Genomic DNA, 56,323 nt, shown 5'->3' with positions numbered 1-56,323 from the left:
TGCCAGCTTGGTGGCTCTGGCGCCACGCGTCTCGAGCGTCTTCGCGAGCAGCTGGCGCCCCCCCATTCCGCCGACGACCAGCACCCGCTGGCCGTCGAGCCGCGCCAGTGAGCGCATCGCCAACAGTGCCTCGCTGGTCGTGCCCCGACCGGGGTCAGGCACACTCGCCTTGACGTCCAGGCCACGGTAAAGCGTCGCCGCCGTCGCCACACCCAGCGCATAGAAACGCGGCCCCTGCGGCAATTGCGGCCAATAGCGATCAAGCCACTCGACCAGGCACTCGGCGGCGAAGGGGCTGGTCACGACCACCACATCGTACTGATCGACATCCAGCAGGGGAGCGCGCTTGACCTCGTCGACGCCGAGCGGCTGCAAGTGCATCAATGCCGGGCGGGCGGGCGTGAACCCCGCCTCCGACAAGGCCTGGGCCAGCCGCTCGCCGCCCTCGCCGGGGCGCGTCACCAGGATGCGTGACGCGGCGCTCATTCCTCCTGGCCGTACACGTCCGCCAGGATCTCGCCGGCGCCCTGATCGAGCAGCGACTCGGCAATGCGCACGCCCAAGGCCTCGGGCTCGGAAGCCGAGCCACGCCCTTCGGCGCGCAACACGTGCGAGCCGTCCGGGTCCCCGACCAGTGCCCGCAGCCATAGCGTGCGGTCACCATCCTCGAGCACAGCATAGCCACCGATGGGCACCTGACAACCGCCATCCAGACGCGTATTCATGGCACGCTCGGCGCGCACGCGGGTGGCCGTCTGCGAATGATCAAGCGGCGCCAGGACTTCGAGCAGGGTTTCATCGTCATAGCGACATTCGATGCCCAGCGCGCCCTGGCCGCAGGCCGGCAGGCTGACTTCCGGCGGCAGCTCCTGGGTGATGCGGTGGCCAAGCTCGAGACGTTCGAGCCCCGAGGTCGCCAGAATGATCGCTTCGAACTCGCCGCTGTCCAGCTTGCCCAGGCGGGTCTGCACGTTACCCCGCAGATTGAGCACCTCCAGGTCGGGGCGCGCCTCCTTGACCTGCAACCCCCGACGCAGACTCGACGTACCCACACGCACGCCCTCGGGCAAGGCGTCCAGGGTAGCGTAATCGTTGGAGACGAAGGCATCCGTGGGCGCGCCGCTCTCCAGAATCACCGATAGCCCCAGCCCTTCGGGGAAGTGCATCGGCACATCCTTCATCGAGTGCACGGCGATATCGGCGCGTCCGTCCAGCAGCGCCTCCTCCAATTCTTTGACGAACAGTCCCTTGCCGCCGACCTTGGACAGCGGCGAATCGAGAATCTTGTCGCCGCGCGTCGTCAGGGCGACCAACTCCACCTCGAGTCCAGGATGTAGCGCCATCAGCCGAGCCTTGACATGCTCGGCCTGCCATAACGCAAGGCGGCTCTGACGGGTGGCGATGCGCAGTGTCTGCATGGCGGGCATTGGACTCTCCTCAATGGGCGCACACCGGTTCGGCGGCGGGGATGACTATCATCATAAAGCAGTCCCCGGTCGAGGAAAAATCCCGCCCCCAGCGTTCCCGTGCCCTGTCCCACCTCGCCAGCGGCGCCGACTCTGGTACACTCAGGGGCATCACCATCTCGACCAAGCAGGACGCCACGCCCGATGAGCAATACGACCAACCAATCCTGGGGCGGACGCTTCAGCGAGCCCACCGACGCCTTCGTCGCGCGCTTCACGGCATCGGTAGACTTCGACCGGCGCCTCTATCATCACGACATTCGCGGCTCCATCGCTCACGCCACCATGCTCGAACGCGTCGGCGTGCTCACCTCTGATGAGCGCGAGGCCATCGTGCAAGGCCTCGGCGAAGTCGAGCGGGAAATCGAGGCCGAGCAGTTTCCTTGGTCGGTGGAACTCGAAGATGTGCACATGAACATCGAGGCCCGGCTGACCGAGAAAATTGGCATCACCGGCAAGAAGCTACATACCGGGCGCTCGCGCAACGACCAGATCGCCACCGATATCCGGCTTTATTTGCGCGACGAGATCGACATCGTCGCGGCCGAGCTCGCCCGCCTGCGCGAGGGCTTGATCGAACTGGCCACGCGCGAGGCCGACACCATCATGCCCGGCTTCACGCACCTGCAATCCGCCCAGCCGGTGACCTTCGGCCACCACCTGCTGGCCTGGCAGGAAATGCTCACCCGCGATCACGAGCGCCTGCTGGACTGCCGTAAGCGCGTCAACGTGATGCCGCTGGGTGCCGCCGCGCTGGCCGGCACTACCTACCCCATCGACCGGCACGTCACCGCCGACTTGCTGGGCTTCGAGCGCCCCGCCGAGAACAGCCTCGACGCGGTCAGCGATCGCGACTTCGCCATCGAGTTCGGCGCCTTCGCCAGCGTACTGTTGATGCACCTGTCACGCATGAGCGAGGAGCTGGTGCTGTGGACCAGCGCCCAGTTCGACTTCATCGACCTGCCCGACCGTTTCTGCACCGGCTCGTCGATCATGCCGCAGAAGAAAAACCCGGATGTCCCCGAGCTGGTACGCGGCAAGACCGGCCGCGTCTACGGCCACCTGATGGGGCTTTTGACGCTGATGAAGTCGCAACCGCTGGCTTACAACAAGGACAATCAGGAAGACAAGGAGCCGCTGTTCGACACCCTCGACACCGTGCAGGGCTGTCTCAAGGCGTTCGCCGACATGGTGCCGGCCATCGAGGCCAAGACGGACAACATGTTCGAAGCCGCGCGCAAGGGCTTCTCCACCGCCACCGACCTCGCGGACTACTTGGTGCGTGCTGGCGTGGCCTTTCGCGATGCCCACGAAATCGTCGGCCAGGCCGTGGCGCTGGGCCTGCGCGAGCAGAAGGACCTCTCGGAGATGTCCCTCGACGAACTGCGCCAGTTCTCGGACGCCATCCAGGCCGACGTCTTCGAGGTGCTGACGCTGGAAGGCTCGGTGGCGGCGCGCAATCATATCGGCGGCACCGCGCCGGATCAGGTTCGCGCCGCCGCCCAGCGCGCCCGCGACGCGCTCGCCACGCTGCAACAGGAGGCATGATGCGCTTACTTCCAATGCTGGCCGCCCTCGGCATAGCCCTGTTCACGCTCGCTGGCTGCGGTCAGAAGGGGCCGCTCTACATGCCTGATGACGAACAGGCCAGCGAGCAGTACGATCCGGCGGACGCCTATGAAGATGGTGACCAGGACGAAGATGGCGCCGCGCGCGACGCCTCTTCTCAATCCGACAGCGACGCAGACTGACGATGGATCATTTCAACTACCGCGACGGCCAACTCTACGCTGAAGACGTGCCGCTGGCCGACATCGCCGAGCGCTTCGGCACGCCGTGCTACGTGTATTCGCGGGCGACCTTCACGCGCCACTTCAAGGCCTACAGTGACGCACTGGGCGAGCATCCGCACCTAATCTGCTATGCAGTGAAGGCCAATGCCAACATCGCCGTGCTCGACCTGTTGGCGCGCCTCGGCGCGGGGTTCGATATCGTCTCCCAGGGCGAGCTCGAGCGTGTGCTGGCTGCCGGCGGCGACCCCGCCAAGGTGGTATTTTCCGGCGTCGCCAAGCAAGCCGGCGAAATGGCCCGCGCTCTGGAAGTCGGCATCAAGTGCTTCAACGTGGAATCGCTGCCCGAGCTCGAGCGTCTCAACCAGGTAGCCAGTGAGTGCGGCCAAGTGGCGCGAGTCTCGCTGCGCGTCAATCCCGACGTCGATGCCCGGACGCACCCCTACATTTCCACCGGCCTCAAGGCCAACAAGTTCGGTATCGCCGTCGACGATGCCTTCGAGGTCTATCAACGGGCCGCCGAACTGCCTAACCTTGAGGTCGTCGGCCTGGACTGCCACATCGGTTCGCAGCTCACCGAGCTCTCCCCCTTCCTCGACGCCCTGGACCGCCTGCTGGTGCTGCTCGACCGCCTGCATGAGGCCGGCATTACCATCGAGCATCTCGACCTGGGCGGCGGCCTCGGCGTGCCCTATCAAGACGAGCAACCGCCCGCGCCCTACGATTACGCTCGCGCCTTGCTCGAACGCCTCGACGGCCGTGCCTTGACGCTGCTCTTCGAGCCCGGCCGTTCGATCGCCGCCAACGCCGGTGTGCTCGTGACGCGCGTCGAATACCTGAAGCCCGGCGAGACCCAGCATTTCGCCATCGTCGACGCCGGCATGAACGACCTGATTCGCCCCGCGCTGTATCAAGCATGGCAGCGCATCGTCCCGGTCGATACCCGCCAGTCCCGCGAAACGGCACTCTACGACGTGGTCGGCCCTGTCTGTGAAACCGGCGACTTCCTGGGTAAGGAGCGCGAACTGGCCATCGCGCCGGGCGACCTGCTCGCGGTCCGTTCGGCTGGTGCCTACGGCTTCGTGATGGCCTCCAACTACAATAGCCGGCCGCGTCCCGCCGAGATCATGGTTGACGGCGAGCGCGCGCAGGTCGTGCGCGAACGCGAGACGCTCGCCGACTTGTGGGCCGGCGAGCACCGCCTGGCGGGGACCTCCTGATGCTACTGCATTTCACCAAGATGCACGGGCTCGGCAACGACTTCATGGTGGTCGACCTGGTCACCCAGCGGGCGCGGCTCGACACCGAACGCATCCGGCAGTTGGCCGACCGTCATCTCGGCATCGGTTTCGATCAGTTGCTGCTGGTCGAACCGCCGCGCGACCCCGAAATGGATTTCCGCTACCGCATCTTCAACGCCGATGGTAACGAAGTGGAAAATTGCGGTAACGGCGCTCGCTGCTTCGCACGTTTCGTGCGCGAGGCGCGCCTGACCCACAAGCGCGAGATTCGCGTCGAAACTCAGGCCGGGCCACTGACTCTTCATGTCAAGGAAGACGAGCGAGTCCGCGTGAACATGGGCGTGCCGCGTTTCGCGCCCGAAGCCGTCCCCTTCGACGCTCCGGCCGATACGACCACACATACCCTGGAGGTCGACGATACACGCTGGGAGATTGGCGTGGTCTCGATGGGCAATCCCCATGCCGTCCTCATGGTCGACGATGTCGATACCGCGCCGGTGGCACACCTGGGCCCGCTCATCGAACGCCACGTGCGCTTCCCCCGGCGCGTCAATGTAGGCTTCTTGCAGGTCGTCTCGCGTCACGAGGCGCGCCTGCGCGTCTTCGAACGCGGCAGCGGCGAAACGCTGGCCTGCGGCACCGGCGCCTGCGCGGCGGTGGCCAATGGTATCCGGCGCGGGTTGTTCGAGAGTCCCGTCGATGTTCATCTACCCGGTGGCACGCTAACCTTGGAATGGTCCGCCGAGGACGCCCCCATGGTAATGATCGGCCCCGCCACCAGCGTCTTCGAGGGGCGTATCGCGCTGCCTTAGCAGCATTGCCGAGTGCCCGGAGAACCTTCAAACAACGACACGGCACGCAAGACGGAAACACAGGAGAACATACGCATGTCCCAAGCCCAGGCGCCCGAGCCGCGCACTACGCTCGACCCCGAGCGTGTCGCGCATTGGCTGGCCCGTCATCCCGACTTCTTCGTCGGCCGAGAGGGACTGCTCCAACAGCTAAAGGTGCCGCATCCCCAGACCCAAGGCGCAATTTCGCTGCTCGAACGTCTCGTGCATGACCTGCGCGAGCGCGCCGAGACCGCCGAATGGCGCCTCGAGCACCTTTTGGAGACGGCGCGTCATAACGAGGCGCAGTACCAGCGCACCCGCTCGCTGATCCTGGCGCTGCTCGAGGCGGAAAACGTCGACGCGTTGGGCGAGGCCCTATCGACCCAGCTCAGCGAACGCTTTCGCACCCAGGCGGTCGCGTTGTGGCTGGACTCGCCCCACGATGGTAGCGCCGTACAGCCACCCCAGATGCGTCTCGATGACTCTACGCGCGCGACACTGGAGGAGCTTCTCGACGGCCACAACAGCCGCTGCACTCAGCTCTCGCGAGAAGCGTGGCGTACGCTCCTGCCCCATTCCGAGCCACCCGAGAGCAGCGGTTCATGCGCCGTGACGCGCCTGACCATGGGCGAGCCGCTCGGCTATCTGCTGCTTGCCAGTCAGGAGAGCGAGCACTTTCGTGCCACGCTCGACACTCTGTTCACCGATTACCTCGGCGAAATTGTCGGGCGCTTGCTGATCCGGCTGGATACCGCACATGCACGCCGCGATTGAAGATTTCCTGCGCGGGCTGGCGGGACATGCCAGCCCCGCAACGCTGGATGCCTATCGACGCGACTTGGCCGCGCTGGCACATTTCCTCGAGGCGCATGACATCGATGACTGGTCCACACTGGATGTCGCCCTGGTGCGTCGCTTTCTGGGCGCCGAGCGCACCCGCGGTCTGGCCCCACGCAGCCTCGCCCGGCGCCGCGCCGCGCTATCGCGCTTCGCCGATCATCTGGTGCGCAGCGGCGTGCTGGCCCACAATCCCGTGGCCTTGACCCAGACCCCACGTCAGCCTCAGCACCTGCCGCGTCCGGTGGATATCGATCAGTTATCGCGCTTTCTGGACACCCCGCACGACGACACCCCGCTCGGCGTGCGTGATCAGGCCATGCTGGAGCTGTTCTATTCCTGCGGACTGCGTCTGGCGGAGTTGACGGCGCTGGATGTCACCGATCTAGAAACTCGGCGTGTGCGGGTCGTAGGTAAGGGCAGCAAACCGCGCCAAATGCCCCTCGGCAGCCGTGCCCAGGTGGCGCTGGCGGCATGGCTCAAGGTCCGCGGCCAACTCGCCAATGAGGAAGAGCGCGCGCTGTTCGTCGGTCAACGTGGCGTACGACTCGGGCATCGCGCGGTGCAGAAACGCCTCGTGCATCTTGCCCGCGAGCGTGGCCTGCCCGAACACCTGCACCCGCATCGCCTGCGTCACTCCTTCGCCAGCCACCTGCTCGAATCGAGCCAGGACCTGCGGGCCGTGCAGGAGCTTTTGGGGCATGCCAATCTGTCCACCACGCAGGTCTATACGCGTCTCGACTGGCAGCACCTCGCCGACGCCTACGATGCTGCCCACCCGCGCGCCCGGCGCCACGAAACGCCCGGCGACGGATGAGACCCACGGCTCTGGAGACAACCCACATGGCGATAACCGCGCTGACCTTCGATCTCGACGACACGCTGTGGAACAACCGGCCGGTCCTCGAGCGTGCCGAAGCCGGCCATTATCAATGGCTCAGCGACGCGCTCGCCGCCGCCTCGCCAGGCGCTGGCAGCGCGTTCATGGCGCATTATCCCTTGCACGCGTATCAGCAGCACCGCGCCGATGTGGCGCGGCGCTTTCCGCTCAAACGCGGCGATTTCACCTGGATTCGCGAGCGTGCGTTGTTCGAGATGGTGGAAGCCTACGGGCTGCCTCGCCTTCGGGCACGCTTGTGGGCAGCGCACGCCATCGCGCATTTCCTCGACCTGCGCCATGACCTCACGCCCTATCCCGAAGTAGTGGCCATGCTCGACACGCTGCGCCGCAGCTATCGTATCGCCGCGATCACCAACGGCAACGCCGATCTCAAGCGCCTGGATCTGGCCGACCATTTCAGCGTCATGATCGCCGCGGGCGAGCTGCATGCCCCCAAGCCCGACCCTCGCGCCTTCCTCGCGGCGCTGGCAAGGCTCCGTGCTCGGCCGTCACAGGCCCTGCATGTCGGCGACTCCTGGCGCGAGGATGTTCTACCAGCACAGCGCCTGGGCATGCAGGTAGCCTGGATCGACGCCAAGAACGAAGGCCCGCGCGAGCTGCCACCCGGCGTGTATCGCCTCACGCATGTGCGTGAACTGCCAACCCTGCTCGCCAGGCTGGCAAGCTAGGTTCCGGCGTCACACGGCATCCCGCTCACATAGCCAGGCATCCATACGTGCGCATGCCTCGTCGACGCCTTGCCGCTTGAGCGCAGAGAAGAGCTGCACGCTGACCAAGTCTTCCCATTCGGCGAGCTGACGCCGCACCGCCAGAAGCGATGACTTGGCCGCCCCTGGCTTGAGCTTGTCGGCCTTGGTCAACAGGATATGCACAGGCATCGCTTTCTCGTCGGCCCAGCCCAGCATCATCTGATCGAACTCGCTCAGTGGGTGCCGCACGTCCATGACCAACATCAAGCCTCTGAGCGCCTCACGCTCGTACAGGTACTCGCTCAAGTGGCGCTGCCACTCCAGCTTGACCTGATCCGGCACCTTGGCAAAGCCGTAACCGGGCAGATCCACCAACCGGTACGCCTCGTCGTTTGCGAGGGTGAAGAAGTTGATCAGCTGCGTGCGCCCCGGCGTCTTCGAGGTGCGCGCCAGCGCCTTCTGCTGTGTCAGGGTATTGATCGCGCTGGACTTGCCGGCATTGGAGCGCCCGGCAAATGCCACTTCCACGCCCGTATCCGGAGGGCACAAGGCCAAGCGCGGCGCACTGATCAAAAAACGCGCGGACTGGTAGTTGATCTTGCCATCTTGCATGTTGGTTCTCGACTGAACTGCCGCCCATAAGCGGCGAATGATCCATGAAGGACGTTTGCGCCACAGTGTATCATTGCGTGGGCGCCGCGCATGCGGACAAAGCCGCCACCGATAGCCCTCGCGCCCTTTCCATGTCGAGGCTTGTAGTGGTATCACTAAAGTATGTGTTCAGATTGGCCGTTCGGGAACCCTGGTTGCCGATGCGGTTCAAACGTTCATCATGGTGGGCGACGACCGCTTACCGTCTGTTTTTCTGCTTTTTATGCAAGGCAAGGAGAGATGCATGTTGAAGTCGTTGTTAGTGCTGGCCGCCAGTCTGGGTATGTCAACGCTGGTCATGGCCGCCGGCCCGGTCGCGGGAGAGGATTACGAGGTGCTCGACGAGCCCGTGAAGACCGAAGTACCGGATGGCAAGATCGAGGTCAACGAGGTGTTCTGGTACGGCTGCCCGCATTGCTACGCCCTCGAAGAGCCGCTCAATGCCTGGGTCGACGAGTTGCCCGACGACGTTGCCTTTCAGCGCATCCCGGCCACCATGGGCGATACCTGGACCAAGCATGCGCGTGCCTTCTACGCCGCCAAGGAGTTGGGCATCCAGAAGGAAATGCACAGTGATTTCTTCGATGCCATCCACGAGAAAGGCCAGCGCCTCACCGAACCAGACGACATCGCCGAGTTTTTCACGCATTACGATGTCAGCAAGGACGACGCGCTCGATGCTCTCGAGTCCTTCGGCGTCAAAAGCCAGATCAATCGCGCCAACGCCAAGATGCGCAGCTACAAGATCATGGGGGTCCCTGCCCTGGTCGTCGACGGTCAGTACGTGATCACGCCCAGCAGCGCCGGCTCGCTGGAGAACATGCCCAAGATCGCCGATGTCCTGATCGACAAGGTACGCAGCGAACGCAATGAGTAACGCCACCGCCGCGGCGCCTGCTTCCCAGGCGCCCCGCTCTTTACGCCTTCTGACCTGCAACTTGCAGGTCGGTATTCATACGTCGGCCTATCACCATTATCTGACACGCAGTTGGCAGCACGTCCTGCCGCATCCCAAGCGTCAGGGACGGCTCGACCTGATCGGCGACACGCTACGCGACTACGATATCGTGGGTCTGCAGGAGGTCGATGGGGGCAGCTTCAGGTCGGGACACGTCAATCAGGTGGAGTACCTCGCCAAGCGGGCCAGCTTTCCGCATCATTACCAACAGCTCAACCGCAACCTGGGGCGTGTCGCCCAGCACAGCAACGGGCTGCTGTCGCGCCTGACGCCGCGCCAGGTAGACGAGTATCGCCTGCCCGGCACGTTACCGGGACGCGGCGCCATTCACGCACGCTTCGGCGACGGCCCCGATGCCCTGCATCTGGTCGTGGCGCACTTGGCACTGGGTCATCGTGCGCGTACCCGGCAACTCGACTACTTGAGCGAGCTGATTCAACCGCTACGCCACGTGGTAGTGATGGGCGATCTCAACTGCACGCCGGATCAGATCAACGCCCACCAACGCTTCTGCCGTGCGCTACCACTGCATCCCGTGGCGATGCCGTTGTCGTATCCCGCCTGGCAGCCACGCCGCGCGCTCGATCACATTCTGATCTCCGACGCCTTGCACGCCGAACGCTTCGAAGTGCTCGACCGGCTGTTTTCTGATCATCTGCCGGTGGCAGTGGACATTCAATTGCCCACCGCCTGCCTGCGCAGCATGCCCGACGACAACAATGCCGCCTCATAGCAAGCGGCACCGCATCAGCACGTTCGCGGCGCTTATGTCGCCGCCATGAGCCGCACCCAGTCGATCATCGGCGCAGGATAAACCCCCAACAGCACGACCAAGGCCGCCAGTGCCAGCACCACCACGCCGCCGGCGCGTTGCGCCCAGTCGGTGGTGGCGTCACGGCGCTGCATGCCCGGCTCTGGCAAAAAGAGCGTCACCATCACGCGTAGATAGTAGAAAAGTCCGATGGCGCTCCCGGCCACCACGGCGCCGACCAGCCACCAGCGGCTGGCTTCGACCCCCACCGCGACGATGTAGAACTTGCCGATGAAGCCCGCGGTCAAGGGAATGCCCGCCAGCGATAGCATCATCACCGTCAGTACCGCCGTCAGGTAGGGCCGCCGCCAGAACAAACCACGGTAATGGTGCAAGCGACTGGCATCGGCGCCGCCATAGGGGCTCGACAGCAGCGTCACCACGCCGAACGCTCCCAGCGTCGTCAGCACATAGGTCACAAGATAGATACCTGCGGTTTCCACCGCCAGCCCCTCGTTGATCACCAGCGCCACCAGCAAATAGCCAAAATGCGCGATCGAGGAATAGCCCAGCAGGCGCTTGAGATCTTGCTGCATCAACGCCAGCAGGTTGCCGACCAGCATCGTCACGAAGGCGAGTACGGCGAGCAGGCTGTGAAACCAGGCATCTTGGGTCGCCGGGGCGGATTGCAGCAGGCGCAGCAAGACTATCAGTACCGCCACCTTGCTTGCCGAGGCCAGGAAGGTGGCCGCCGGGGCGGGACTTCCTTCGTAGACGTCCGGCGTCCACAAATGGAACGGCACGATGGAAAGTTTAAAGCCCAGACCGATGAGCATCATCCCCATGCCAGCCAGAAGCCATCCATCGCCGCCTGCTGACGCCAGTGCCCCGCCCAACCCGGCGAAATCGAGATGCCCGGTGAACGCATACAATAGTGCCATGCCGAACAGCAAGAAGGCCGAGGCCGCCGCGGAGAGCACCATGTACTTGACGCCTGCTTCCAAGGCTCCACGCTCTCGATAGGTGTAGGCCAGCATGCCGTAAAGCGGCATCGACAACAGTTCCAGGCTGAAGAACAGCGAGGCCAGGTGGCGACTGCTCACCAGCGCAATCCCGCCAGCGGCAGCACACAACAGCAGCAGATAATATTCCTCGCGTGGACCGCGCGCGCCTTCGAGATAAGCATGGCCCAGCGTGGCGCAGGCCAGCGTAGCGACGAGAATCAGCACGCCGCCGAAGATCGAAAGGCCGTCCACCGTCAGTAGCGGCGTCACGTCGAGCGGTGCCTGCCACCAGGCCAGAAGCTGTGCCGCCAGCGCCAAATTGAGGCCAATCACGGTCAACGTAGCCGTCAGGTCGTGATGTCGACGCCACGCAATGGTCAGCATTACCACGATGGCCGTGGCGCAGACGAGGATCAGCGGTGAAAGAGCAAGCAACGACGTCATGGCGTCTCCTCAAGCATGGCAGGCGTTTCTTCCAGCGTCATGATGTGCTCAACGTTTTGCATCGCCGCCTCCGAGGTGTCCAGCAATGGGCCTGGGTAGAGCCCGACCCACAGCACCAGGGCCAGCAGGCCGAGCATCATCACGGTTTCGCGGCCATCGAGCCCGCCCAGAGGCGTTTCTTCTTTGGCCGGACCGAAGTAGACGCGCTGCATGATGAAAAGCGAATAGATCGCCGCCATCACGAAGCCGCCACTGGCGACCACGACCACCCAGGGCCAGGCGTCGAAGGTGCCGAACAGCACCAGGAACTCACCAATGAAATTGGCCGTCCCCGGGAGGCCCATTGAGGCCGCCACGAAGCACAGTGCGATGCCCGGCAGGCCCTTGATGCGGCCCCATAGGCCGCCCATCAAGCGCATGTCGCGGGTATGCAGACGCTCGTAGAGTTGGCCACTGATAATGAATAGCCCCGAGGCAGAGAAAGCATGCGCGACCATGAGCACTACCACGCCCTGCAGCGCCAATTCGGTGCCACTGTAGATGCCAATCAGCACGAAGCCCATATGGGAAATACTGGAATAAGCCACTAAGCGTTTCAGGTCATGCTGGCCGCAAGCCAGGATCGCGCCGTAGAAGATCCCCAGGATGCCAAGCCCCATCGCGACCGGCGCGAACGCCTGAGAAGCCTCGGGAAACAGCGGCAAGGCGAAGCGCAACATACCGTAGGCGGCCGTCTTGAGCAGAATTCCTGCCAGATCGACGCTACCCGCGGTGGGGGCCTGGGCATGCGCATCGGGCAGCCACCCATGCAGCGGCACCACCGGCATCTTGACCGCAAAGGCGATGAAGAAGCCTAGCATCAGCCACCATGCCATCTGAGGAGAGAGCTCGTTCTGGGCAGTATGGCGAAGCGCCTCGTAACTGAAGCTGTATTCCCCGGTGGCGGCATGATGTGCAAACACCAGGCCGAGAATGGCCACCAGCATCAGAAGCCCGCTGGCCTGGGTGTAGATGAAGAACTTCGTCGCCGCCTGAATCCGCGTGTTGCCCGTGGAACCGCTATGCCCCCACAACGCGATCAGGAAATACATGGGGACCAGCATCATCTCCCAGAAGAAGAAGAACAGGAACAGGTCGATGGCGAGGAAGACGCCGACCACCCCACCAAGGATCCACAGCAGGTTGAGGTGGAAAAAGCCGATGCGACGCGAGATTTCGTGCCATGAGCACACCACCGCCAGCACGCCAAGTAGCCCGGTGAGCGCGATCATGATCAACGACAAGCCATCCAGCGCCAAGTGGACCTCGATCCCGAAACGGGGGATCCAATCAGCGCGCCACTCGAGGACCCAGTCCGAGGCACCCTGCACGGCGTTCAAGCCGTAATCGCCATGCCACCACACGCCCAGCACCAGCGCCAACTCGAGCAGCATGGTGCCCAGGGCAATCCAGCGCGGCGGTTGCTCACCGAAACGCTCGGCTTGCCAACACAGCAACCCGCCGATGAAGGGAATCAGAATCAGACAGACAAGAATCATCAGCGCTGCGCCCCCTCAGCTTGCCACGTTAGCCTTCTATCCCCGCCACCGGTGTCTTTCTTCAAGTCGTACATCGCTTACCCCAAAGCCAGGAAGATCAGCACCACGGTCGCGCCCAGCGTCATCGAAACGGCATAGTGGCGCAGCCGCCCCGTCTGGGAGCGCGTCAATAGCCAGCGCAGGCCGCGCGCCAGCAACGGCACCAAGTTGCACAACCCGTTGATCCAGTCGCTACGCCACAGCCACACCAGGCCACGGAACGGCTTGACCAGTACTGCATCGAACAGGGCATCGAAGCCCCAGGCGTGATGCCACAAGCGCCACAAGCGCGCACCTTCCGGCAGGGCGACCAAGCGCGCCACCAGCTCGCGTCGCCACGCGAACAGCCACAGCGCCACTGCCACACCGCCCACGGCGACCAGCATGGCACCGATTTCCAGCGCATGGCGTCCGGCTTCCTTCGCCGCGCCGGGGCTTGCCGGCAGCACCTCGTCGAGCGGCGGGTGAATCCAGGCGCCCACCAGCGTCGAGAGTACGATCAGCACGACCAGAGGCAGACCATGCACCAGGCCGCGCCCGCCCTCGGCATCCCGGCTATGATCGCTGCCCGGCGTGCCATGGAAGGTGCCGACGATCAAGCGCACGGTATAAAGCGAAGTCAGCAGCGCGCCGACCAGGCCCGCCATCAGCAAACCGATATGCCCGGACGCCAGCGCTTCCCAGAGGATCTCGTCCTTGCTGTAGAAGCCAGCCGTCACCAGCGGCAATGCGGCCAGCGCCGAGCCACCGACCACGAACCCGGCATAGGCCAGCGGCAGCTTGCGCCACAGCCCACCCAGGCGTCGCATGTCCTGCTCGTGGTGACAGGAGATGATCACCGAGCCGGCCGAGAGGAACAGCAACGCCTTGAAGAAAGCATGCATCATCAGATGGAAAATTGCCGCATCGAAGGCCCCCACGCCCAGTGCCAGGAACATGTAGCCGATCTGGCTCATCGTCGAATAGGCCAGCACGCGTTTGATATCGGTCTGCGCCAGGGCGGCGAACCCGGCCATCAGCAGCGTCACCGCACCGATCCAGCCCACCAACGTCAGAACATCCGGCGCCAGCAGGAACAGGCCATGCATGCGCGCGATCAGATACACCCCGGCGGTGACCATGGTCGCCGCGTGGATCAGCGCCGAGACCGGCGTGGGGCCGGCCATGGCATCGGCCAGCCAGGTGTGCAGCGGCAACTGTGCGGACTTGCCGAGCGCCCCGCCCAGCAACATCAACGTGGCCAGTTCGACCATCAGGTCGCCGTGTGCCCAGACCTGCGGCGCCCGTGCCAACAACGTCTGGATATCCAACGTGCCAAGCTCGACGAACAGGATGAATAGCCCGATCGCCATCAACACATCGCCGATACGTGTCACCAGAAAGGCCTTGAACGCCGCCCAGCCATTGGCCGACTCATGGTAGTAGTAGCCGATCAACAAATAGCTGCACAGGCCGACACCTTCCCAACCGAGGTACAGCAATAGCAGGTTGTCGCCCAGCACCAGCAGCACCATGCTGAACACGAACAGGTTCATGTAGGCATAGAAACGGCGAACTCCCGTGTCACCGCGCATGTACCAGGCTGCGAACAGATGGATCAAAAAGCCCACGCCGGTGATCACGCCGAGCATCGTCAGCGACAGCCCATCGACCAGCAGCCCCATCGACGACTGGAAATCGCCCACGTCGATCCAGGTCCAAAGCTCCGTGACCTGGGCCGCCGAGCCGTGCCCGAGGAAGTCGAGGCCCACCCACACGGTCGTGGCCGCCGCCAGTCCCAGTGCGGTGACCCCTACCGTCGCCGCGCCACGCAGCGACAGGCGGTCACCACTCAGCGCCAGGACAAGACATCCCAACAGGGGAAACAAAAATGTCAGAGTGAGTAGATTCATCCGCGCAACCTGCTTGCCGCATCGATATCAAGGGTCTTGAAGCGCCGATAGAGCTGCAACAACAGCGCCAGCCCCACGCTTGCCTCGGCCGCTGCCAGGGTGATCACCAGCAGGAACATCACCTGGCCGTCGGGCTGCCCCCAGCGCGTCCCCGCAACGATGAAGGCGAGCCCCGCCGCGTTCATCATGACTTCCAGGCTCATCAGCACGAACAGCATGTTGCGGCGCATCATCAGCCCCACCAGTCCCAGCGCGAAGAGGACCGACGCCAGGATCAGGCCGTGTTCCATGGGAACGCCATTCATCGTGAGTTCTCCTCGCTTGGGGTGTCGTCACCGAGCGGCCGCTCGCTGGCAGCGCGACCGCGGCCATCTGCGGTGCGCTTGCTCGGCACTTGGCGTACCGCGTGTGCCTCGTCATGCGCCTCGCTGCGCCCCAGGTGAGACGCCGCCACCAACGCCGCCAGCAGCAGCATCGCGGCGAGCTCGACGACGACTAGGTAAGGCCCGAACAGCAACGTGCCCACCGCCTTGGCGGTCAAGGTCTCGCCCTCGATACGGCCACCCACATCGGCACCGATCAATGTCACCAACAGCACCAACAGCAAGACACCGCTGAGTATCGCCGGTCCTAGCCAAGTGCTCAGACGCAACCAGTCGCGCTCCTGCTGCGCGGCAGCCTCGCCGAGGTTGAGCATCATCACCACGAACACGAACAACACCATGATCGCGCCAGCGTAGACGATGATTTCCAGTGCCCCTGCGAAGGGCGCCCCCAGTGCAAAGAACACCATCGCCACCGCGATCAGCGAGACGATCAGATAAAGCAAGGCATGTACCGGGTGCCGACCGGTGACCACCCCAAGCGTCGCGAGCACGGCAACCACGGCGCTGAGATAGAAGGCGATTTCCATGGTGTCTCCCTATCCTAGTAAGGGCATCCTGATCAGGGCATCAACGACTTGACGTTGATCGGCTCGGCTTCATTCTGCGCCTCGCCCTTGTCTTTTCCGGCGATCGACATCCCCGCCACGCGATAGAAGTTGTAGTTATGATCCTTGCCCGGCCCCGAGATCAGCAGATCTTCCTTCTCGTAGACCAGTTCCTGGCGACGAAACTCGCTCATCTCGAAATCCGGCGTCAACTGAATCGCCGAGGTCGGACACGCCTCCTCGCACATGCCGCAGAAAATGCAGCGCGAGAAGTTGATACGGAAAAACTCCGGGTACCAACGACCATCCTCGCTCTCGCCTTTCTGCAGCGAGATGCACGCCACCGGGCACGCCACCGCACAGAGATTGCACGCCACGCAGCGCTCTTCGCCGTCGGGGTCGCGAGTCAGCACGATACGCCCACGATAGCGCGGCGACAGATAGACCGGTTCTTCCGGGTACTGCAGGGTCTCGCGCTTGCGGAAGGCGTGCATGAAAACCATGCCTAACGTCCGCAGCTGCGACCAAGTTCCCGCGAGCAGTGATTTAATCGTCACGGTCTCCTCCAGTCTCGACGCTTAGCCACCGGCGGGGCTGAATACGAGAATCAGCGCGCCGGTCACCAGCAGATTGATCAGGGTCAGTGGCAGGCAGATCTTCCACCCAAAGCTCATCACCGCGTCATAGCGAGGACGCGGCAGGGCCGCACGCAGCAGCACGAAAAAAACCACGAACACGGTAGTCTTGAGCAGAAACCACACGATGGGCGGCAACCACGGGCCGTGCCAGCCACCCAGAAACAACGTCACCATCAGCGCCGATACCAGCACGATGCCCACGTACTCGCCGATGAAGAACATGCCCCATTTCATGCCCGAATACTCGACGTGATAGCCATCGGCCAGCTCCTGCTCAGCTTCGGGCTGGTCGAACGGGTGACGGTGCGTCACGGCGATACCGGCGACCAGGAAGGTACAGAAGCCGAAGAACTGCGGCACGATGAACCATATCGTTTCCTGGGCGGCGACGATCTCGCGCATGTTGAACGAACCGGCCATGGCCACCACGCCCATCAGCGACAAGCCCATGAAGACTTCATAGGACAGCGTCTGCGCCGAGGCGCGCATCGCCCCGAGCAAGGCGTACTTGTTGCCGCTCGACCACCCGCCGAAGAGCACCGCATAAACGTTGATGCCCGCCATGGCGAAGAAGAACAGCAAGCCGATATGCAGATCGGCCACCCCCCAGCTGGGCGTGATGGGGATGACCATGAAGCTCAACAACAATGACGCCATGGCGATCGCCGGCGCCAGCACGAAGAAGGTGCGATCGGCGAACGGCGGGATCCAGTCTTCCTTGAAAAGGATCTTGAGCATGTCGGCGAGAATCTGAAGCACCCCGAACGGCCCGACACGGTTGGGACCGTAACGGTCCTGCCATAGGCCCAACAGACGCCGTTCCACCATGGTCAGCAGTGCCCCTGAGCCCACCGCAGCGATCAGGATCACCAATGCTTGAAAAAGCGCGAACGCGATCGCCTCGACCTGTGGCGTCCACCAACTCATGCGCGCACCTCCTGGGGTTCGAGATGGGCCCACTCCGGCGCGACCAAGGACAGCCCCGACTGATCCGGCACACCGATCACGCCATCGGGCCACGCATCGTTGATCGCCACCGGAAGCGTGAGTTGCCGTTCCCCTAGGTTGAGCGTCAACGTGGCGCCCGGCGACATCCGCAACCGCTCGGCGGCACCGCGCGACATGGTAAAGCGTGTCTCGGCCATGCGCGCCTGGATCGGCTCGGCCCGCGCCGAGGTCTCGTCGCCCCCGAACAAGCGCGCCTGCGGCACCGCCAGCCATTGGTCGTCACGTGCAGCGAAGCGTGCCGGCAGCGTTCGCGCATAGTCGTAATCCCCGGGCAGTGGCCCCAACAACCGCACGCCGGGATCGCCAGCCTGCAGATGCCCACCGACCTCGTCCTGGAACTTGTTCCAGGCCTGCGGCGAGTTCCAGCCCGGCGCCCAGGCGAACGCCACTTCGCGGCGCGGCTCGGCGTGACCGGCATAACCCTCCATGGAGAACGCGAAGGGTGTATCAGCGTCCTGCGGCGCACGGGGTTCACTGACATCGAGATTGGCACGCATCGCCGTGCGACCGCTATAGCGGTGAGGCTCGCGCGCCAGACGCAGCCCATGAACGCGATAGGCGGCGCTCAAACCGGCATCGCCGGCCGGCGCCAGGGCGGGGTACGTCATGGCCATGTCACGCGTTACCTCATCGAGCGTGAGCGGCGTCATCGCCTGACGTTCGACGCTGACCTTGAGTGCGTTGAGCCACCGCCAGCTTTCACGGATGCGCGTTTCGGGGCGGATATAGCTAGGCTCGAAGACCTGGTAGAAACGCTGGGCCCGGCCCTCCAAGCTGACCAGAGTGCCATCGCTTTCGGCAAAGCTCGCCGCCGGGAGTCCGATGTCCGCCTTATCCCAGGTCGCGGTGCGCTGATGATCGAGCGTGACGATGCAGTCGGCACGTTGCAGGGCGGTGTCGACCTGTCCTGCATCGGCCCGTGCGTACAGATCGTTCTCGAGAATCACCACGCCATCGGCCTCGCCGCTGGTCAAGCATTCCAGGGCCCAATCCAGCGATTGCCCACCGAGCAGCGACAGGCCGGTGCTGTTGGCCTCGCGGCGCACCAACGACAACGCCCCGGGCCGTGTCCGCCGCGCCAGAGAGCGCGCCACGTTGCCGGCGGCCTCGAGCACCGCCGGTGTTCCCAGCGATCCCCCCGAGACCACCAGCGGGCGCTGGGCCGCCATCAAGGCCTCGGCGATACGGCTTGCCAGCGCTGTGGTCGCGTCGTCCAGCGCCTCGGGGCAAGGCGCCTCGGGATCGATATAATGCGCCACGGCGAAGCCCAGCCGCGCGATGTCGTCCGGGGCGGCGTTGTAGGTCTGCTCCGCCAGCGCATCCAGCTCGGTCATATCCGGCGTGGCCAGGAAAAAGGGATGGTGCGCTTCTTGCGCCAGCGTCTTCACCGCCTCGGCGTTCCAGGACGGGATGCCGCGCTCGGCGGCCAACGCCTCGCCCTTGGCGTTGACCGCCTGGCGAATGGCCAGCGCCATGCGCGCGGCGCTGTTGATGAGATCCTCGCCGAGCACGAACACCGCATCGCAGCTTTCGATCTCGCGAAGGCTCGGCGATGGCAGGCCACAGCGGGTATTGAGCTCGTTCATGCGTACCAGCAGCTCGAGCTCACGGGCGGCGATACCGGTGGAGAAGTTGGCGTCCCCCACCAACGTACGCAGCATGTGGTTGCTTTCCAGGCTCGCCCGTGGCGAGCCGATGCCGATCACGCGACGCGCATTGCGCATTCCATCGGCGGCACGATCCAGCGCATCGTCGATTTCCAAACTGATGGTGCCGCCCACGACGCCGGCCGCGCCGGGCCCTGCATCGACGCGCTGGCGTTCGCGCCACTCCGGCACTCGGGGACGGTCCTCGCGATTCACATAGCCATAGCCGAAACGTCCGCGGTCACACAGGAAGTAGTGATTCACTTCACCATGGTAGCGGTTCTCGATACGCCGGATATCGCCGTAGCGCTCGCCGGGGCTGATATTGCAGCCCACCGCGCACTGATGGCAGACGCTGGGCGCAAACTGCAGGTCCCACTTGCGGGTGTAATGCTCGGAGTGGGTCTGGTCGGTGAAGACCCCGGTCGGGCAAACCTCGGTGAGGTTGCCCGAGAAAGGACTCTCCAGCGTGCCTTCCTGAAAGCGCCCGAAATAGACGTTGTCGTGCGCCCCGAAGGCGCCCAGATCACCGCCGCCGGCATAATCTTGATAGAAGCGCACGCAGCGGTAGCAGGTAATGCAGCGGTTCATCTCATGTCCGATGAACGGCCCCAGATCCTGGTTCTTGTGGGTACGCTTGCGGAATCGGTAACGGCGGCTGTCGTGACCGGTCATCACCGTCATATCCTGCAAATGGCAGTGGCCACCTTCCTCGCAGACCGGGCAGTCATGCGGGTGGTTGATCATCAGCCATTCGATGACGTTGGCGCGAAAAGCCTTGGCTTCATCATCCTCGATGGAGATGTAGGCATCATCCTGCACGGGCGCCATGCACGACATCACCAGCATGCCCTGGGTGTCATCGGCGTTCTTGTACTGCTTGACCGCGCACTGGCGGCAGGCACCCACACTGCCCATGGCCGGGTGCCAGCAGAAATACGGGATATCCAGCCCCAGCGACAGGCAAGCGTGCAGCAGGTTGTCGGCGCCATCGACCTCGTAATCACGGCCATCCACATGGATCGTTGCCATTATCGCTCCTCGCCCGTCGTCATCGTCACGTCGTTCATATGCTACCCACCGGGATTGGGTCGGCATGTGCCGCGCCCTGGCCACGCGTGACACCACGTTCGAACTCATCGCGGAAATAATGAATCGCTGACGCCAACGGCATTGCCGCCCCCGGCGCATGCGCGCAGAAGGTCCGGCCCGGGCCCAGGTCCACGGCCAGCGATTCCAGCAAATCGATATCGCCCCGCTCGCCCTCGCCAGCCTCCAGGGCCTGCAGGAGCTTGACGCTCCACGGCAACCCATCGCGGCACGGCGTACACCAGCCGCAGGATTCGCGGGCGAAGAATTCCTCCAGGTTACGCGCCAGCGACACCACGCTTTGATCGTCGGCCACCACCGCGATGAGCCCGGTACCCAGACGGCTGCCGGCCTTGCCGATGGTGTCGAAGTCGAGTGCCAGCTCAAGATGCTCGGGCAGCAGAAAGCCGGTACTCCCGCCACCGGGTAGCCAGGTCTTGAGCGTATGGCCATCGCGCATGCCGCCGGCGCGCTCGAGTAGCTCATTGCCCGTGGTACCCATGGGCAACTCCCACAAGCCGGGCCGCTTGACCTTGCCGGAGACGCCGTACAGCTTGGTGCCACCATCACCGCTCTTGCCTTGGGACAAGCCCTGATACCAATCCGCGCCATGCAGCACGACGGACGGCACGTTACACAGCGTCTCGACGTTGTTGACCACGGTGGGCTTACCCCAGGCCCCGCTTTGCCCTGGAAAAGGCGGCTTGGCCCGAGGGCTGGCACGCTTGCCTTCCAGCGAGTTGATCAGCGCAGTTTCCTCACCGCAGATATAACGTCCAGCCCCCGTATGCAGGGCAATATCGAAATCCCAGCCGCTGCCGGCCACGTCACGGCCCAGCCAGCCAGCGGCACGCGCTTCTTCCAGCGCGCGCTGAACCGTTCGCGCGGCGTCGACGTATTCGCCACGCATGAAGATGTAGCCCTGGTAGGCATTGTTGGCGAAGCCAGCCAGGATCATGCCCTCGATGAGCAGATGCGGCTGCTGTTCGAGCAGCAGGCGATCCTTGAAGGTGCCGGGCTCCATTTCGTCGGCGTTACAGACGATATAGCCGCGCGGGATGCCCTCACCCTGCATGGTCAGGCTCCACTTGAGCCCAGCGGAGAATCCGCCGCCACCGCGTCCGCGCAGGTTGGCGGTCTTGAGCTCGTCGATCAGCGTCTTCGAGGTCAGGTCGCTAAAGGCGCGCTCGACGCTGGCGTAGCCCTGCTGCTCGCGATAGGCGTCAAGCATCACCGGCGTGCCGTCGTCGTTGAGCCGAAAGGTCAGCGGGTGCGTTTCAGGTCGGCGTTCGTCGCGGTCTTGCAGAATCCGGCTCATGCCTCGTTCTCCCAGTTCATGCGTACGCCTCCAGCAACGTGGGGATCTCCTCGGACGTCACCGGCCCGTAGGTATCATCACCAATCATCAGCGCCGGACCACGGTCGCAAGCACCGAGACAGCACACCGGTAGCAGGGTGAACCGATCATCCGGTGTGGTCTGTCCGAAGCCGATGCCGAGATGCGCGAAGAAAGCATCACGCAGGGCTTCATAATCGGTGAGAAAGCATGAGCTGCTGTCACACAGCAGAATCACATGACGCCCCACCGGCTGGCGGAAGATCAAGCTATAGAATGTCGCCACGCCCTCGATGTTCGCCGGCGGCACACCCAGTTCACGCGCGATGGCCTCGATGGCGGCGTCCGGCACCCAGCCATGGCGCTTCTGAACGATCTTGAGCGCCTCGATACTGGCCGCCTGCGGATGTGGGTAATGCTCGCGCTCATGGGCAATGGCCGCACGGTCCTCGTCGTGCAGCACGAAACCGTCGGTGGCGATGGGCGCGGCGGTAGAAGTCGAAGCGTGTGTCATGTCAGCGGTCCACGTCGGCCATCACGAAATCGATACTCCCCAGATGGGCGATCAAATCCGGTACCAAGGCACCGCGCACCGCCGCTGGGATCTGCTGAAGATGCGGGAAACTGGGCGTACGGATGCGCGTGCGATAGCTCATGGTGTTGCCATCCGAGGTCAGGTAATAGCTGTTGATACCCTTGGTCGCCTCGATCATCGACAGCGACTCGTTGGGCTTGAGCACGGGGCCCCAGGAAACCTGCAGGAAGTGCGTGATCAGGGTTTCGATATGCTGGAGCATCTTCTCGCGCGGTGGCGGTGTGGTCAGCGGATGATCGGCCTTGTAGTCGCCGGCCGGCATATGATCGACGCATTGCTGGATGATGCGCAGGCTCTGACGCATCTCGTCGATACGCAGCTGGCCACGGTCGAAGGCATCGCCGTTGGCACCCAGCGGCACCTCGAAATCGAAATTCTCGTAGCCGGAATAAGGGCGCTTCTTGCGTAGGTCGAAGTCGCAGCCGGTGGCGCGCAGATTGGGCCCGGTGACCCCCCATTCGAGCGCCTCGCGCGTGGTGAAGGCAGCCACCTGTTTGGTGCGTTCGCGGATGATGGCGTTTTCCATCATCGCGCGCTCGTATTCGACGAGGCGCTTGGGCATCCAGTCGAGGAACCCCTGAACCAGCTTGTCCCAGCCATTGGGCAGGTCCTGCGCGGTGCCGCCGATGCGATACCACGCCGGGTGCATGCGAAAACCGGTGATGCCCTCGATGACCTCATAGGCTTTCTGGCGATCGGTGAAGGTGAAAAACACCGGCGTCATCGCGCCTAGATCCTGCAGATAGGTGCCCAAAAACAACAAGTGGCTGTTGATGCGGAACATTTCCGCCATCATCACGCGAATGGTCTTGGCGCGATCGGTGACCTGGATGCCCGCCAGCTTTTCCACCGCCATCACATACGGCAGGTTGTTCATTACCCCGCCGGTATAGTCGATGCGATCGGTATAGGGAATGTAACTGTGCCAAGATTGGCGCTCGGCCATCTTCTCAGCGCCGCGATGGTGATAGCCGATATCAGGGACGCAATCGACCACAACCTCACCGTCGAGCTGCAGGACAATGCGGAAGGCACCATGCGCGGAGGGGTGGTTAGGCCCCAAATTGAGAAACATGTAGTCCGTGTTCTCGTCCTTACGCTTCATGCCCCAGGATTCAGGGTCGAAGCGCAGCGCTTCCTGCTCGGTATCCTGACCTTCCACGGTCAGCGTATAGGGATCGAACTCGGTGGCGCGCGCCGGATAATCCTTGCGCAGCGGATGCCCGTTCCAGGTAGGCGGCATCAAAAGACGTGTCAGGTGCGGGTGACCGCGGAAGTCGATGCCGAACATGTCCCAGACTTCGCGCTCGTACCAATTGGCATTGGGGTAAAGGCCCGCAATGCTAGGCACCTCGAGATCACGCTCGGAAAGCGCCACCTTGAGCATGAGATCCCGGTTTCGCGACACCGACATCAGCTGATAAAAGACCGTGAAATCCGCAGGTGGTAAATCCGCACGATGGCTACGCAGACGCTCGTCGATGGCATTCAGGTCGAAGAGCATCTCGAAGGGTTCGGGCATGTCCCGCAGGAAGCCGAGCACCTCGAGCAGGTGCTCGCGGTCGAGCCACAGGACCGGCATGCCGGTGTACGTCGATTGCTCGACGAAGACATGGTTGCCAAAGCGCGCGAATAACGCCTGGACCACCGGGTCATCGGCGTGCGCGTGATTGGCGTATGGCGATTGAACTGCGCTCATGATCGGTTTTCATTCCCCGGCAAGGTGGATCGACTTCGGATAACAGGCGACGGCATCAGGCACGGGGCCTACACCTCATCCGGGGAGCGCAGTTCCGTCGCGGCGATACGCCGATCACGGTTCGCCTCGCGCTGTGAAGGCATCTCGGCGCGATATACGCCCTGATCGCCAACCACCCAGGAAAGCGGACGACGCTCCTGCTGAATGGAGTCTTGCAGCAACTGCAACCCCTGTAGAAACGCCTCGGGGCGCGGCGGGCAACCAGGTACGTAGACGTCCACCGGGAGAAACTTATCGACGCCCTGCACCACCGAATAGATGTCGTACATGCCCCCGGAATTGGCACAGGAGCCCATCGAGATCACCCACTTGGGTTCGAGCATCTGGTCATAGAGCTGCTGGATGACCGGCGCCATCTTGATGAAGCAAGTGCCGGCGATGACCATGAAATCGGCCTGACGCGGGGAAGCGCGGATGACCTCGGACCCGAAACGGGCCACATCATGAGGCGCAGTAAAGGCCGTGGTCATTTCCACATAGCAGCAGGAAAGGCCAAAGTTGTATGGCCACAGGGAATGTTTACGTCCCCAGTTGACACTATCGTTGAGGACATCTTCCAGCTTGCCGGTGAAGACGTTGCGGTGAACCTGATCCTTCATCGGGTCATCGGTGGTTTCGCGCTTGTCCAGCGGATAGCTTGCGCTACCCGGCGCCGGCTCGCTATCCGCTCGCGTCAGGGTATATTGCATGATGCGCCTCGAAGCTCTGAAAAAGAAAATTCGGGTATCTGGCGCTATGCCGGTCTTCGCCGGCTAAGGGCCGCCTCCAGGGCGGTACGCTCATCGATCCGTCACGATATCGGGCGATTGACCACGTTTGCGTGGCGCCCACTCCAAGGCACCGACACGACTATCGTAGATCAACCCCGCCAACAGGATAAAAATGAAGACGGCGGCGCCCGCAAAACCTTCCCAGCCCACCTCGCGGACCGATACAGCCCAGGCGAACAGGAATACGGCTTCGATATCGAAGATCACGAACAGCATCGCGACCAGATAGAACTTGACGGAAAAGCGTTGGCGTACATTGCCGGTACCGACAATGCCAGATTCAAAGGGGAGGGACTTGCTACGACCACGGCTACGACCACCGAGCAGGCTCGCGGCACCGATCATCAGGGCACATAACGTGAACACGGCTATTGTGAATAGCCCCACGGCCCAATATTCGGCGATCAGCGCGGTTGCCTCATCGGTCATTGCCATGCCTCACAAGCAGCGGATAGCGCGGTAGGGCGCTACCCCAATATTCGTTATCATCGAGGTGCACGCACCTCGTGGCGCCATTCACGTTGCCTGCGTGTGGCGAGTCCCTACGAGTCTAGGGGATTAAGTAGCATCTGTCAGGAAGGCCAACGACAAAGTTAGTAAGTTAACGCCATGTCAAGCACCATGATCACTACTCGTCGGACTTAGTCCGTAAGTCATCACTTACGCCGGAAGCGTTATTCAGGAAAGGTTGTTTTAATAAAAATAATTCTATGGGGCGAGCTCACCTCTCGCCAGGCTTCGACGAAAGTCTAAGTCACCCAGGCATATCTTGAGTTGCTCCACCACATCCCCCTGTCCGCCGAACGTTTTGCCGGTATCCTACGCTCCACGCTAGAAGACTGAAGGTCAGACCATGTCCAGCGCTCAGACACCTCCCAATGTCCTTACTATCGCCGGCTCCGACCCTTCCGGCGGCGCCGGGTTGCAGGGGGATATCAAGACGTTTTCAGCGTTGAGCACCTATGCCACCAACGTCATCACGGCCGTGATCGCCCAGAACACGCAAGGCGTACGTGCCGTGCACCCGATCCCCGCCGAGATGATCGCCGAGCAACTCGACAACCTGCTCGGCGATGTGCGCATCGACGCGGTCAAGATCGGCATGGTGGCGAGCATGGACGTCGCCACGACGATTCGTGACGCCCTGACCCGCTACCGGCCACGCTGGGTCGTGCTCGACCCGGTGATGGTCGCCAAGAGCGGCGACATCCTGGTCGATCGCGCCGGCATCCGCGCGGTGCGTGACGTCCTGGTTCCCCTGGCCGATGTGATCACTCCCAACCTGCCGGAGGCTGCGGTGCTACTGGGTGCCGACACCCCACGCACCACACAGGCGATGGCCACATTGCTACCCGAGCTGACGCACCTCGGCGCCCCGTATGTGGTGCTCAAGGGCGGCCACCTCAGCGGTAACGCCTGCCCGGATCTGCTCGCGACCCCACAGGGTGTGGAATGGCTCGAGGCACCGCGCATCGCCACCCAAAACCTGCATGGCACCGGTTGTGCGCTGTCCTCGGCGGTGACCGCCTATCTCGCCCGCCTACCGGCCGAGGCCAATGCCCACGCCGATATCCACGCAGCCATCGGCGACGCCAAACGCTGGCTGCATACGGCGCTGGATGCCAGCGTGCATCTCGATGTCGGCCAAGGGCGCGGGCCGGTGCATCATTTCCACGCCTGGTGGTGAGAACACGCAGGCATACGCGGAGCTTATCGTCACCCTATACTTGCAGAGAGCGTCGGAGGCAACCATGCTTTGCTTCACCGCCATGCCACCCATGGCGTAGCGGTCACTACCATCCTGCTCGACGTCAGCGCGGTGTCGCCTGCATTCGCACGCCGCCTTCTCGTAGGAGGGACGTATCATGCCTCAGACCTTATTATTGGCTTGCGACCTGTCCGCCGAAAACCGTGCCGCTTTCGCACGTGCCGTGAAACTGGCCCATGCCCAAGGCTGCCGCTTGGACATCCTCCACGTCCTCGATCCCTATCTGCCGCATCAGGCACTGCACGATCTGGAGGCCGGCGTCGTCCATGAGCTCGAGCGTCAGTTGACCGATATTCGCGAGGATTACGCGCTTACCGCACCCGAAACCTTGATACAGACGGTCACCGGAGCGCCCTATGCCGAGATAATCCGCGAAGCGCATGACCGCGATGCCACCATGATCGTGCTCGGCACCCACCGTAAACGCGGTCAGCACGCGCTGGTCGGTGGCACGACCCTGGCCCGCGTACTGAGCCGTGCGCCGTGCCCGGTACTCACCGTGAGCCACAGTCCCGAGCAAGCGTGGCAAGACGTGCTAGTGCCGGTGGATTTTTCGTTGGCCAGCCGCCACACCCTGCGCGACGTGCTGACACATTTCCCCCAGGCACGCTTGACCCTACTGCATGCTTGGCACTTACCCGGCGACGATGAAATGGGCTCCGATAGCGGCTATGCCCGCTGGCGCGAGCGCGAACTCGCCGCGCGCCGCATCCGCCTGGAAGCGGAAATCGACAAGCTCATGGAAGAGGTCGGCGACGTGCCGGAGCTTGAGCTGGTCCTCGAGCAAGGCGACCCCGGCGAGGTGCTGATGGATTACCTGCGTCGCCAACCGCCCGATCTGCTGGCACTCGGACACCAGGACCTGGCGCTCTTCGGCCGGCACCAACCGGCGCCCTTGATTGAGCGCTTGCTCGCCGAAGTGCATGTGGACATGATGGTGTGCCGCGCCTGGTAGCGCGAATATTCATCTCTTCGCGTCCACAAGGATTCTTGCCATGCGAGCCGTCATTCAACGTGTCCGCCATGCCAGCGTCGACGTCGACGACCGCACCACGGGCGCCATCGAGCAAGGCATAATGGCCTTGATCGGCGTGGCGCCCGAAGACACCCAAGCCCACGCCGATAAAATGCTGAATAAACTGCTCAAACTGCGCATATTCGGCGACGAGGCAGGCAAAATGAACCTCAACGTGCAGCAGGTAGAAGGTGGCTTGCTGCTGGTGCCGCAATTCACCCTCATGGCCAACACCGCCAAGGGCCTGCGGCCGGGTTTCGATGGCGCCGCGGCACCCGCCCATGGCGAGGCGATATTCGATTACTTGGTGGCGCGAGCGCAGCAGGCTTGGTCGCGCGTCGCTACCGGCGAATTCGGCGCCGACATGCAGGTCTCGCTGCTTAACGATGGGCCAGTGACCTTTATCGTCGAGACATAAAGGCCGGTGACCCGCGCTCATTCGCCGAGGGTAGGCGTCCACCTCCGCGTATCAAGCGTCGTCCGTTAACGCCGCTTCGCGCTCCTCGATCGCCTCTTCGGCCTCCAGCCAGCGCTGTTCGAGCGTCTCGAGACGGCTCTGCGTATCGCCCTGGCGCCCCAGCAAGTCGGTCAGCTCTGCCTTGCGCGCGCTGTCCTGATACAGACCTTCGTCGGCCAGGGCAGCTTCCAGATTCTCCAGCTCAGCCTGGGCCGCGCTCATGTCACGTTCGATCTTGTCGCGCTCACGCTTGAGCGGTCGCAACTTTTCACGCAGCTCGGCGGCGGCGCGGCGCGAGGCTTTACGGTCGCCCTTGGGTGCTTCTGCGGTCACCTGACGCTCGGCCTTTTCCTGGCGCGCATCGCGCCGCTCGCCCTCGAGACGCGCCTTGAGCCAGGCGCGGTAGTCGTCCAGATCGCCGTCGAAGGCAGTGACACCGCCATCCACTACATGCCAGAACTCATCGACGCTGGCGCGCAGCAGGTGACGGTCGTGGGAGACGATGATCACCGCCCCCTCGAACCCGGCCAAGGCCTGGGTCAAGGATTCGCGCATTTCAAGATCGAGGTGGTTGGTAGGCTCATCGAGTAACAACAGGTTGGGTTTTTGCCAAGCGATCAACGACAGCGCCAGGCGCGCCTTCTCGCCCCCAGAGAAGTTCCCCACACTGGCGAAGACGTCATTGCCGTGAAACCCGAAACCACCCAGGAAGTTGCGAATCTCCTGTTCGCTGGCCGTAGGCGACAGCCGCTGGATGTGCACGAACGGCGTGGAACTCACATCGAGATGTTCGAGCTGATGCTGGGCAAAGTAGCCGATCGCCAGGTTATCACCCGGCACGCGCTTGCCCTCCAGCAACGGTTGCTGCGCCGTTAGCGCCTTGATCAGCGTCGACTTGCCCGCCCCGTTGGCGCCCAGCAGCCCGATCCGCTGTCCCGGCAAGATGCTTACGCTGACGTGCTCGAGCAACGGCGTTTGACCATATCCCAGCGTAGCGTCATCGAGCACCAGAAGCGGCGAGGAGGTCTTGTCGGCACTGGGCAGGGTGAAATGAAACGGTGAATCGGCATGCGCGACGGCGATGGTTTCCATGCGCTCAAGCATCTTCAAGCGACTCTGCGCCTGACGCGCTTTATTGGCCTGGGCGCGAAAGCGCGCCACAAAGCGCTCGATCTCCTCGCGGCGAGCTTGCTGCTTGGCCGCCTCGGCCTGGGCACGCGCCTGACGCTCGGCTCGCGTTCGCTCGAACGTCGAATAGTTGCCGCGATACAGCATCAACTGGCGTTGCTCGAAGTGCACGATGTGATCGCACACCGCGTCCAGGAAGTCGCGGTCGTGGGAAATCAGCAACAGCGTGCCGGGATAGCGTGTCAGCCACTGTTCGAGCCATAACAAGGCATCGAGATCGAGGTGGTTGGTGGGCTCGTCGAGCAGCATCAGGTCAGACGGCATGAACAGCGTTTGCGCCAAGCTGACACGCATTCGCCAACCACCCGAGAAGTCCGATAGCGGGCGATATAGGTCATCCTGCGTGAAGCCCAGCCCTACCAGCATCTGCTCGGCGCGCGGGCGCGCGGTATAACCCTCGAGCGCTTCAATTTCGCCATGTAACTCGGCCTCGCGGTGAACCGCTCCGCTCGCCTGAGCCTCGGCCAGGGCACGTTCTGTGGCACGCAACTCGGTGTGACCATCGAGGACATGCTCGACCAGTGCCCGGTCGAGCGCCTCCACCTCCTGCGCCATATGCGCAATGCGCTGCCCACCGGAAAGCTCCACCGTGCCGCGCTCCGGGGTCAGCTCTCCCAGCAACAGCTTGAACAGACTCGACTTGCCCGAGCCGTTGGCGCCCACGACACCCGCCTTGGTACGGTCGTGTAACGTGAGGTCGGCGTTCTCGATCAGCGGCTGGATCCCGCGTTGCAGCGCGAGTTGGCGAAATGCGATCATGCCCGCTCCGGTGGTGATTCGGTGAGTTCCGCCGCCATGCCTGCCAGGACGGCTGGAGATTGCCCATGCATTCTACCCAATTGTGCGATGTCCTGCGGAATCCACCGCTTTGGGATTATGCCTTGGCGTTGTACCAGCGCCCCGGAGTCGCCGACGCCTGCTTGCAGCTACAAGATACGGCAGGGGCGGATGTCTGCGAATTGTTGTGGCGCTGCTGGCTCGATCATCACGCTCTCGTGCCCACCGAGCAGGCGTACAGCACGCTGGATGAGATCCGTGCCTGGCAAGCCGAGGTCACACAGCCGATCCGCTACCTACGCCGCATGCTCAAGCCGCGGGCGCGACATGCACATGACGTGGCGACGCTGCGCAATCATCTCAAGGAAGCCGAGCTACTCGCCGAACGCGAAACACTGCGCCAGTTTCAGGCACTCAGCGAGACGTTGCATGCCGTCCGCAAGCGCCGGGCGGACGACGCCAGCCTGACAATGCAGCTAACACGCTGCTTGACCATACACGAGCCAGCGCAAGAAGCCGCGCTGGCAACGCTGACCACCCAAAACACGGCTCACCATCCATAATACGTTATCGCTTCGCCATCAGCTCAACGCTCGAAAAGCGTATATCACGCATGTGCGGACACGCCATTGACGAGTGGCGCTCACCCCGCAAACTCTGTAGGTTTTATAGAAGCCAGTCCGATTGATCGCGACACCTTCACGGCGCGGTACGGACGTCGAGATCCATGCCATTCGCACGACGAATCGGCCATCACAAAAAGGACTCTACGACATGACACCTTCACAGCCTGGCAATAGCGATGAAAAGGCTGAATCACGCAGTGCCTTGCTTCGTGTACTGGGAACTATCGATCATGGCCTAGGCATCATCGAGCGCGTGATCATCGCGGGGGGCGTACTCGCCATGGCCGTGCTCATGAGCGGTCACGTCGTCGGCAATCTGCTATTCGATCAAGGCATCCCCGGCACCTATGAAGTCACCGAGATGCTCATCGTGGTGACTACCTTCGTCGGTGTCGGCTATGCAGCTCGTAATGCCCGCCATATCAGCATGTCGGCGATCTATGACCAGCTCAGCGGCCGCTGGCGCAAGGCACTCCTCATCCTGATTTGTCTGGGCACTGCGGTATTGATGTTCTATTTCGCCGACAAGTCCATCGACTATGTCATGGCCATTCACGATCGCGGTCGTAACAGTGCTTCATTGAACATCCCGCTATGGATCGTCTATCTCGCCCTCCCTGTCGGCTTCATTCTCGCCGGCGTGCAATACCTGCTCACCGCCGTGCGCAACCTGGTCAGTGACGATATCTATCGTGCCTTCAACGAAAAAGAGGAATACGACGAAGTGCCCCCGGAAGCGGAAGAAGGCAATGGCAATGATGCACGCCGCGATGCCTGAACTGCCTCTCCGAAACACGACCGCCATCAACGCGAGGACGTAAAACAATGCTAACTTGGCTAGCCGTGATCATGCTGGTGCTGCTGCTGCTCGGATTCCCCATGATGGTCCCTCTGGCGGCGGGCACGCTGTTCATGATGTTCACCGATATGACGTTTTTCGGGCCCGACCAAGCCGTGAGTTGGATGATCAATGGCATCGGTAGTTGGGTACTCGCCGCCGTGCCCATGTTCATCTTCGCTGCCGACATTCTCACCAAAGGCCATACTGCCAACCGCCTGCTCGATGTCGTCGATGTCTTCACCCGCCATGTCCGTGGGGGTTTGCCCATCACTACCGCCGCCTCGTGCGCCTTGTTCGGGGCTGTATCGGGCTCTACGCAGGCCACCGTGGTCGCCATGGGTGGACCGATGCGTCCTCGTCTCCTGGCGCGGGGCTACCCTGACAGTTTCGCTCTGGCCCTGATCATCAACGCCAGCGATATTGCGCTGCTGATTCCACCCAGCATTGGCTTCATCGTCTACGGCGTGGTCATGAAGACTTCGATCGGCGACTTGTTCCTCGCCGGCATTCTCCCCGGCCTTCTGATCCTGGCCATGTTCGCCGTGTACTGCTATATCGGTGCACGCCTGAAAGGGATCGAACCCGAGCCACGCGCCACCTGGGCGGAACGCTTCAAGGCGGTTCGCAGAGTCATTCTGCCGTTGGGTTTCCCGGTGCTGGTGGTCGGCGGTATCTACGGCGGCTTCTTCAGCGCCGTCGAGGCCTCGGCAGTCGCGGTGGCCTATGCCTTTCTCCTCGAGGTCGTCATCTACCGTCAGGTATCGATCCGTGATCTCGGTAGCCTGGCACTCTCTACCGGCATGATCACCGCCGTGGTCTTCATCCTCGTCGCCATCGGCGCGGCGTTCTCACAGACCCTAGGCACCGCCGGCGTACCGGAGCAAATTCTCGGCCCCATCATCGAGGGTATCGGTGACAACCAGTTTCTGGCACTGCTGCTGATCGCTGCAGCCTTCTTCGTGGGCTGCATGTTCGTCGACCCGATCGTGGTCATTCTGATTCTGGTGCCGATCTTCAAGCCACTGGTCGAAGCCACCGGGTTGGACCCGGTGCATGTGGGCGTGATCGTCACCCTGCAGGCGGCTATCGGCTCGGCCACCCCGCCGTTCGGCTGCGATATTTTCACCGCCATCGCGGTATTCCGTCGCCCTTACATGGAAATAATTCGCGGCACGCCGCCATTCATTGCCATCCTGGCATTAGCAACGATCATCTTGATCATGTTCCCGCAGATATCGCTGCTGCTCCCCTCGCTCGGCGGCGACTGAGTGCGACTGGCCCGGCCTTCGTCGGGCCAGTACGTCGTGGAGCGACATTCCTGACTCATCACCATCCACCAGACACATAAAAACCCCGGAAGCTTGCGCTTCCGGGGTTTTGCATGCGGTCTGTCAGTCCTTCAGACGCTGACGATCAGGCTTACTCCGCCTTGTCGTCGGACTGATTGACATGATCCAGCACGATGTCCAGCGCTTTCTGACCACGTTCGCCGACCATATCGACGTAGGTCTGACGCACCGGCTCGGCCAGCTGACGGAACGCACCACGCTCATTCTCGTCCAGGTGGATGATGTTGATATCGCTATTTTCCTTGATGGTCTCGAGACGTTCGGAGTTGAACTGAGTCTGGATATCGTGCCCTTTCTGGACCATCTCGTCGAGCGTCGACTCCAGCATCTCACGCTGATCGTCGGACAGGTCGTCGTACCACTCCTCGTTACCGATGAAGTTGGCGATGAACTGCGACTGCTCGGCAAAGATCATATAGTCCTGCACTTCATAGAAGCCCATGTTCTCGTGGGCGAAGACCGGCTGGATATTGCCTTCCGCCTGGCCTTGCTGCAGGGCACTATAGAGTTCGCCATAGGCGATGGTAATCGGCGAAGCACCATAGGCTTCATAGGTCGAACGTAGCAGGCTGTTATCCATGACACGGATCTGGAGGTTATCCATGTCTTCCGGCGTACGGACCTCCTTATTCGTGGTCCAGACCTGATACCCTTCGGGCAAGGCCCCCAGCGGCACCAGACCGCGCTCGCGGAACGAGTCCTGCCACGCATCACTCTTGAGGAAGTCGTCGGAGTTGAGAATCTCGGCCGTTTCCATCTGATCGTTCGGCATGACGTAGTTGAGACTCATCAACTGGCTTTCCGGGACGGTACCGCCCAAGAAGCCAGAGCCGAAGCCAAGCGGAATGGCGCCGCTCTGGATGGCGTCATACAACGCCGAGTAGCTTGACCCCCAGGAGCCATACGGCAGCAACTCGACCGTGATGTCGCCGTCGCTCTTTTCTTCGATCAACTTCTTGAACTCTTCCGCATAGCCGTACTGCACGCTACCTTCGGTCTCTTCGAGACCGAAACGCCAGGTATCGGCGGACGCCGTGGACGCGACACCAACCAAGCCTAAAGCCGTGATACTCAGAACGATATTGCGCAGTTGCATAGAGTTCCCTCTTTCTTATCAATGTAGATTCAGAGAAGAGCAAAGTCGCGTCGATGTCAAGCCGTCGCCCTCCGCACAGATGCGCAACGGCACCGGTGCTGGTACAGTCGAAGGGCGGTGTTTGTTTATTTTGTTAAGGAGTTTTCATGAAACGTTTGATGACGGCTGTGGCATTCGGCGGCCTCGTAGCGACGCCGCTGCTGGCCATGGCTGCCCCGCAGAGCGACGAAGCCAAACTCAGCTATAGCATTGGCGCCACGCTCGGCCAGAGCATTAAGCAGGACATCTCGGATCTCGACACCGACGCCTTTACCCAAGCGGTGGAGGACGTTTACGCCGGCGATGACCTGCAGATGAGCGATGATGAGATCGCCGCCACGCTCTCTGACTACCAGAAGCAGAAGATGGCTGAGCAGAAGAAGGAAAAGGCGCAGTCAGCCGAAAAGAACCGCAAGGCCAGCGAGGCGTTCCTTGAAGAGAACGCCAAGAAAGACGGTGTGAAGGTCACCGACTCGGGTCTGCAGTACAAGGTTCTCGAATCCGGCGACGGCGAAACCCCAAGCGCCGACGATACCGTGAAGGTCAACTACGAGGGCAAACTGCCCGACGGTACCGTGTTCGATAGTTCCTACGAGCGCGGCGAACCGATTACCTTCCAGGTCGGTCAGGTCATCGAGGGTTGGCAGGAAGCCCTGCAGAAGATGCAGGTCGGCGATACCTGGATGCTCTACGTGCCCGCCGATCTCGCCTACGGTCAGGGCGGCACCGGCGGCCCGATCGGTCCCAACCAGGCACTGACCTTCAAGATCGAGTTGCTGGGCATCGAAGCCGGCGACGACCAACAAGCGTCAGCCGACGAGTAAGCGCTCGTCACGTTAGGCGCCTCGCGGGGCGCCTAACATCTCTCTTCACGCTATCCTCGTTTTTCTACACATGGCCTTCTTTCCGGACGCTCGCGCTGTGCGTTTTCCACACCCCATCGCCACTACCGCCTGTGGATAGTTTTGTGGAGCGTCTGTGGCTTGGCGGTGAAAACCGGCTTACCTGACCCCATTGAGCCCTTGCATGACGCTCGCCCGCAGTCAAGCACGCCTCGCCAACGCATCAGAAATCACATATTAAGCTATTGTTTTAATTAATTTTTTAATAAACGCTGCCACCCAGAGGAAAGCACGGAGTAAGCGTTGGCTTACCCACAAGCCGCATGGTAAGGGCGATTGTTATAATGTGGACAAACGTCACGTGGTATGCCGCGCCTAGCGGTGAATATCGAAGTCGAACCAGCTCCCCTCTTGCCCCTCAGGGGTCTCGAGAATCACCTGTGCCCGCCACGGCATGACCGTTTCCGTGCAAGGACGGAGCTCGCCCACGCCCCGGAAGTGGCCATCCCCGACCGCCTCTAACTCAACCCGAGTAAGGCCCATGTTCATGTCGCGTCCGACGAACTCCACGACCGCCGATTCCACGTCGATACCGGATGTCTGTACATCCAGCATCAACGGCTCGTACGAGGCGAAGTCGCCGTTTATTTCGAAGCGCAACGTCCCATTCAAGCCAATATCGGTACGGCACGCCCCGTCGCGCAGATCGCAATGCATACGCGGGGGATACCAGGTGACGTTCTCGCGCGAATCACGCAGGTAATAGTCGGCGAGATAACCAGCCGCTACCAGAACCGTTATCAGCGTTACTAGCGTCAGTAGATTGAGCAGCGGCGATCTTACCGGATCTTCATCATGATGTTGCATATCGTTAGGTCGAATCCCATTACCCAGGGGCATCGCGCTAAGCTTACCAGTTCGTGTCCCGGCGAGCTTGGCTGCGGTCAGTGTCCGGTGTCCATGAAGTTGCTCAAGCGGAGGCACAATGAGCGGTGTCACTGGGGCCCTGGGCCCTCTGTTTTTACTGATTCTACTCGGCGCCCTGCTGGGTTGGCGGCGTTTTCCCGGGGGCGATTTCTGGCCCGCGATGGAACGGCTGATCTACTTTCTGCTGTTCCCTGCCATGCTGGTCTCGACGCTGGCCACGGCGGATGTCGCGCAGGTGCCGATCATCCGACTAGCGGTGGCATTGCTGGGCACCATGGCACTGTTCGCGCTGGGACTCTGGTGCGCGCGTCATCGCCTAGCGCTGGCGCCAGCGGCGTTTACCTCGGTGCTACAAGGCACGCTGCGCTTCAATACTTACGTAGGAGTCGCCGGCGCCGCCGCGCTACATGGCCAAGCTGGGGCGACGGTAGCCGCAGTCGCCGTTGCATTGATGGTCCCGCTGGCCAACATTCTCTGCGTGAGCGGTTTCATCGCCGCGGGCACGCTGGGGCCTTCTAGCCTGGGGCGCAGCCTGGCTGCCCTGTTGCGTAACCCGCTGATCCTGGCCTGTGTACTCGGTATCGCCCTCAATGTCACCGGCATCGGTCTGCCGGGTTGGCTGGGCAGCGCCGTCGAACTCACTGGCCGTGCCGCCCTCCCGCTAGGGTTGATTGCCGTGGGCGTTGCCCTGCGACCCCGTGCGCTGACAGGACATGGCCATGCGTTCTGGTGGTCGGCCACGCTCAAGCTCGGCGCTACCCCACTGGTGGTGTTGAGCCTGGCCTGGCTGACCGGGCTCGACCCGGTGAGTCGCGACATCGCGCTGTTGTTCGCCGCACTGCCCACCGCCACCTCGGCCTACATCCTCGCCCGCCAGCTTGGCGGCGATGCCGAGTTGATGGCGGCATTGATCACCGGCCAGACACTGCTGGCCATGGTGACCTTGCCGGCATGGATGGCGCTGGCCAGTTGAGCGTCAATCGTCGACACGGTTGGCACAAGGCGCGCCACGCTGCAGGCAGGCCACGTTGCCGAGCGTGACCTCGGCGATCTCGGCCAACGCCTCCTGAGTAAAAAACCCTTGGTGCCCGGTGATCAGCACGTTGGGGAAGGTCACCAAACGCTGAAAGACATCGTCGTCGATGATATCGCCGGAATGGTCACGGAAGAACAGCGAGGTTTCCTGCTCGTAGACATCGATGGCCAGTCCGCCCAGGCGGCGCGCCTTGAGCGCGTCGATCACCGCGCGCGTATCGATCAGAGCACCGCGCGAGGTGTTGAGTAACAGCGCCCCCGGTTTCATCGTCGCCAGGGCCTCGGCATCGATCAGGTAACGCGTGTCGTCGGTCAATGGGCAATGCAAGCTGATCACATCGCTCTCCGCCAGCAGGCGCCGGCGCGAGACATACTCGCCACCCAGTGTCGTGAACGCCTCACTGGGGTAGCGATCCTCGCCCAGTAATCGACAGCCGAGACCGGCGAATATGCGTGCCGTGGCCAGCCCGATGCGACCGGTCCCAATGAGCCCTACCGTCTTGCCGTGCAGCGTCATGCCCAATAGGCCCTCGAGCATGAAGTTACCCTCGCGCACGCGATTGTAGGCCCGATGCGTGCGGCGGTTCAGTGTCAGCAACAAGGCCAGGGCATGCTCGGCCACCGCCTCCGGCGAGTAGGCCGGCACGCGCACCACCGCGATGCCCAAACGTGCGGCGGCCTCGATGTCGACATTGTTGAACCCGGCGCAGCGCATGGCCACGAACCCTACGCCTTGGGCCGCAAGCGCCGCCAGCACGGTGGCGTCCAGGGTATCGTTGACGAAGGCGCACACGCCGTCGGCGCCATGGGCCAGCACGGCACTTTCCGCGTTGAGCGCCACCTCATGATAGCCGATCTGGAACCCATGGCGCGCATTCGCGGCCTCGAAGAAACGCCGGTCATACGGCTGGGCACTGAACATGGCGATATGCGTCACGAAAAGCCTCCCAATGCACCCAAGTGAAAAATATTCTCGTTACGCTTGACGACTCAAATGAGAATGGTTTACCTTAACAACCGTGGCGCCGCCAAGCGCCACTGACCTAAGCAGCGAATGTCAGGTTCCTGCCCATGGTTATCTCCTCATCAAGCTAGTCACGGTCTTTAAGCCGCCCACCCGGGCGGCTTTTTTTATGCTGCGCACCAGGGCAGCGCGCACTTTGCCAGTATCTTGTTCGTCTAACCGTGATTCAGATCAGCCAGAATCGAAAAAACCGCTGCGAACAGCGGTTTTCGAGTGAGTCAGCATTCTGTGTTGAACGCGTGCTGTAAGAGCGGTGCTGCAACGTACGCTCATCCATCCTCACGAGCATAGATCAGATCCCAGACCCCATGGCCAAGCTTTTCGCCACGGCTCTCGAACTTGGTCAACGGGCGGAATTCCGGTCGCGGCACATAGGGCGCGCTCTCGGCAGACGCCGTGTTGCGATAGCCCGGCGCCGCCTCCATGACCTCGACCATGTGCTCGGCGTAGGCTTCCCAATCGGTCGCCATGTGCAGATATCCGCCAGGCGCCAGACGCGTGCGTACCAGTTCGACGAAGGCCGGCTGCACGATGCGCCGCTTGTGATGCTTCTTCTTCGGCCAGGGGTCAGGGAAGAACAGTTGCAGCCCCGTCAGGCTCGACTCGGGTAGACACTTACCGAGCACTTCCAACGCGTCCTCGCGGTACACGCGCAGGTTGGTCAGGTCGCGCTTATCCGCTTCGTCGAGCAGCTTGCCAACACCCGGCGCATGCACCTCGATGCCGATGAAGTCGGTCTCGGGATGTGCGGCGGCTTGCTCGACCAGCGACTGACCCATGCCAAAGCCGATCTCCACGACACAAGGCGCCTGCCGGCCGAACAGCGTCTCCAGCGACTGGCGGCCATCGGCCACGCTTAGCCCCAGGCGTGGCCAGACCTCTTCGAGTCCCCGCGACTGGGCAACGGTCATGCGCCCGGCACGCAGTACGTAGCTCTTGATACCCCGCGGCGCCCGCGAGGATGACGCCGAGCCCGCCTCAGGGGCGTTCTCGGGAGAAGACGATGGTGAATCACTCATGGGCAAGTCTGCGTTGTCGATCAGGTAGCGAAGCAGGCCGTGCGGGCCGCGATAAGGTTCAAGCGTTGATGCGCCCGGCGAAGGGCGATGACGGGCTCGCCGATGCCCGGCGTGGCATGCGTTCGGCAAGATACGCCTCACGCCCTGCCTCCACCGCCAGTTTCATGGCATGCGCCATGCGCACCGGTTGTCGTGCGTTGGCGATGGCAGAATTGATCAGCACGCCGGCGCAGCCCATTTCCATGGCCAACGCAGCATCCGAGGGCGTGCCGATACCGGCATCGACGAGAATCGGTACCTCGGCATTGCCGAGGATGATCCCAAGCGTTGCCGGGTTGAGCAGGCCATGCCCCGAGCCGATCAATGAGCCCAGCGGCATCACCGCGCAACAGCCGATGCGCTCCAACTCCTTGGCGACGATGGGATCATCGCTGGTGTAGACCATGACATCGAAACCGTCGTTGACCAGCGTCTCCGCGGCCTTGAGAGTCTCGACCACATTGGGGTAAAGCGTGCCATCGTCGCCCAGCACCTCGAGCTTGACCAGGTTGTGGCCGTCGAGCAGCTCGCGTGCCAGCTTGCAGGTCCGCACCGCGTCCTTGGCGGTATAGCAACCCGCCGTGTTGGGCAGGATCGTGTAACGGCTCGTCGGCACAGCGTCGAGCAGGTTGGGCTCATCGGGATTCTGGCCCAAGTTGGTGCGGCGCACCGCGACGGTGACGAGCTCGGTGCCACTCGCCTCGACGGCGGCGGCGGTCTCGTCGAAATCCCGGTATTTGCCGGTACCCACCAGCAGGCGTGATGAGAAGACGCGACCGGCGACGGTCAATGGGATGTCCTGGCGCTGCTCAGCGGACATGACGAACCTCCTGGCGTAAAGGGAGCCGCCGACGCGGGTGGCCGCTTAGTGGCTCCGCGCGTCGGCGAGCGAGTAACATCAGCCGCCGCCGATGGCATGCACGATTTCCACACGGTCGCCCGGGGACAGGCGCGTCTCGGCATGCTGGCTGCGCGGCACGATTTCCTCGTTGACTTCGACGGCGATGCGGCGCCCGGTCAGTGCAAGCTGATCGATCAACTCACTGATCGTCAGCTGGGACGCGAGCTCGCGATGATCGCCGTTGAGCTGAATGTGCATGGCGGCCTCTCACGTTAGGTGGGGAGAGACCGCCATTATAACGCCAAATGCCGTGTTCAAGAATTCTTGGACGGCCATACGTCGTCATCTACCTGGTCGGGGCGCTTGAGGATCTTGGGGTCGAAGCGCGGCTCCTTGACGCCTTCGCGACGCTGGCGCTCGTAGTCCTTGAGCACACGCATGGCGATCGGCGCCAGGATCAGGATCGCGATCAGGTTGGTGGTCGCCATCAGCCCCATGGACAGATCGGCGAAGTCCCATACGAAGGTTAGTTGCGACACCGAGCCGATCATCACCATGGCCAGCACGGCCAGGCGCAACGCTTGTACCGCGCCCTTGGCATGGCGCTTGAACATGTACTCGATATTGACCGTGGCGAACGAGAAGTTGGCAATGATCGAGGTGAAGGCGAACAGCAAAATCGCCACGGCGATGAAGACCTCACCGAAGCCGCCGAAGTGATCCGCCATCGCATCCTGGGTGAGCTGGATGCCGACGATGTCCTGTCCCGGCGAATTGGCCATCAACTTCTCGTAGACGCCGGAAAGCAGGATCACCACCGCCGTGCAGCTGCAGATGACCAGGGTATCGACGAACACGCCGAACGACTGCACCAAGCCCTGCGCGGCAGGATGCTTGACGTTGGCCTGGGCCGCCGCATTAGGCGCCGAGCCCATGCCGGCCTCATTGGAAAACAGGCCACGCTTGATGCCGTTCTCCATCGCCGTCTTGATGGCATAGCCGGCCGCGCCACCCACTGCGGGCCCATAGCCGAAGGCACTCTTGACGATCAGCGCCAGCATATCCGGCACTGCGGTGATGTTGAGCGCCAGCACCACCAGCGCCACCAGCAAGTAGGCGATGGCCATGATCGGCACGATCTTCTCCGCCGTGCGCGCGATGGACTTGAGCCCGCCATAGATGACCACGGCCACGACACCGACCAAAATCAAACCGGTGACCCAATTGGGCATGCCGAAAGCCTGGTTCATGCCCTGGGCGATGGTGTTGGCCTGGGCGCCGTTAAACGCCAGACCATAGGCCACCAGCAGAAAGAAGGCGAACAGCAGACTCATCCAACGCCAGCCGAGCGTGCGCTCGATATAGTAGGCGGGACCGCCGCGGTACACACCGTCTTCGTGGCGCTTCTTGTAGACCTGCGCCAGGGTCGACTCGACGAACGAGGTGGCGAACCCGACCAACGCGGTGATCCACATCCAGAAGATCGCCCCCGGGCCGCCGATCCACAACGCGATGGCCACACCAGCCAAGTTCCCGGTGCCCACGCGCGCCGCCAGCGACGTGGCAAATGCCTGGAACCCGCTGACGCCCTCGCCCGCGCCACGGCTATTGAAAGTCACGCGCGCCATGTGACCGAACAGCCGAAACTGCATGCCACGCGTCAGCACGGTGAACAACACCCCCGCGCCTAACAAGAGATAAACGAGAATATACGACCAGATGAAATCGCTGACAGGGGTCATCACCGCGTAGATAGCATCGTGCAGCGGTGCGACGAGACTGGCGAGAGAGTCCATGGATTAATGCTCCATTATGATTCTTGAGATCGGCAAGGCCGCGACGATACGCCATCCCGAGAGGCTTGTCATGGCGTAAGCGACGCCATAGGGTAAGCGCCAGCGCGGCGATACCGGGCCCCGGGATGACATTCCGGCGCTCACTCACCGTTTCAGCGTAGTCAGTGATAAAGGATGAGACATGCACAACTGTCGTGGCTGGATACTCGTCGCCTTGAGCGGCTTCGTGGTCGTGGTGGCGGGCGCGTTCGGCGCCCACGCGCTGGGCGGCACGCTCTCGCCCACACGACTCGACGCCTTCGACACCGGCGTGCGTTACCAAGCCTGGCACACCCTGGCCGCCATGGCGGTACTCATCTGGCGGGTACAGCAACCGCTGAAAGGGCAGCGGGCAGCGCTCTGGCTATGGAGCATGGGGATGGCGGCGTTTTCCGGCTCGCTGTATCTACTGGCCCTGACCGGCGCCCATTGGCTGGGGCCCATCACGCCGCTCGGCGGACTGTTGCTGATGGCCGGCTGGCTGACGTTGGCGGTATGCGCCTGGCGTCAGCGCCTCGCTGATTGAGCCGACGTCAGTCGTCGTCATGCTCGGGTAGCGCATAGGTCGCGGTGACGGTTGCCACCGGTTCCTCGTCGCCAGCGGGGAACAAACGCACTTCGCCTACCGCCAGGCGCTCGCCCAGCTTGACGACGTGCGCATTGGCGATGAGATCGCGGTCGCCGCGCGCGCGGCGCAGGAAGTGGCAGTTGAAGTCCGTGGTCACCGCCATCGGCTCCGGGCCGATCTGGGCCAGAATCGCCACGTACAGGCAAACATCCGCCAGCCCCATCAGCGTGGGCCCCGAGACACAACCACCGGGGCGCAAATGTTCATCCTCGATGGCCAAGCTCATGGTCGCGCGCATTTCGCCCACGCCTTCGATGGTGCCTTGTCGCTGTGGAAAGACCTCGTCGAGGAACTCCTCTATGGCGGCGGCGGTCATCACGGTCATGGCAAATTCTCCCCTGGCAATGGTGCTCGAGACGGCAGCGCAGTGATCAAGGTAGCGCAACATCATCCGAACACACACTACCGTGCGCCCCTCACCGGCTCACCGTCCCCCCAAGACGTATTTGCGCCAAAGCTCATGCACTTCCAAAACACCATCTGACATTACCCTGAATCCGCCGGAGGGCTTATAAGATTAACCTGACGCCCGCAACTACGCCGGTATCTTCGGTCCTGTCCCCACCTGCACGGGAAAAATCCGCAGTATCGCCATACTCTTTTTCCCAGTAAGCGCCCACGTAAGGCGCGACGCGGCGGGTCACCTCATAACCCAAACGCATGCCGACACGCACGGAGTTTAGCCCTTCGCCAACGCCAAATTCTTTGACTTCATTGGCGGCCATGGCGATTTCCGTGCGTGGCTGTACATAGAGTCGCTGAGTAAGTCGAAAGTCATATTCTCCCTCGAAACTAGCAGATACATCTCCTTCGTCACTCACTTGCAAGGCTACATCGGTCTCAATTTCATATGGCATAACCCCTTGCAACCCAACGACACCGTAGGTTCGCTCTTCATGATCATCAGAGAACACACCCCCTTGGTAACCCACGCCACCCTGCAGCTCCCAAAAATCGGCAATCAACCGGCTATAGAGTAGCTCCAGGGACTCAAACTCGGCGTCTTCACCGTCTCCCTGAATATTTTCACCTTCCGATTTTACGTACATACGGTTAACGTCGCTGCCGTACCACCCCTGGAAGTCCCATACCATGGCATCCTTACCATTCTCCGGAATACTATATTCAAGCCGATCAAATTGTGCCGTGCCTTGATTATGCTCCACGATAGGGGATGGCCAGCCATCAGGAGCATCGTAACCATCATCAGCTTTAGCCAAGGAAGCAAAGATGAATGCCGCACTCACACCCACGAGGTAAAGTTTTATCTTCATACTGCCTCCTCAAGAAACCTGAACAACGCGGAACATGCCAGCTTCCATGTGGTAAAGAAGGTGACAGTGAAAAGCCCAGCTTCCTTCCGCATCTGCCGTGATAAGCGCGGAGACCCGCTCACCGGGCTTCACGTTCAGGGTATGCTTGCGTGGAATTAACTCACCCTGGCCGTTTTCCAGCTCCATCCACATACCGTGAAGATGAATGGGGTGCTCCATCATGGTGTCATTGATCAAGATCAGGCGCAGACGCTCATCCTTTTCAAAGTGGATAGGGCCTGAGACTTCGCTGAATTTCTTGCCATCGAACGACCACATGTAGCGTTCCATGTTGCCGGTCAAATGCAGCTCCAGCTCGCGGCCGGGGCCGCGCCGGTCAGGCCATGGGGTGAAGGCTTTCAGGTCGCGGTAGACCAGCATACGGCGCTCGTCGGGGTCGATGCCGATGCCTGCCTCGCCATAGCGTGAGCCCGGCTGGGCCTCACCGGCCACAAGCATGCCATTCTCGCGCGTCTTGGCTTTTTCTTTCGCCATGCCGTCGCCGCTGCCGTGGTCCATGCCCTCCATGTCTCCGCCGGACATATTGGAGTGGTCCATGCCCTCCATGTCATCTCTGGACATGCCGGAATGATCCATTCCTTTCATGCCCACCATTGCGCCAGCTGCCATCCCTTCCATCCCGCGGTCGGCAATTTGGCGGCGCTTGGGGATTTCAGCCTGCATGCCATCACGTGGGGCCAGGGTGGCACGGGCGTAGCCGCTGCGATCCATTGATTCAGCAAAGATCGTATAAGCTTGATCGTCTTCGGGGGAGACCAGCACGTCGTAGGTCTCGGCCACACCAATGCGGAATTCGTCCACAGGCACGGGTTGCACTGGCTGGCCATCGGCGGCTACCACGGTCATTTTCAGGCCGGGAATGCGCACATCGAAATACGACATCGCCGAACCGTTAATCACTCGAAGGCGCACGCGCTCACCCGCCTTGAACAACGCCGTCCAGTTCTCCTCGGGGGCGCGGCCATTTAGCAGGTAAGTGTAAGTGCTGCCAGTCACATCGGCGATATCCCGCGAACTCATGCGCATTTTTGACCACATTCGGCGCATTTCCACCGTGTCTGAAAAGCCTTCACGTCGAACATCGGCAAAGAAATCAGCCATCGTGCGCTCTTGGAAGTTGTAATAGCCTTCCATGGTTTTCAAATTACGAAATACCGACGCAGGATTTTCGAAAGTCCAGTCAGTCAAAAGCAGCACATGCTCGCGGTCATAGCGGAAGGGTTCACGCTCGGCGGCATCAACAATCAGCGGCCCCACATGCCCCACCTGTTCCTGAAGGCCCGAGTGGCTGTGATACCAATAGGTGCCGTTCTGGCGTACGGGAAAGCGGTAGGTAAAGGTCTCGCCTGGCTCAATACCGGCAAAACTGACGCCCGGCACGCCGTCCATGCCGGAAGGAAGAATCAAACCGTGCCAGTGGATTGAGGTGGGTTCGTCGAGCAGGTTGGTGACGCGTAATACGGCGTCCTGGCCTTCCTTAAGGCGGATCAGCGGGCCGGGGCTGCTGCCGTTAATACTAAAGGGGCGAGCCTCTTTGCCGTCAATCGGAATGGACTCACGGCGAATGGCTAATGCCACCTCTGGCCCTTCTTCAACGCCTTTGGAATAGACGTTTGTGCGCCCCCAGGGATTGGCCCAGGCAGGACTCATGCCCATAGCGGCTGCGGAGCCCAGCCCAAGCGCAGCCCCCCCTTTCAATATCTGGCGGCGCGAGAAGGGGCGCGATACAACAGGTGAGCGTGCCATGTACAACTCCCGTTAGGTTTTACATGGCCCTATCCTGCCAGAACAAGCTGAATCAAAACTGAACGAACTGTTACCTCGCCCCCTCTGCCAAGGTCAGCGTCACCTTAGCGCGCAACCCACCAAGTGAGCTATGGGAAAATTGTGCGTATCCAGCATAGCGCGCAGCTAGCTGAGTCAAGATGGACAACCCCAAGCCATACCCCGGATGGCGCTCGTCCAAACGCTTGCCCCGCTCGCCCAACCTAGGCAAATCGCTTTCCACCACACCAGGGCCATCATCATCGACGGTTATCACTAGCATTTCTGTTAATAACCTTATATCACAGCAAATATAGTATTTCGCCCATTTACCTCCATTATCTAATAATATACCGAGCATTTCCGAAAAGTCGTGGGGCTCTATGGGTATCTGATCCCGGTCAACATTAGAATACGTTATTTGGAACTCTTTTTCCGGGTAAAGACCACGAAACATATCTATAAGGCGAGGACTATCGTTCATTAAATGAGTCACCCTCCCCATATTGGGACCCGCGATTCGAGAGCGGCGCAGCTCAGCATCAAGCTGAGCATTAATACTTTCTATCCTTACGAGCAACTTGAGGCGTCGATCATCATCAATTGGCCGATTCCCACGAAGCACCTGTGTCACGGCAGCCAATGGCGTCTTCAACGCGTGAGAAAGATTCGCCGCCGACTCACGCGAGTGCTGTAAGCGTGAATCTATATCATCCATGAAACGGTTGAGCTGCTCGACGAGGACATTCAATTCGGAAGGTACCAATACTGAGAACCGCCGACGCTGCCCCGCTTGTAGTGCATCAAGTTGTTCGCGTAGTTCCCTCAATGGCTTCAAGCCACGATTGACTGCCAACATGTTAAGCACTATCAATACTATTAACAAGGCTCCTGCGACCGCCCCCACCCACCAATGCAAGGTTGCAAGCCCAGCCTCCACTTGTGAAAAGTCTTCCCCAATAAGCAAAACACCGTTACTATCTTCCCAGCTAAAATGGCGACGATAGACCAGTAAGTGGCGCCCCCCTTCTTCTACTTCTACCAAGGAATCACGGTCACTTGCGAGCAGTGGAGAAAGTCTTGTCTGCCACTTCGGATCCGAGGCACTAACACTATCGCCAATAGACAGCACATACAGGTGGTGAAAAACCTGATAACTTTTGCTCACAGACTGTAATGACTCAGGGACCAGGGAACGTTCTTCACCCAACTGAGAAACAGCATGATCGGCCTCTCTACGCAGGCGCTCACCAAGAAAGTCCTTGGCGATACTTTCCAAAAAAAAGCCGTGCATCAACCATGTCACGACCACGACTATAAGCGCCACGCTTCCTAGCCAAGCTAGCAGGCGAAACCGCAAGCTATGCCAATCAATGCGATACAAATAAGTACCCCTGGCCGCGGCGTGTTTGTATCAACGCCTTACCTAAATACCGGCGCAGCCGGGCAACATACACTTCCACCAGATTAGACTCAGCTGCATCTTGTTCAAGCGCATAAAGTTGATCGAGCAAATGATCTTTAGAATGCACACGATCGGGATGGTGCATTAGATAACGCAACAGTCGAAATTCAGTTGCCGTTAGCGAACGCCAAGGAAGACTTTCTGTACAAACCGACTGCCCAGCCTCATCTAAGGAAACCCCGTTAACTGTCAATATTTGAGATACACTACCAGAGCGACGCCTAAGCAATGCTTTAAGTCTCGCCAATAACTCGGCCTCATGAAACGGCTTTGTCAAATAATCATCTGCGCCAGTTTCTAATCCAGACACTTTATCTTCCCAAGTATCCCTTGCCGTAAGAACCAAAATAGGCATGTCACGATTTTGCTTATGCCAATGTGCAACCAATTCAAGCCCAGAACCATCAGGCAGCCCAATATCGACAACAGCCAGTTCATAACATTCGGTTGCCGCAAGCGACGTGGCCGCCTTTATAGAGTCGGCCACGTCAACGAGGTAACCGTTGTCCTTCAAGCTTTCCGCCAGGCTTTCGGAAAGCAGATCATCATCTTCGAGAAGCAACAGTCTCATATATTCACATCATTTTACTGTAACATTACCATACATGCCTGACTCATAATGACCTGGGATGTTGCAGGCATACTCTAAGCTTTTATCACTGTCAGGAGCTGTCCAAACCAGCTCTTTGGTCTCACCGGGTTCAATGGTCACCGAAGCCATGCCATCACCACCTTCCGACATATGGTGTCCCCCATCGCCTTCACTCATTTCTTGCATCATATCACGATGTTCCTCTTGAGCAGACTCGTCTCCGATTGTGAACTCGTGTTCTATACTACCTGTAGGGTCCCGGATGATCAGATGAGCTATAGAAGTTATCCTTTGCTGGCCGCCAAGGAGCTTCTTCACCAGTTCATCCGGGAGCAAGGATATGGACATCAAGCTACATAAACAGGCGACCACCACTCCGAAGATCCGGGCCGAGATCCAGGCAGCGCCTTCCAGCATCAGCGACAGCGAGCTAGCACGCCAGTACGGCGTCGCCGTCTCGACCATCCGGCGCTGGCGGTACCGTGACGATGTCCAGGACCGACCGCACACGCGTCACAACCTGCTGGCCACGCTCACTTCCGAACAGGAAGAGGTGCTGATCGCGGCGCGCGAATTCCTGCGCCTCGGCCTGGATGATCTGCTCGTCGTGGCGCGTGAGTTCCTCAATCCTGGCTTGTCGCGTTCTGGTCTGCATCGCATGCTCAAGCGGCGCGAGGTGCCGACACTGGCAGAGCTGTCTAGACGGGACGCGGGCGACGATGAGAAACCCCGGCACAAGCCCTTCAAAGATTATGAGCCGGGCTACGTGCACATCGACATCAAGCACCTGCCCCGGATGCCCGATGAGGAGCAAAAACGCTACCTGTACGTCGCCATCGATCGCGCCACGCGCTGGGTCCATCTGGAGGTGAGACGCAGCCAGTCCGCGAAGGATGCGCGGGCGTTCATGAAGCGGGTGGAGGAGAAGGCTCCCTTCCAGGTCCAGACGGTACTGACCGACAACGGCAAGTCATTCACCGATCGCTTCACGCGGGCGGGGGAGCGCAAGCCCAGCGGGAATCACCCGTTTGACCAAGAGTGCCAGGCCCTTGGTATCGAGCACCGTCTGATCAAGCCGGGAAGACCGCAGACAAACGGCATGGTGGAGCGCTTCAACGGCCGTATCAGCGATGTGCTGGCGACTCGGCGCTATACCTCAGGCGAGGACCTGGAGCAGACGCTCAAACGCTACACCTGGCTGTACAATCACCACATCCCGCAGAAGGCGCTGCACCATCAATCACCGATTGCGATGATGAAGGAATGGCAGACCAAGCGTCCTGAGTTATTTACCAAGCGGGTAGTCAATCACACGGGACCCGACAACTACCCGTGTTAGTGATCTCGAATTTAATGGTTTCCCCGGTAGAGGCCTCAATGTCCTCAGGATCAAACCACATGTCTCCCGCTTCCACCGTGATGGTGCGATCAACGTCAGCGTCACTCACCTTTTCGCTATTTCCATGCCCGGCCGAGGCCCAGGAAGCCGCCGCCAGCGTACTCAACGAGATTGCCAAAAGGCTTGATACCAGATGCTTCTTATACATCAGTGTTCTCCTACAAAAGTGGATGTCTACCCTTTATAGAGGCACAACCTGAAATGATCCTGAATACATCTACTTAGTTTGCTAACAAACAAGCCATGATCATTTCTACAGCTTGACCTTTGGGCTACACAAAGGCTGTACTCTTTACCTTAGGATAGCACTGCCAAGAGGATTTTCATGATGAATTCAGAATGTTTCGCTTTAATGGGCTCAATGGGATGGATAGGGTGGCTTATGCCACTAACATTACTTTTGCTTATTGGATTAAGCATTGCTTCTCTTATTAAGTACCTCCTGAATCCGTGAGACCAGCCCCCAGAAATGCTTCTAACCTACTGAACTGCATGGCAATATAGCGAATATCGCCATTCACCCAGACAGTGCCATGCCCAACGTCAAGTTCCGCGCCAGTCGCCGCACCCTCACCAGCCACGCCGGGCTGTCCATCATCGGGCAATGCTTCGAGATCGCTGGCGTCGACAGCATCGACAGCCGCTTCCCCACCACGCTGGGCATGCGCACCAGTGACGTGATCAAGAGCTACCTGGGCCTGCTGTGTCTGGGCATGAGCGACTATGACGCTGTCGAGAACTTCCGCCGCGACAAGCCCTTCCAACAACTGCTGACCCTGCAGAAGGTGCCGAGCGCGGCGACGCTGCGACAGCGGCTGGAGAAACTTGCCGCCAACGACCTGCAGGCGCGCACCGCCACCTGGTCCACGACCCTGCTGTCACTGATCGAAGCACCGATCACCGCCGAGACGACGCACGTCTGCCTGGACATCGACACCTTCGTCATGGACAACAGCAACTCGAAGAAGGAAGGCGTCTCGCGGACCTACCAGAAGGTCGATGGCTACACCCCGATCGCCGCCTATCTGGGCAACGAAGGGTGGTGCCTGGGTCTGGAACTGCGGCCTGGCAAGCAGCACACCATGAAGGAGAGCAACGCCTTTCTGGAGCGGGTACTGCCTCGCGCCCAAGGCCTGACCAAGCAACCGATCCTGTTACGCGAGGACAGCGGCTTCGACAGCCAGGCGCACCTGGCGCTTCTCGAACAGCAGCGCCAGGTCTTTGCCGACGAGGGGCGCCGGCTCGACTATGTCGTCAAATGGAACCCGCGCGGCTCGGCCACGGCGGATCAGGATACCTGGTTGGCTGTGGCGGCGGACTACTGGGAAGAGCTGCGTCCTGGCAAGCGCCAGGCGCTGTGGACGCAGACCGTCTCGATCCACGACGACAACAAGACCGAATACGTCGTCCAACGCGTGATGCGCCTGGTAGAGCGCACCGCCGATCGCGATGGCCAGTTGCTGCTCGAACCGGACTATGAGTTGGAAGGCTGGTGGACCAGCCTGGACGAGGCGCCGGAGGCGGTGATCAAACGCTACCAGGCGCATGCCACCCACGAGCAATTCCACAGTGAGATCAAGACCGATCTCGACCTGGAGCGGCTGCCGTCGGGCAAGTTCGCCACCAACGATCTGATCCTGCACCTCGCCCAGCTGGCCTACAACATCCTGCGGCTGATGGGGCAGCTGGGCATGACCGGCGAGCTGAGCCCGGTGCGCCATCCCGCCAAGCGGCGCCGGATCCGCACCGTGCTACAAGAGCTGGTGCATCGTGCGGCGCTCGTGATTCACAAGGCGCGGCAGATCATCCTCGACTTCGGGCAGGACATCGGACGCATGACGGTGTTGAACACCTTGCGAAGCCGCCTGCGCTATCCCCGAGGCACGCCATGCTGATCGTCTGTCGGACAAAGGCACCACGCAGAGAGCTGACGGTCATCGGCAGCCAGTATCAGCGTGCCCGGCGGGTAGAAATGCCTGTCAAAATGGGCTGCTCTCGTCGGTCAGCGTCGCCATGGTTGGTCCTCCCCGGTATGCGTTCAGCGGTTGAGACGGAATCGGCGGTCAGAAAATGCTCGCTGGCGGTGATAGGGGAAGTGTCGGCGCTGGCTTCACGGAATCAGGTTGATTATATATCGCATCAAACTCAACGACGCGGCCACTCTCATCAGATTTTCTCCCGAAGGGCATTAGCACAAAGCAATAAGGTATCATCATTTATCCCTTTAGCGTGTTGCTAGATCCTGAAGTTTTGCCTCCCTCCAGCTGTATAGCTGAATATTGTTCTCTTCGAGAACTTTCGGCTTGGCACCGTTGGTATCTTTTAAGCGAATTGCATAGACAGGTTTTTTGTTGTCTAGAGTCATCTCTACTTCTTCACGAACCCACCGACTCTGGTGCGTTTTTTCGCCAACAAAAACTATTGTGCGAGATGTTCCGTTCATTGCTGTTGATATGGCTTGACGGATCCTGGCAACGTCTTCCGTTTTCCACCGCTTTAAAAGATCTTTTACTCGGAAGTTGAGGTTCTTGTAGTCGGGGTTTACGGCTCGACCTTTAATAGTCAACACAACGTCGCGGTCAGCCTCAGTAAAACTAAAGAAACATACATTTGGCATTTGATTCTCCTTGCTTAGTCTGTTGTCTTCAAACGTCTAATCTGCTCAACCGGTATTAGCTAGCGCGCTCGTTTTGCCACTTGAACACGCCCGCGCGTTCAATAAATCTTATCTAGCCCACCTTTTCTCACCTAAGCCATTGATTTTAAATAAAGAACAACTCGGCGACCTATGTAGACTCCGCGCGCTTTAGCGGGGGCCAGCGTATGGAGGGAAAAAAGCAACAGGTCACGGGGTCTGGGCACGCTACCGCCCCTACCCTGCAAGTCGTGATGCGCCCTTGCCATCCCATGCGGTAGTCCCAGCGTTATGTCGTTGTCGTTCTTTTATATGGCCGTCTAAGTGGCCTTAGTGAAGCAGAGTATTCAAGAGTGGTGATAGATGCAAAACGGCGGTTGGTCGTAGAGGTGGGGGCTGGTATTAACGCATGAAGGGGAAAATGCCCTCTCCGCCGGGGCGCGCCGTGAGTGGCGGTGACGGAGAGGGTGGGGAGGTGCGGTTTACGAGGTGGCGATGCCGGCCCCGGCGGCGCGCGCGGCGTGCAGTTTCCGGTAGCTTTCGATCAGGCGCTGGTGGCGGTCGATGCCTTCCAGCCCCATGCTGGTGGGCGTCAGCCCGGGGAAGCGTACCTCATCGTTCACCGCGCCGATCACCTGGCACATGGTCTCTTCGCCGAACATCCGCGTGAGGTTGCGGTGGTAGTCGTTGAAGTCGAGGTCGTCGTCCAGGGCGATCTCCAGCACCGCTTGCATGGCTTGATGGAACAAGCCGCGCTGCACGGTGTTGTCGTTGAATTGCAGGAACATCTGGACGTGCTCCAGCGCTGCTTCGTACTCGCCCAGAGCGATCTCAATCAGCAGCTTGAGCTCGAGGATGGTGAGCTCGCTCCACACGGTGTTGTCGTCGAACTCGATGCCGATCAGCGTGCCGACCTTGATGTGATCGTCGAGCTGGCTTTCTTCCAGGCGCTCGAGCAGGTCGGCGAGGCGCTCATCCTCGAGTGTGTGCAGATGGAGAATGTCCGCCCGGAAGTCCAGCGCCATGTTGGTGTTGTCCCACACCAGATCCTCGACCGGGTACACCTCGGAATACCCCGGCACCAGGATGCGGCACACCGGCGCGCCCAGGTCCTCGTGTTCCATCACGTAGGCTTCCAGGCCCTGGTCGGCGAGCAGTCCGTAGAGGCGCTCGGCTTCTTCCGCAGTGGTGCCGGCGAAGTCCCATTCGTGGAAGTCGAGATCCGTGCGGTCGCTGAAGAAGCGCCAGGAGATCACCCCGGAGGAGTCGATGAAGTGCTCGACGAAGTTGTTGGGCTCGGAGACCGCCAGCGAGCTGAAGGTCGGCTGCGGCAGGTCGTTCAGGCCCTCGAAGCTGCGCCCCTGGAGCAGCTCGGTGAGACTGCGTTCCAGCGCGACCTGGAAGCTCGGGTGCGCGCCGAAGGAGGCGAACACACCGCCGGTGCGCGGGTTCATCAGAGTCACGCACATCACCGGGTAGCGGCCGCCGAGCGAGGCGTCCTTGACCAGCACCGGGAAGCCCTGGGCCTCCAGCGCGGCGATGCCTTCCTGAATGCCGGGATACTTGGCCAGCACCTCCTCCGGCACGTCCGGCAGGACGATCTCTTGCTCGATGATTTCCTTCTTCACCGCGCGCTCGAAGATTTCGGAAAGGCACTGCACCTCGGCCTCGGCGAGCGTGTTGCCGGCGCTCATGCCGTTGCTGAGGTAGAGGTTCTCGATCAGGTTGGAGGGGAAGTACACCGTCTCGCCATCGGAGCGGCGCTTGAACGGCAGCGCGACGATGCCGCGATCCTTTCGCCCGGAGTTGGTGTCGATCAGGTGCGAGCCGCGCAGCTCGCCGTCCGGATCGAAGATCGCCCGACAATGTGCGTCGAGTAGCCCGGCAGGCAGCGCGTCGTCGTCTTCCAGCGGGAACCAGCGCTCGCTGGGATAGTGAACGAAGGCACTATCGGCGATCTCCTCGCCGAAGAACTGGTCGTTGTAGAAAAAGTTGCAGGAGAGGCGCTCGATGAACTCGCCCAGCGCCGAGCACAGCGCCGCTTCCTTGGTCGCGCCCTTGCCGTTGGTGAAACACATCGGCGAGGCCGCGTCGCGCAGATGCAGCGACCAGACGTTGGGCACGATATTGCGCCACGAGGCGATCTCGATCTTCATGCCCAGATCCTCGAGGATCCGGGTCATGTTGGCGATGGTGCGCTCCAGCGGCAGGTCCTTGCCCTCGATCCAGGTTTCGCCGCCTGCGTCGCCGTCCTTGGCGTTCGTGCCCATCAGCAGCGCCTGGGCGTCCTCGTCGATGTTCTCGACCGTCTCGATCTGGAACTCGGGCGCGTTCTGGATCACGCGCTTGACGCTGCAGCGCTCCGCCGCGCGCAGGATACCGGTGCGGTCCTTTTCGGAAAGGTCCTCCGGCAGCTCCACCTGGATCTTGAAGATCTGGTTGTAGCGATTCTCGGGGTCGACGATGTTGTTCTGCGACAGCCGGATGTTCTCGGTAGGGATGTCCCGCGCGTTGCAGTACAAGCGCACGAAATAAGCCGCACACAACGCCGAGGAGGCCAGGAAGTAGTCGAACGGACTCGGCGCCGAGCCGTCGCCCTTGTAGCGAATGGGCTGGTCGGTCTCGACGGTGAAGTCGTCGAACTTGGCCGCCAGCCGCAGGTTTTCGAGAAAGTTGACCTTGATTTCCATGTACACGAACCGGGTTGGTGTCGGGTGCGCCCAGGGGGCGAATTGCCCGCCATTATCCGGGTTTCAAGCGGGTGTGTCTTGGGTGGGACAGCGATGATCGGTGCAACGCAGAGGGAGAAGTGGGGCCTCGATGCCAGACGACCGCCGGCGGCGGCCGTCTGTTATGCCATTCGCGGCGAACGGCCATTGAGGTATTCAGCCGGGGGTCAGAACGCCTCCCACTCTTCTTCCTTGGTGGTCTGCCGTGCAGTGTGGCGTGTGTTCGGCAGACGCGGCGCGGATGTCGACGCCTGCTGCTGTGCGCCGCCGGTGGCGGCCCGGAGCCGCTCCGCCGCATGCCGTGCGTTCTGTGAAGAGGCCGCGCCGAGCTCGAAAGCCGACATCAGCTCCATCAGCTTGTGCGCACGCGCCTTGAGATTGTTGGAGGCGCTGGCGCTTTGCTCGACCAGGGTCGCGTTCTGCTGAGTGACCTGATCCATCTGGGTGACGGCTTCGCCGGCCTGCTGCACTCCATCACGCTGTTCGGCGGTCGCGTTGCTGATTTCTTCCATCAGCTCGGTCACGCGCTTGACGGACGTCACCACGTCTTCGGTGGTCTTGCCGGCTTGAGTGGCCAGTTCCGTCCCCTGCTCAACACGCTTGCGATTGGCGGTGATCAAGGCATGGATTGCCTTGGCCGATGACGCAGAGCGACTGGCAAGCTCGCGCACTTCCTGGGCGACTACGGCAAAGCCACGGCCATGCTCACCGGCACGTGCCGCCTCGACGGAGGCATTGAGCGCCAGGATGTTGGTCTGGAAGGCGATACCATCGATCATCGAAATGATATCGGCCACTTCATTGGAGCTGGCATCGATGTCGTGCATGGTCTGCACCACCTGCGTGACGACCTCACCACCCTCCTCGGCGATTTGCGAGGCGTTGGCGGCCTGCTTGCGTGCTTCCACGGCGTTGTCGGCGTTTTGCTGAACGGTGCTTCCCAGTTCTTCCATGGCGGAGGCGGTCTCGGCCAGAGAGCTCGCTTGCTGCTCAGTGCGGGAAGCCAACTCGTTGTTACCCTCGGCGATCTGTTCGCTATTGGTGGCCACCGATTCGGCCGAACCGCGCACTTCCAACACTGTTGTTTTCAGCTTTTCCGCCATCGATACCTGAGCAGCCATGATGCTGTTGCGATACTGCCGTTTCAGCGACACCTGACGGGTCAGATCGCCATTGCCCACCGCCTCGGCGAAGGCCTTGACCTCGTAGGGCTCCGCGCCGAACTCGCGCAACAGCAGCCTGGTCAACAACGTAGCCACCAGCCCCCCGATTACCAGGGCCCCCAGGCACAGCAACACCATGGTGATCTGGAAATTCTCGGCGATATTGCGCGCAAAACCGGTTTCGGCGGCGTTGAGCTCTTCTTGCAAAGTGATGAAGGCATTGATGTCATTCAGCCAGGTTCTGAAGGCCGGCGCCGCTTCGTCGAGCAGCAGCTGCTTGGCGCCCGCGATATCGCCAGCCTGACGCCGCTCGAGCACTTCTTCGATCAGCGGCATGGTGGTGGCCTGAATCTCCTGGATAGCGGCCAGGGCATTGCGCTCTTCGGCAGTGACATTGCCCTCCGAGAAGACTTCTCGCATGCCGGCGGCGGCATCGCGGTAGTTGCCTTCGAGGCGCTTAATATCCGCCATGATCGGCGTCAGATCGGCCTCGTCGTCGACCAGTACCGCATCGCGCACGGCGATGGCGCGGTCGTGTACGCTCCCTCGGAAATCGACCGCATGCTGCTGTTTGACACTGTTGACGTCGTTGATGACTTTCATGCTGTGGTCGATCAGGTTGACCTCGCGCACCCCTTCGGCGGTCAGAATGACCATCAGCAACAGAACACTGGCAAAGCCGGCCGTCATCCGGGCCCGAATCGTCGTTCCCCGTAGCCATGAGAAAAGAGTTTTCAAAATATTATTCCTTTCTTGCGATTCCAAGGAGGCATATGCACCGAGAACGCCTAGCGCCCGGCAGCTCTTGCCTTATACAAACATTGTACATAATGTAAATTATGTATAGAAAAACACCACCGATTCCTGGGGAAGCGGCAGCTACCAAAGACGAATTGCCCGCCATGACCCAGGTTCAAGCGGGTGTGTCTTGGGGTGGTCGGAGAGAGAAAGGCAGGGGCACCGAAAGCGGGACCGTCCGGCGCCCGAAAATGGCAGGGTCTCAATTAATGGTTCTTTTCAATCGAGCAAGCGCTCGAGGATCTCTTCATGGACTCGGGCGTCCGCCTCCTGGAACAACACGAAGCGGATA

At 61.3% G+C, this 56,323-nt stretch carries 54 protein-coding genes and 1 pseudogene (2 of these 55 cut by a window edge); 20 read left to right on the top strand and 35 right to left on the bottom strand.

Annotation, left to right across the window (positions count from 1 at the left end; genetic code table 11):
• Positions 1-486: the 5' portion of a uroporphyrinogen-III synthase gene (locus SR908_RS08915; RefSeq protein ID WP_246924127.1), read on the bottom strand. It extends 270 nt beyond the left edge of the window; only the first 486 of its 756 coding nucleotides appear in the window; its start codon is at positions 484-486; its stop codon lies beyond the left edge, outside the window.
• A complete protein-coding gene (hemC, locus tag SR908_RS08910; RefSeq protein WP_246924129.1) occupies positions 483-1,427 on the bottom strand; it encodes a hydroxymethylbilane synthase in 945 nt (314 codons plus the stop codon). Before hemC ends, SR908_RS08915 begins: the two co-directional genes overlap by 4 nt.
• Before the next feature lie 183 nt (positions 1,428-1,610).
• Here hemC and argH point away from each other — a divergent pair, with 183 nt between their 5' ends.
• From argH to SR908_RS08875, 7 genes and pseudogenes are all read left to right on the top strand, one after another.
• The gene (gene argH / locus SR908_RS08905; protein WP_246924132.1) at positions 1,611-3,014 is read left to right on the top strand and encodes an argininosuccinate lyase; all 1,404 of its coding nucleotides are present in this window, start codon (positions 1,611-1,613) and stop codon (positions 3,012-3,014) included.
• Positions 3,014-3,124, top strand: a pseudogene (lptM, locus tag SR908_RS08900) (LPS translocon maturation chaperone LptM); the annotation flags it as partial. The gene argH and the pseudogene lptM, both read left to right, overlap by 1 nt.
• A gap of 95 nt (positions 3,125-3,219) precedes the next feature.
• Positions 3,220-4,476 (top strand): diaminopimelate decarboxylase, encoded by a 1,257-nt coding sequence (gene lysA / locus SR908_RS08895; protein WP_246924135.1) that lies wholly within the window; start codon positions 3,220-3,222, stop codon positions 4,474-4,476.
• On the top strand, positions 4,476-5,309 hold the full coding sequence (gene dapF / locus SR908_RS08890; protein WP_246924138.1) for a diaminopimelate epimerase: 834 nt from the start codon (positions 4,476-4,478) through the stop codon (positions 5,307-5,309). The genes lysA and dapF overlap by 1 nt, the downstream gene beginning before the upstream one ends.
• A gap of 75 nt (positions 5,310-5,384) precedes the next feature.
• The gene (locus SR908_RS08885; protein WP_246924140.1) at positions 5,385-6,104 is read left to right on the top strand and encodes a DUF484 family protein; all 720 of its coding nucleotides are present in this window, start codon (positions 5,385-5,387) and stop codon (positions 6,102-6,104) included.
• A complete protein-coding gene (locus tag SR908_RS08880) occupies positions 6,088-6,984 on the top strand; it encodes a tyrosine recombinase XerC (RefSeq protein WP_097021373.1) in 897 nt (298 codons plus the stop codon). Before SR908_RS08885 ends, SR908_RS08880 begins: the two co-directional genes overlap by 17 nt.
• Positions 6,985-7,010: 26 nt before the next feature.
• Positions 7,011-7,736, top strand: coding sequence for an HAD family hydrolase (locus tag SR908_RS08875; protein ID WP_246924143.1), 726 nt, complete (start codon positions 7,011-7,013; stop codon positions 7,734-7,736).
• A gap of 9 nt (positions 7,737-7,745) precedes the next feature.
• On the opposite strand, the gene yihA is transcribed toward SR908_RS08875, so the two are convergent.
• Positions 7,746-8,369: a ribosome biogenesis GTP-binding protein YihA/YsxC gene (yihA, locus tag SR908_RS08870; protein ID WP_097021375.1), complete on the bottom strand. Its 624-nt coding sequence runs from the start codon at positions 8,367-8,369 to the stop codon at positions 7,746-7,748.
• 283 nt (positions 8,370-8,652) lie between these two features.
• Between yihA and SR908_RS08865 the strand changes: the two genes are divergently transcribed.
• Positions 8,653-9,285: a thiol:disulfide interchange protein DsbA/DsbL gene (locus tag SR908_RS08865; protein WP_246924145.1), complete on the top strand. Its 633-nt coding sequence runs from the start codon at positions 8,653-8,655 to the stop codon at positions 9,283-9,285.
• Positions 9,278-10,099 (top strand): endonuclease/exonuclease/phosphatase family protein, encoded by an 822-nt coding sequence (locus SR908_RS08860; RefSeq protein WP_097021377.1) that lies wholly within the window; start codon positions 9,278-9,280, stop codon positions 10,097-10,099. The genes SR908_RS08865 and SR908_RS08860 overlap by 8 nt, the downstream gene beginning before the upstream one ends.
• 32 nt (positions 10,100-10,131) lie before the next feature.
• Here SR908_RS08860 and nuoN read toward each other — a convergent pair whose 3' ends face one another.
• The 13 genes from nuoN to ndhC form a co-directional block, all read right to left on the bottom strand.
• On the bottom strand, positions 10,132-11,565 hold the full coding sequence (nuoN, locus tag SR908_RS08855; RefSeq protein WP_246924147.1) for an NADH-quinone oxidoreductase subunit NuoN: 1,434 nt from the start codon (positions 11,563-11,565) through the stop codon (positions 10,132-10,134).
• Positions 11,562-13,103 carry an NADH-quinone oxidoreductase subunit M gene (nuoM, locus tag SR908_RS08850; protein ID WP_246924149.1) on the bottom strand — a complete coding sequence of 514 codons (1,542 nt, stop codon included), beginning with the start codon at positions 13,101-13,103 and terminating at the stop codon, positions 11,562-11,564. The genes nuoN and nuoM overlap by 4 nt, the downstream gene beginning before the upstream one ends.
• A gap of 77 nt (positions 13,104-13,180) precedes the next feature.
• Positions 13,181-15,034 carry an NADH-quinone oxidoreductase subunit L gene (gene nuoL / locus SR908_RS08845; protein ID WP_097021380.1) on the bottom strand — a complete coding sequence of 618 codons (1,854 nt, stop codon included), beginning with the start codon at positions 15,032-15,034 and terminating at the stop codon, positions 13,181-13,183.
• Positions 15,031-15,339 carry an NADH-quinone oxidoreductase subunit NuoK gene (gene nuoK, locus SR908_RS08840; protein ID WP_040240027.1) on the bottom strand — a complete coding sequence of 103 codons (309 nt, stop codon included), beginning with the start codon at positions 15,337-15,339 and terminating at the stop codon, positions 15,031-15,033. Before nuoK ends, nuoL begins: the two co-directional genes overlap by 4 nt.
• A complete protein-coding gene (gene nuoJ, locus SR908_RS08835) occupies positions 15,336-15,947 on the bottom strand; it encodes an NADH-quinone oxidoreductase subunit J (protein WP_097021381.1) in 612 nt (203 codons plus the stop codon). Before nuoJ ends, nuoK begins: the two co-directional genes overlap by 4 nt.
• A 32-nt stretch (positions 15,948-15,979) precedes the next feature.
• Positions 15,980-16,522 (bottom strand): NADH-quinone oxidoreductase subunit NuoI, encoded by a 543-nt coding sequence (gene nuoI, locus SR908_RS08830; RefSeq protein ID WP_218839390.1) that lies wholly within the window; start codon positions 16,520-16,522, stop codon positions 15,980-15,982.
• 21 nt (positions 16,523-16,543) lie between these two features.
• Positions 16,544-17,530 (bottom strand): NADH-quinone oxidoreductase subunit NuoH, encoded by a 987-nt coding sequence (nuoH, locus tag SR908_RS08825; protein ID WP_097021383.1) that lies wholly within the window; start codon positions 17,528-17,530, stop codon positions 16,544-16,546.
• Positions 17,527-20,289: an NADH-quinone oxidoreductase subunit NuoG gene (nuoG, locus tag SR908_RS08820; protein ID WP_097021384.1), complete on the bottom strand. Its 2,763-nt coding sequence runs from the start codon at positions 20,287-20,289 to the stop codon at positions 17,527-17,529. The genes nuoH and nuoG overlap by 4 nt, the downstream gene beginning before the upstream one ends.
• 34 nt (positions 20,290-20,323) lie before the next feature.
• Entirely contained in the window at positions 20,324-21,664 is a 1,341-nt protein-coding gene (gene nuoF, locus SR908_RS08815) for an NADH-quinone oxidoreductase subunit NuoF (RefSeq protein ID WP_097021385.1), read from the bottom strand.
• Positions 21,665-21,680: 16 nt separating this feature from the next.
• Positions 21,681-22,196, bottom strand: a complete 516-nt coding sequence (gene nuoE, locus SR908_RS08810) for an NADH-quinone oxidoreductase subunit NuoE (protein ID WP_097021386.1) — start codon at positions 22,194-22,196, stop codon at positions 21,681-21,683.
• A gap of 1 nt (position 22,197) precedes the next feature.
• Positions 22,198-23,976 (bottom strand): NADH-quinone oxidoreductase subunit C/D, encoded by a 1,779-nt coding sequence (nuoC, locus tag SR908_RS08805; protein WP_097021387.1) that lies wholly within the window; start codon positions 23,974-23,976, stop codon positions 22,198-22,200.
• A 68-nt stretch (positions 23,977-24,044) separates the two neighbouring features.
• Positions 24,045-24,725, bottom strand: coding sequence for a NuoB/complex I 20 kDa subunit family protein (locus tag SR908_RS08800; RefSeq protein ID WP_097021388.1), 681 nt, complete (start codon positions 24,723-24,725; stop codon positions 24,045-24,047).
• A 90-nt stretch (positions 24,726-24,815) separates the two neighbouring features.
• Complete coding sequence (gene ndhC, locus SR908_RS08795) at positions 24,816-25,235, bottom strand: NADH-quinone oxidoreductase subunit A (RefSeq protein WP_097021389.1); 420 nt, start codon at positions 25,233-25,235, stop codon at positions 24,816-24,818.
• Positions 25,236-25,659: 424 nt separating this feature from the next.
• Here ndhC and thiD point away from each other — a divergent pair, with 424 nt between their 5' ends.
• The 3 genes from thiD to dtd all read left to right on the top strand — a co-directional run bounded on the left by thiD (position 25,660) and on the right by dtd (position 28,007).
• Complete coding sequence (thiD, locus tag SR908_RS08790; RefSeq protein ID WP_097021390.1) at positions 25,660-26,493, top strand: bifunctional hydroxymethylpyrimidine kinase/phosphomethylpyrimidine kinase; 834 nt, start codon at positions 25,660-25,662, stop codon at positions 26,491-26,493.
• 178 nt (positions 26,494-26,671) lie between these two features.
• The gene (locus SR908_RS08785; protein ID WP_040240050.1) at positions 26,672-27,529 is read left to right on the top strand and encodes a universal stress protein; all 858 of its coding nucleotides are present in this window, start codon (positions 26,672-26,674) and stop codon (positions 27,527-27,529) included.
• Between the two features lie 40 nt (positions 27,530-27,569).
• Entirely contained in the window at positions 27,570-28,007 is a 438-nt protein-coding gene (gene dtd, locus SR908_RS08780; protein WP_040240053.1) for a D-aminoacyl-tRNA deacylase, read from the top strand.
• Between the two features lie 51 nt (positions 28,008-28,058).
• Here dtd and SR908_RS08775 read toward each other — a convergent pair whose 3' ends face one another.
• Positions 28,059-29,993: an ATP-binding cassette domain-containing protein gene (locus SR908_RS08775; protein ID WP_097021391.1), complete on the bottom strand. Its 1,935-nt coding sequence runs from the start codon at positions 29,991-29,993 to the stop codon at positions 28,059-28,061.
• A gap of 65 nt (positions 29,994-30,058) precedes the next feature.
• Here SR908_RS08775 and SR908_RS08770 point away from each other — a divergent pair, with 65 nt between their 5' ends.
• From SR908_RS08770 to SR908_RS08760, 3 genes are all read left to right on the top strand, one after another.
• Positions 30,059-30,574: a TIGR02444 family protein gene (locus SR908_RS08770; RefSeq protein WP_097021392.1), complete on the top strand. Its 516-nt coding sequence runs from the start codon at positions 30,059-30,061 to the stop codon at positions 30,572-30,574.
• 211 nt (positions 30,575-30,785) lie between these two features.
• Positions 30,786-31,415: a TRAP transporter small permease gene (locus tag SR908_RS08765; RefSeq protein WP_097021393.1), complete on the top strand. Its 630-nt coding sequence runs from the start codon at positions 30,786-30,788 to the stop codon at positions 31,413-31,415.
• A gap of 47 nt (positions 31,416-31,462) precedes the next feature.
• A complete protein-coding gene (locus tag SR908_RS08760) occupies positions 31,463-32,746 on the top strand; it encodes a TRAP transporter large permease (protein WP_097021394.1) in 1,284 nt (427 codons plus the stop codon).
• 151 nt (positions 32,747-32,897) lie between these two features.
• Here the strand turns inward: SR908_RS08760 and dctP are convergent, their stop codons facing one another.
• A complete protein-coding gene (gene dctP, locus SR908_RS08755) occupies positions 32,898-33,923 on the bottom strand; it encodes a TRAP transporter substrate-binding protein DctP (RefSeq protein WP_097021395.1) in 1,026 nt (341 codons plus the stop codon).
• Positions 33,924-34,069: 146 nt separating this feature from the next.
• On the opposite strand from dctP, the gene SR908_RS08750 reads away from it, so the two are divergent.
• On the top strand, positions 34,070-34,786 hold the full coding sequence (locus SR908_RS08750) for an FKBP-type peptidyl-prolyl cis-trans isomerase (RefSeq protein WP_097021396.1): 717 nt from the start codon (positions 34,070-34,072) through the stop codon (positions 34,784-34,786).
• A gap of 393 nt (positions 34,787-35,179) precedes the next feature.
• On the opposite strand, the gene SR908_RS08745 is transcribed toward SR908_RS08750, so the two are convergent.
• Complete coding sequence (locus SR908_RS08745; RefSeq protein ID WP_097021397.1) at positions 35,180-35,671, bottom strand: hypothetical protein; 492 nt, start codon at positions 35,669-35,671, stop codon at positions 35,180-35,182.
• Positions 35,672-35,789: 118 nt separating this feature from the next.
• On the opposite strand from SR908_RS08745, the gene SR908_RS08740 reads away from it, so the two are divergent.
• Entirely contained in the window at positions 35,790-36,704 is a 915-nt protein-coding gene (locus tag SR908_RS08740; RefSeq protein ID WP_040240063.1) for an AEC family transporter, read from the top strand.
• Positions 36,705-36,707: 3 nt separating this feature from the next.
• Here SR908_RS08740 and SR908_RS08735 read toward each other — a convergent pair whose 3' ends face one another.
• The 5 genes from SR908_RS08735 to SR908_RS08715 form a co-directional block, all read right to left on the bottom strand.
• Entirely contained in the window at positions 36,708-37,703 is a 996-nt protein-coding gene (locus tag SR908_RS08735; RefSeq protein ID WP_281256318.1) for a 2-hydroxyacid dehydrogenase, read from the bottom strand.
• Between the two features lie 356 nt (positions 37,704-38,059).
• Positions 38,060-38,809: a tRNA (guanosine(46)-N7)-methyltransferase TrmB gene (trmB, locus tag SR908_RS08730; protein WP_097021398.1), complete on the bottom strand. Its 750-nt coding sequence runs from the start codon at positions 38,807-38,809 to the stop codon at positions 38,060-38,062.
• A 58-nt stretch (positions 38,810-38,867) separates the two neighbouring features.
• Complete coding sequence (locus SR908_RS08725; RefSeq protein WP_097021399.1) at positions 38,868-39,668, bottom strand: thiazole synthase; 801 nt, start codon at positions 39,666-39,668, stop codon at positions 38,868-38,870.
• Between the two features lie 78 nt (positions 39,669-39,746).
• Complete coding sequence (gene thiS, locus SR908_RS08720; RefSeq protein WP_040240072.1) at positions 39,747-39,947, bottom strand: sulfur carrier protein ThiS; 201 nt, start codon at positions 39,945-39,947, stop codon at positions 39,747-39,749.
• Positions 39,948-40,003: 56 nt separating this feature from the next.
• Entirely contained in the window at positions 40,004-41,485 is a 1,482-nt protein-coding gene (locus SR908_RS08715) for an alanine/glycine:cation symporter family protein (protein ID WP_097021400.1), read from the bottom strand.
• A gap of 181 nt (positions 41,486-41,666) precedes the next feature.
• On the opposite strand from SR908_RS08715, the gene SR908_RS08710 reads away from it, so the two are divergent.
• Positions 41,667-42,050, top strand: coding sequence for a DUF423 domain-containing protein (locus SR908_RS08710; RefSeq protein ID WP_097021401.1), 384 nt, complete (start codon positions 41,667-41,669; stop codon positions 42,048-42,050).
• A gap of 7 nt (positions 42,051-42,057) precedes the next feature.
• Here the strand turns inward: SR908_RS08710 and SR908_RS08705 are convergent, their stop codons facing one another.
• The 6 genes from SR908_RS08705 to SR908_RS08680 all read right to left on the bottom strand — a co-directional run bounded on the left by SR908_RS08705 (position 42,058) and on the right by SR908_RS08680 (position 47,655).
• A complete protein-coding gene (locus SR908_RS08705) occupies positions 42,058-42,477 on the bottom strand; it encodes a PaaI family thioesterase (RefSeq protein ID WP_097021402.1) in 420 nt (139 codons plus the stop codon).
• Positions 42,478-42,661: 184 nt separating this feature from the next.
• A complete protein-coding gene (locus SR908_RS08700) occupies positions 42,662-43,426 on the bottom strand; it encodes a copper resistance protein B (protein ID WP_097021403.1) in 765 nt (254 codons plus the stop codon).
• Between the two features lie 9 nt (positions 43,427-43,435).
• Complete coding sequence (locus tag SR908_RS08695) at positions 43,436-45,232, bottom strand: copper resistance system multicopper oxidase (RefSeq protein ID WP_097021404.1); 1,797 nt, start codon at positions 45,230-45,232, stop codon at positions 43,436-43,438.
• Between the two features lie 70 nt (positions 45,233-45,302).
• Entirely contained in the window at positions 45,303-46,634 is a 1,332-nt protein-coding gene (locus tag SR908_RS08690) for an ATP-binding protein (RefSeq protein WP_245846281.1), read from the bottom strand.
• On the bottom strand, positions 46,621-47,286 hold the full coding sequence (locus SR908_RS08685; RefSeq protein ID WP_097021405.1) for a response regulator transcription factor: 666 nt from the start codon (positions 47,284-47,286) through the stop codon (positions 46,621-46,623). The genes SR908_RS08690 and SR908_RS08685 overlap by 14 nt, the downstream gene beginning before the upstream one ends.
• 9 nt (positions 47,287-47,295) lie before the next feature.
• Positions 47,296-47,655 carry a cupredoxin domain-containing protein gene (locus tag SR908_RS08680; RefSeq protein WP_322527341.1) on the bottom strand — a complete coding sequence of 120 codons (360 nt, stop codon included), beginning with the start codon at positions 47,653-47,655 and terminating at the stop codon, positions 47,296-47,298.
• On the opposite strand from SR908_RS08680, the gene SR908_RS08675 reads away from it, so the two are divergent.
• The gene (locus SR908_RS08675; RefSeq protein ID WP_322527340.1) at positions 47,648-48,646 is read left to right on the top strand and encodes an IS481 family transposase; all 999 of its coding nucleotides are present in this window, start codon (positions 47,648-47,650) and stop codon (positions 48,644-48,646) included. The two genes, SR908_RS08680 and SR908_RS08675, sit on opposite strands and share 8 nt — an antisense overlap.
• Here SR908_RS08675 and SR908_RS08670 read toward each other — a convergent pair.
• Positions 48,612-48,854 (bottom strand): hypothetical protein, encoded by a 243-nt coding sequence (locus SR908_RS08670; protein ID WP_322527339.1) that lies wholly within the window; start codon positions 48,852-48,854, stop codon positions 48,612-48,614. The two genes, SR908_RS08675 and SR908_RS08670, sit on opposite strands and share 35 nt — an antisense overlap.
• Positions 48,855-49,239: 385 nt before the next feature.
• On the opposite strand from SR908_RS08670, the gene SR908_RS08665 reads away from it, so the two are divergent.
• Positions 49,240-50,601 carry an IS1380 family transposase gene (locus tag SR908_RS08665; protein ID WP_040244555.1) on the top strand — a complete coding sequence of 454 codons (1,362 nt, stop codon included), beginning with the start codon at positions 49,240-49,242 and terminating at the stop codon, positions 50,599-50,601.
• A gap of 329 nt (positions 50,602-50,930) precedes the next feature.
• Here the strand turns inward: SR908_RS08665 and SR908_RS08660 are convergent, their stop codons facing one another.
• From SR908_RS08660 to SR908_RS08645, 4 genes are all read right to left on the bottom strand, one after another.
• Positions 50,931-51,323, bottom strand: a complete 393-nt coding sequence (locus SR908_RS08660) for a TIR domain-containing protein (RefSeq protein WP_246923158.1) — start codon at positions 51,321-51,323, stop codon at positions 50,931-50,933.
• Positions 51,324-51,823: 500 nt separating this feature from the next.
• Positions 51,824-54,031, bottom strand: a complete 2,208-nt coding sequence (locus tag SR908_RS08655) for an OsmC domain/YcaO domain-containing protein (RefSeq protein WP_246923160.1) — start codon at positions 54,029-54,031, stop codon at positions 51,824-51,826.
• A gap of 206 nt (positions 54,032-54,237) precedes the next feature.
• Positions 54,238-55,923 (bottom strand): methyl-accepting chemotaxis protein, encoded by a 1,686-nt coding sequence (locus SR908_RS08650; RefSeq protein WP_246923162.1) that lies wholly within the window; start codon positions 55,921-55,923, stop codon positions 54,238-54,240.
• A 327-nt stretch (positions 55,924-56,250) separates the two neighbouring features.
• A protein-coding gene (locus SR908_RS08645; protein WP_246923164.1) for a macro domain-containing protein crosses the window boundary here: on the bottom strand, positions 56,251-56,323 show its 3' portion. Its footprint extends 464 nt past the window's final position; only the last 73 of its 537 coding nucleotides appear in the window; its start codon lies off the right edge, out of view; its stop codon occupies positions 56,251-56,253.

The organism is Chromohalobacter canadensis (assembly GCF_034479555.1).
Classification (GTDB): domain Bacteria; phylum Pseudomonadota; class Gammaproteobacteria; order Pseudomonadales; family Halomonadaceae; genus Chromohalobacter; species Chromohalobacter canadensis.
Note: the sequence above shows the minus strand (reverse complement) of the source record. Positions and strands in the feature narration are given on the sequence as shown.

What these genes read in the sequence shown, in the direction of transcription:
- dtd (WP_040240053.1), top strand. Translation starts at nt 27,570, where the DNA reads ATGCGAGCCGTCATTCAACGTGTCCGCCATGCCAGCGTCGACGTCGAC.
- SR908_RS08715 (WP_097021400.1), bottom strand. Translation starts at nt 41,485, where the DNA reads ATGGACTCTCTCGCCAGTCTCGTCGCACCGCTGCACGATGCTATCTAC.
- nuoL (WP_097021380.1), bottom strand. Translation starts at nt 15,034, where the DNA reads ATGAATCTACTCACTCTGACATTTTTGTTTCCCCTGTTGGGATGTCTT.
- SR908_RS08675 (WP_322527340.1), top strand. Translation starts at nt 47,648, where the DNA reads ATGGACATCAAGCTACATAAACAGGCGACCACCACTCCGAAGATCCGG.
- argH (WP_246924132.1), top strand. Translation starts at nt 1,611, where the DNA reads ATGAGCAATACGACCAACCAATCCTGGGGCGGACGCTTCAGCGAGCCC.
- SR908_RS08880 (WP_097021373.1), top strand. Translation starts at nt 6,088, where the DNA reads ATGCACGCCGCGATTGAAGATTTCCTGCGCGGGCTGGCGGGACATGCC.
- nuoM (WP_246924149.1), bottom strand. Translation starts at nt 13,103, where the DNA reads ATGATTCTTGTCTGTCTGATTCTGATTCCCTTCATCGGCGGGTTGCTG.
- SR908_RS08770 (WP_097021392.1), top strand. Translation starts at nt 30,059, where the DNA reads ATGCATTCTACCCAATTGTGCGATGTCCTGCGGAATCCACCGCTTTGG.
- SR908_RS08760 (WP_097021394.1), top strand. Translation starts at nt 31,463, where the DNA reads ATGCTAACTTGGCTAGCCGTGATCATGCTGGTGCTGCTGCTGCTCGGA.
- SR908_RS08775 (WP_097021391.1), bottom strand. Translation starts at nt 29,993, where the DNA reads ATGATCGCATTTCGCCAACTCGCGCTGCAACGCGGGATCCAGCCGCTG.
- nuoF (WP_097021385.1), bottom strand. Translation starts at nt 21,664, where the DNA reads ATGAGCCGGATTCTGCAAGACCGCGACGAACGCCGACCTGAAACGCAC.
- hemC (WP_246924129.1), bottom strand. Translation starts at nt 1,427, where the DNA reads ATGCCCGCCATGCAGACACTGCGCATCGCCACCCGTCAGAGCCGCCTT.
- SR908_RS08740 (WP_040240063.1), top strand. Translation starts at nt 35,790, where the DNA reads ATGAGCGGTGTCACTGGGGCCCTGGGCCCTCTGTTTTTACTGATTCTA.
- dctP (WP_097021395.1), bottom strand. Translation starts at nt 33,923, where the DNA reads ATGCAACTGCGCAATATCGTTCTGAGTATCACGGCTTTAGGCTTGGTT.
- SR908_RS08750 (WP_097021396.1), top strand. Translation starts at nt 34,070, where the DNA reads ATGAAACGTTTGATGACGGCTGTGGCATTCGGCGGCCTCGTAGCGACG.
- thiS (WP_040240072.1), bottom strand. Translation starts at nt 39,947, where the DNA reads ATGCACATTCAGCTCAACGGCGATCATCGCGAGCTCGCGTCCCAGCTG.
- SR908_RS08710 (WP_097021401.1), top strand. Translation starts at nt 41,667, where the DNA reads ATGCACAACTGTCGTGGCTGGATACTCGTCGCCTTGAGCGGCTTCGTG.
- SR908_RS08655 (WP_246923160.1), bottom strand. Translation starts at nt 54,031, where the DNA reads ATGGAAATCAAGGTCAACTTTCTCGAAAACCTGCGGCTGGCGGCCAAG.
- SR908_RS08660 (WP_246923158.1), bottom strand. Translation starts at nt 51,323, where the DNA reads ATGCCAAATGTATGTTTCTTTAGTTTTACTGAGGCTGACCGCGACGTT.
- nuoC (WP_097021387.1), bottom strand. Translation starts at nt 23,976, where the DNA reads ATGAGCGCAGTTCAATCGCCATACGCCAATCACGCGCACGCCGATGAC.
- nuoJ (WP_097021381.1), bottom strand. Translation starts at nt 15,947, where the DNA reads ATGGAAATCGCCTTCTATCTCAGCGCCGTGGTTGCCGTGCTCGCGACG.
- SR908_RS08725 (WP_097021399.1), bottom strand. Translation starts at nt 39,668, where the DNA reads ATGTCCGCTGAGCAGCGCCAGGACATCCCATTGACCGTCGCCGGTCGC.
- SR908_RS08665 (WP_040244555.1), top strand. Translation starts at nt 49,240, where the DNA reads ATGCCCAACGTCAAGTTCCGCGCCAGTCGCCGCACCCTCACCAGCCAC.
- nuoH (WP_097021383.1), bottom strand. Translation starts at nt 17,530, where the DNA reads ATGAGTTGGTGGACGCCACAGGTCGAGGCGATCGCGTTCGCGCTTTTT.
- SR908_RS08705 (WP_097021402.1), bottom strand. Translation starts at nt 42,477, where the DNA reads ATGACCGTGATGACCGCCGCCGCCATAGAGGAGTTCCTCGACGAGGTC.
- SR908_RS08685 (WP_097021405.1), bottom strand. Translation starts at nt 47,286, where the DNA reads ATGAGACTGTTGCTTCTCGAAGATGATGATCTGCTTTCCGAAAGCCTG.
- SR908_RS08695 (WP_097021404.1), bottom strand. Translation starts at nt 45,232, where the DNA reads ATGGCACGCTCACCTGTTGTATCGCGCCCCTTCTCGCGCCGCCAGATA.
- SR908_RS08875 (WP_246924143.1), top strand. Translation starts at nt 7,011, where the DNA reads ATGGCGATAACCGCGCTGACCTTCGATCTCGACGACACGCTGTGGAAC.
- SR908_RS08785 (WP_040240050.1), top strand. Translation starts at nt 26,672, where the DNA reads ATGCCTCAGACCTTATTATTGGCTTGCGACCTGTCCGCCGAAAACCGT.
- SR908_RS08700 (WP_097021403.1), bottom strand. Translation starts at nt 43,426, where the DNA reads ATGAAGATAAAACTTTACCTCGTGGGTGTGAGTGCGGCATTCATCTTT.
- SR908_RS08680 (WP_322527341.1), bottom strand. Translation starts at nt 47,655, where the DNA reads ATGTCCATATCCTTGCTCCCGGATGAACTGGTGAAGAAGCTCCTTGGC.
- SR908_RS08670 (WP_322527339.1), bottom strand. Translation starts at nt 48,854, where the DNA reads ATGTATAAGAAGCATCTGGTATCAAGCCTTTTGGCAATCTCGTTGAGT.
- SR908_RS08800 (WP_097021388.1), bottom strand. Translation starts at nt 24,725, where the DNA reads ATGCAATATACCCTGACGCGAGCGGATAGCGAGCCGGCGCCGGGTAGC.
- trmB (WP_097021398.1), bottom strand. Translation starts at nt 38,809, where the DNA reads ATGAGTGATTCACCATCGTCTTCTCCCGAGAACGCCCCTGAGGCGGGC.
- nuoG (WP_097021384.1), bottom strand. Translation starts at nt 20,289, where the DNA reads ATGGCAACGATCCATGTGGATGGCCGTGATTACGAGGTCGATGGCGCC.
- SR908_RS08745 (WP_097021397.1), bottom strand. Translation starts at nt 35,671, where the DNA reads ATGCAACATCATGATGAAGATCCGGTAAGATCGCCGCTGCTCAATCTA.
- dapF (WP_246924138.1), top strand. Translation starts at nt 4,476, where the DNA reads ATGCTACTGCATTTCACCAAGATGCACGGGCTCGGCAACGACTTCATG.
- SR908_RS08885 (WP_246924140.1), top strand. Translation starts at nt 5,385, where the DNA reads ATGTCCCAAGCCCAGGCGCCCGAGCCGCGCACTACGCTCGACCCCGAG.
- thiD (WP_097021390.1), top strand. Translation starts at nt 25,660, where the DNA reads ATGTCCAGCGCTCAGACACCTCCCAATGTCCTTACTATCGCCGGCTCC.
- lysA (WP_246924135.1), top strand. Translation starts at nt 3,220, where the DNA reads ATGGATCATTTCAACTACCGCGACGGCCAACTCTACGCTGAAGACGTG.
- SR908_RS08865 (WP_246924145.1), top strand. Translation starts at nt 8,653, where the DNA reads ATGTTGAAGTCGTTGTTAGTGCTGGCCGCCAGTCTGGGTATGTCAACG.
- SR908_RS08650 (WP_246923162.1), bottom strand. Translation starts at nt 55,923, where the DNA reads ATGACGGCCGGCTTTGCCAGTGTTCTGTTGCTGATGGTCATTCTGACC.
- nuoN (WP_246924147.1), bottom strand. Translation starts at nt 11,565, where the DNA reads ATGACGTCGTTGCTTGCTCTTTCACCGCTGATCCTCGTCTGCGCCACG.
- ndhC (WP_097021389.1), bottom strand. Translation starts at nt 25,235, where the DNA reads ATGACCGATGAGGCAACCGCGCTGATCGCCGAATATTGGGCCGTGGGG.
- nuoE (WP_097021386.1), bottom strand. Translation starts at nt 22,196, where the DNA reads ATGACACACGCTTCGACTTCTACCGCCGCGCCCATCGCCACCGACGGT.
- SR908_RS08860 (WP_097021377.1), top strand. Translation starts at nt 9,278, where the DNA reads ATGAGTAACGCCACCGCCGCGGCGCCTGCTTCCCAGGCGCCCCGCTCT.
- yihA (WP_097021375.1), bottom strand. Translation starts at nt 8,369, where the DNA reads ATGCAAGATGGCAAGATCAACTACCAGTCCGCGCGTTTTTTGATCAGT.
- SR908_RS08765 (WP_097021393.1), top strand. Translation starts at nt 30,786, where the DNA reads ATGACACCTTCACAGCCTGGCAATAGCGATGAAAAGGCTGAATCACGC.
- nuoK (WP_040240027.1), bottom strand. Translation starts at nt 15,339, where the DNA reads ATGAATGGCGTTCCCATGGAACACGGCCTGATCCTGGCGTCGGTCCTC.